Source organism: Mitsuokella multacida DSM 20544 (genome assembly GCF_000155955.1).
Classification (GTDB): domain Bacteria; phylum Bacillota; class Negativicutes; order Selenomonadales; family Selenomonadaceae; genus Mitsuokella; species Mitsuokella multacida.
Map to the genome: position 1 here is coordinate 540158 of NZ_GG697142.2, position 55903 is coordinate 596060.

Genomic DNA, 55903 nt, shown 5'->3' on the forward strand with positions numbered 1-55903 from the left:
ATATTATAGGAGTGCCTGATTCAAGCGCACGATTTTAGTGATACAGGAGAGTGAAAACAATGACACTGGATGCACTGAAAAGCGCCAGTCGGGTGATGGGTATCAAGCAGGTTTCCAAAGCTGTGAAGCGTGGAGATGCGACATGCGTCTTCCTCGCCGATGACGCCGATGCGCGCGTCATCGAGCCGCTCGCGGTGCTCTGCCAGGGACAAGGCGTTCCGGTCGAGCATGCAGCGACGATGGCAGATCTCGGCAATGCATGTGGCATTGAGGTCGGCGCAGCAGCCGCGGCAATCCTCAGACAGCCTATTTGTTAAAAACTCAGGAGCTAAGCTTCAGGGTTTTAATAAATAATAAATTCTCAATATGAAGGAAGGAGGTGCATGTATGCCTACTATCAATCAGTTAGTTCGTAAGAGCAGAAAGAGCATGCAGGAGAAGTCCAAAGCACCAGCACTCAAGAATTGCCCGCAGAAACGTGGTGTTTGCACGCGTGTTTACACGTCTACGCCGAAGAAGCCGAACTCGGCTCTGCGTAAGGTTGCCCGTGTTCGTTTGACGAACAGCATCGAGGTTACCGCATACATCCCAGGCATTGGTCATAATCTTCAGGAGCATAGTGTTGTTCTGATTCGCGGCGGTCGTGTCAAGGACCTGCCAGGTGTTCGTTACCACATCATCCGCGGCTCGCTCGATACTGCCGGTGTGCAGGATCGCGGCCAGGGTCGTTCCAAGTACGGTGCGAAGAAAGCAAAAGCGAAGAAGAAGTAATGAAACGGTTCCTGCCTTGAGCAGGGAAATATGCTAATGAAGAAGGAGGTAAAACAATGCCAAGAAAAGGTTCCGTACCGAAGCGCGACGTACTGCCGGATCCGGTGTACCACAGCAAGACGGTTACGAAATTCATCAATAAGGTAATGCTCTCCGGTAAGAAGAGCGTTGCAGAGCGCGTCGTCTACGATGCGTTCGAGACGATCCGCGCCAAGACGGGCAAGGATCCTCTCGAGGTTTTTGAGACTGCTCTCAAGAACGTTATGCCGGTCCTCGAGGTTCGCGCACGCCGCGTCGGTGGTGCTAACTACCAGGTTCCGGTTGAGGTCCGTCCGGATCGCCGCATGACGCTCGGCATCCGCTGGATCGTCAATTATGCTCGTCTCCGCGGTGAGAAGACGATGGATGAGCGCCTCTCCGGTGAGCTCATGGATGCAGCCAACAACACGGGTGCAGCCATCAAGAAGAAGGAAGACACGCACAAGATGGCAGAAGCCAACAAGGCTTTCGCTCACTATCGTTGGTAAGACTCATTCTCCCGCTGCTGTGACAGAGGGAGAGTTCAAAGAAGGAGAACAAAAGTGGCAAGAGAGTATTCCCTTGAAAAGACTCGCAACATCGGTATCATGGCTCACATCGATGCCGGTAAGACGACGACCACGGAGCGTATCCTCTTCTACACGGGTGTCAACCACAAGATCGGTGAAGTACATGATGGTGCTGCAACGATGGACTGGATGGTTCAGGAGCAGGAGCGTGGTATCACGATCACGTCCGCTGCAACGACCTGCCATTGGAAAAATCATCGCATCAACATCATTGATACGCCGGGTCACGTGGACTTCACGGTAGAAGTTGAGCGTTCCCTGCGCGTACTCGATGGCGCTGTAGCAGTCCTGACTGCTCGCGGCGGCGTTGAGCCTCAGACTGAGACCGTTTGGCGTCAGGCTGAGAATTACAATGTTCCGCGTATGGCCTATGTCAACAAGATGGACATCACCGGCGCGGACTTCTACAATGTCATCAAGATGATGAAGGAGCGCCTCAATGCGAACGCAGTTGCCATCCAGCTGCCGATCGGTGCTGAGGACGACTTCAAGGGCATCATCGACCTCGTCAAGATGGAAGCCATCGTCTATGAAGACGACCTCGGCAAAGTCGAAGATGAAGTCGCGATCCCGGATAACATGAAGGATCAGGCTGAGGAATACCGTGAGATCCTCCTCGAGGCTCTTTCCGAGCTCGACGATGACTTCATGGAGAAGTACCTCGGCGGCGAAGAGATCACGGAAGATGAGATCAAGGCAGTTATCCGCAAGGGCACGGTAGCGTGCAAGCTCTGCCCGGTCACCTGCGGTACTTCCTATCGCAATAAAGGCGTTCAGCCGCTCCTCGACGCAATCGTCGATTACATGCCGGCTCCGACGGATATCCCGCCGATCGCTGGTGTCAACCCGGAGACGGGCGAGGAAGACCATCGCCCGGCAAGCGACGAGGCTCCGTTCTCGGCGCTCGCATTCAAGATCATGACGGACCCGTACGTCGGCAAGCTCGCATTCTTCCGCGTATACTCCGGTATCCTCGATGGCGGCTCTTACGTGTACAACTCCACGAAGGGCAAGAAAGAGCGTATCGGCCGTATCCTGCAGATGCATGCAAACCATCGTAAGGAAATCGAGCGCGTCTACAGCGGTGATATCGCTGCTGCCGTCGGCCTCAAAGACACGACGACGGGTGATACGCTCTGCGATGAAGAGCATCCGATCATCCTCGAGTCGATGGTCTTCCCGGATCCGGTTATCTCCGTTGCGGTTGAGCCGTCGACGAAGAACGACCAGGAGAAGATGGGCGTAGCCCTCCAGAAGCTCGCTGAAGAAGATCCGACCTTCCGCGTCCGCACGGACCAGGAGACGGGCCAGACGATCATCTCCGGCATGGGTGAGCTTCACCTGCAGATCATCGTTGACCGCATGCTCCGCGAGTTCAAGGTCGACTGCAAAGTCGGCGAGCCGCAGGTTGCATACCGCGAGACGATCCGCAAGTCCGTCGAGGCTGAAGGCAAGTTCGTCCGCCAGTCCGGTGGTCACGGCCAGTACGGTCACTGCTGGCTCAAACTCGAGCCGCAGGAGCCGGGCGAAGGCTTCGCATTCGAGAACAAGGTTGTCGGCGGCGCTATCCCGAAAGAATTCATCAAGCCGATTGAAGATGGTGTCAAGCAGGCTATGGAAGCTGGCGTTGTCGCTGGTTATCCGATGGTCGACATCAAGGCAACGGTCTTCGATGGTTCCTTCCACGAAGTCGACTCCTCTGAGGCAGCATTCAAGGTTGCCGGCTCCATGGCCTTCCGCAATGGCGCTGAAAAAGCAAATCCGGTTCTGCTTGAGCCGTATGTCAAAGTCGAAGTCACTGTACCGGAAGAGTACATGGGCGATGTCATCGGCGATCTGAACTCCCGCCGCGGCCGTATCGATGGTATGGAAGCGCGCAACGGTTCCCAGGTCATCACGGGCTTCGTTCCGCTCTCCGAGATGTTCGGTTACTCGACGGATCTGCGTTCCAAGACTCAGGGCCGAGGGAACTACAGCATGGAAGTTGCTTACTATGATGAAGTTCCTAAAAATATTGCTGACAAGATTGTCGCAAAAAACAAAGGTGAATAAGGGAGGAAAAAATCACAATGGCTAAAGAAAAGTTTGAAAGAACCAAACCGCATGTTAACATCGGCACCATCGGTCACGTTGACCATGGCAAGACGACGCTGACGGCTGCAATCACGAAGGTTCTCTCCGAGACTCCGGGTTGCAAAGCTTCTTTCGAAGACTATGCTGATATCGATAAGGCTCCGGAGGAGCGCGAGCGCGGTATCACGATCAACACGGCACACGTTGAGTATGAGACGCCGAACCGTCACTATGCACACGTTGACTGCCCGGGCCACGCTGACTATGTCAAGAACATGATCACGGGCGCCGCTCAGATGGATGGTGCTATCCTCGTCGTTTCCGCTGCTGATGGCCCGATGCCGCAGACGCGTGAGCACATCCTGCTCGCTCGCCAGGTCGGTGTTCCGGCAATCGTTGTCTTCCTCAACAAGGTTGACCAGGTTGACGATCCGGAGCTCCTCGAGCTCGTCGAGATGGAAGTTCGCGAGCTGCTCTCCAGCTACGACTTCCCGGGCGATGACATCCCTGTAATCGCTGGTTCCGCTCTGAAGGCCCTCGAAGGCGACGAAGAGCAGAAGAAGAACATCCTCAAGCTCATGGAAGCTGTCGATGAGTACATCCCGACGCCGGTCCGCGACAACGCTAAGCCGTTCCTGATGCCGGTCGAGGATGTCTTCACGATCACGGGCCGTGGTACGGTTGCAACGGGCCGCGTTGAGCGTGGTGAGCTCAAGATGAACGATACGGTTGAGATCGTTGGTCTGCAGGACGAGCCGCGTCAGACGGTTGTCACGGGCATCGAGATGTTCCGCAAGATGCTTGATTTCGCTGAGGCTGGCGATAACATCGGTGCTCTGCTCCGTGGTATCGACCGCAAGGAGATCGAGCGTGGCCAGGTTCTCGCAAAGCCGGGCACGATTCATCCGCACACGAAGTTCAAGGCTCAGGTCTATGTCCTGACGAAAGAAGAAGGCGGCCGTCATACGCCGTTCTTCACGAACTATCGCCCGCAGTTCTACTTCCGCACGACGGACGTAACTGGCGTAGTCAAACTGCCGGAAGGCACGGAGATGGTTATGCCTGGCGATAACGTCGAGATGGAAGTTGAGCTCATCACCCCGATCGCTATCGAGAAGGGCCTGCGCTTCGCTATCCGCGAGGGTGGTCACACGGTTGGTGCTGGCCGCGTAACGGAAATCGAAGGCTAATCTTTCAACTTAATCTTTTCATAAGAGCGGCGCTCGCGTCGCTCTTATTTAAAGGTTAAAATCAATATGGTACCCCCCAATGCGATGACGTGGCAGATGGCTCGGGTGTACCCGAGGGAACTGTTACGGAGAAATGTTTGGGCCAAGAGCCTGGACGATAAGGAGGAAAAACAAATTGTCTAAACAGCAGAAAATCAGAATCCGTTTGAAGGCTTATGATCATAAAGCCCTCGATCAGAGTGCCGTAAAGATTGTCGATACGGCAAAGAAGACTGGTGCAATGGTATCCGGTCCGATTCCTCTTCCGACGGAAAAGAACATCTACACGATCCTGCGTTCCCCGCATGTCAACAAGGACAGCCGTGAGCAGTTTGAAATGCGCACGCATAAGCGCCTGATCGACATCCTGCAGCCGACCAACAAGACGGTCGATGCTCTGATGCGTCTTGACCTGCCGGCAGGCGTAGACATCGAGATCAAACTTTAATCCGAGGAGGTGGAATGAATGTCGAAAGCTATCTTAGGTAGAAAACTTGGTATGACTCAGATCTTCACGGAAGAAGGCAAGGTTGTCCCGGTTACGGTCGTAGAGTCTGGCAACAACGTCGTCATCCAGAACAAGACGGTTGAGTCCGACGGCTATAATGCAGTACAGCTCGGCTTCGGTGAAGTTAAAGAAAATAAAGTAAACAAACCCCTGAAAGGCCATTTCGAGAAGGCAGGCGTCAGCCCTGTAAAGTTCATTCGCGAGATGCGTCTTGCAGATGCTTCTGAATACAAAGTCGGTGACACCATCGGCGTTGACATATTTAGTGCTGGAGAACTTGTTGATGTTACGGGTACTTCCAAGGGCAAGGGTTTTGCCGGCGGTATCAAGCGTCACAACTTCGCTCGCGGTCCTATGGGCCACGGCTCCAAATCCCATCGTGAGCCGGGTTCCACGGGTGCCATGATCTCCGGTCCTGGCGGACGTGTCCTCAAGGGCAAGAAGCTGCCGGGCCGCATGGGTGGCGAGCGCGTTACGGTTCAGCGCCTCACGGTCGTCCGTGTGGATGCAGACCGTAACCTCATCCTCATCAAGGGTGCGATTCCGGGCCCGAAGAAGAGCTTCGTTGTGATCAAGAACACCGTTAAGCCGGGCAAAAACTGATTGGAAGGAGGACACCAACAATTATGGCTACAGTAGCAGTTTATGACATCACCAACAATCAGGTTGGCGATATCGAATTGAATGACAGCATCTTCGGCGTAGAGATGAATGCAGGCCTCCTGCATCAGGCCGTCGTGATGCAGCTCGCAGCTCAGCGCCTCGGCACGCATGCCACGAAGACGCGCGGCTTTGTCCGCGGTGGCGGCCGCAAGCCGTGGAAGCAGAAGGGCACGGGCCGTGCACGTGCTGGTTCGACGCGCAGCCCGCTGTGGGTTGGCGGTGGTACGGTCTTCGGACCGCATCCGCGCAAGTATGCGTTCAGCATGCCGCGCAAGCAGCGTCGCCTCGCACTCAAGTGCGCACTTTCCGATAAGGTCAAGAGCGGTGATCTCATCGTCCTCGAGAGCCTCGACTTCGATGCTCCGAAGACGAAGCAGGTCGTCAAGATGCTCGGTGACTTCGGCGTCGATTCCAAGGCTCTCTTCATCACGGCTGATGAAGCTGAGAACGTTGAGAAATCCGCACGCAACATCCCGGGTGCAAAGGCCATCCAGGCTCTCGGCCTGAATGTCTATGATATCCTTCATCATGACAAGCTGTTCATCACGAAGGATGCCATCACCCGTATCGAGGAGGTATTCGCATAATGGAAGCACGTGATATCCTGATCCGTCCGCTGATCACTGAGAGAACGACTCAGCTCATGGCTGAAGGCAAGTACGTCTTCGTTGTTGCGAAAGCAGCCAACAAGATCGAGATTGCCAAAGCAGTCGCTGAGATCTTCAAAGTCAAAGTTGAGAAAGTCAATACGGTCAACGTACTTGGCAAAACGAAACGCATGGGCCGCACGTCTGGCAAGCGCCCTGACTATAAAAAAGCCATCGTGAAGCTCGCTGCTGGCGAAAGCATCGAGTTCTTCGAGGCATAATCGAGAAAAGGAGGTACATTTAAGTGGCAGTAAAGAGTTTTAAACCATATTCTGCAGGCCGACGCTTCATGACGGTCGCATCGTTCGATGAGATCACGGCAAGCAAGCCTGAGAAGTCCCTGACGGAACGCCTGAAGAAGAACGGCGGCCGTAACCAGCAGGGCCGCCTGACCGTCCGCCACCAGGGCGGCGGCCATAAGCGCCTCTATCGCGTGATCGACTTCAAGCGCACGAAGGACGGTATCCCGGCTCGCGTCGCAACGATCGAGTACGATCCGAACCGCAGCGCCCGCATCGCTCTGCTCAACTACGTTGACGGCGAGAAGCGCTACATCCTCGCACCGAACGGCCTCAAGGTCGGCGATCAGGTCGTTTCCGGCCCGGACGCTGATATCAAGGTTGGCAACGCGCTCCCGCTCAAGAACATCCCGGTCGGCACGACGGTCCACAATGTCGAGCTCAAGATCGGCAAGGGCGCACAGCTCGTCCGCAGCGCTGGCACGTCCGCACAGCTCATGGCTAAGGAAGGCGATTATGCACTCCTCCGCATGCCGTCTGGTGAGCTCCGCAAGGTGCACATCAATTGCCGCGCTACGATCGGTGAAGTCGGCAACCTCGAGCACGAGAACATCACGCTCGGTAAGGCTGGCCGCAACCGTTGGCTCGGCGTTCGCCCGGAGAACCGCGGCGTCGCGATGAACCCGAACGACCATCCGCATGGCGGCGGCGAGGGCCGCTCCCCTGTTGGCCGCAAGCACCCTGTTACGAAATGGGGCAAATGCGCTATGGGTGCCAAGACCCGTCGCAAGAAAGCATCCGACAAGCTCATCGTCAAAGGACGCACGAAATAATAGAAATCGACAGGCAGCCTAGTGCCGCCTGACGAAAGGAGGAGACACTTTGTCAAGATCTATTAAAAAAGGACCTTACGTTGCAGAGAGCCTGATGAAGAAGATCACGGCCCTGAACGAGGCTAACGATAAGAAGGTTGTCAAGACCTGGTCGAGAAGTTCCACGATTTTCCCGGATTTCGTCGGTCACACGATTGCTGTCCACGATGGCCGCAAGCACGTACCGGTTTACATCACGGAAGACATGGTTGGCCACAAGCTCGGTGAGTTCGCACCGACGCGCACGTTCAAAGGCCATGCCGGCGAAGAGAGAAAGACCTCTCTGAAGTAATTTTGCGAAAGGAGAATCCTTGTGGAATCGAAAGCAGTAGCTAAATATGTTCGCATCGCTCCGCGCAAAGTTCGCGTCGTCATGGATCTGATCCGTGGCAAGAACGTCGCTGAAGCGTTCGCGATTCTGAAATTCACGCCGAAGGCTGGTGCCGAGGTAGTTGAGAAAGTCCTGCGTTCCGCTGTTGCCAACGCAGAGAACAACTTTGATATGGACGTCGATAAGCTCTACGTCAAGACGGCGTTTGCTGATCAGGGCCCGACGCTCAAGCGTATCCATCCGCGTTCCCGTGGACAGGCGTTCAAGATCTTGAAGCGTACGTCCCATGTAACCATCGTCGTCGACGAGAAGAACTGAGCAAGGAGGGAAACGGTTTGGGTCAGAAAGTAAATCCGCATGGTATTCGTCTTGGCATCGTCAAGACTTGGGATGCTAAGTGGTATGCAGACAAAGATTTTGCAGATAACCTGCATGAAGATATCAAAATCCGTGACTATCTGAAGAACAGCCTTCAGGCAGCCGGTGTGTCCAGAATCGAGACGGAGCGCAGCAAGAACCGTCTGAAGCTCACGATCCATACGGCAAAGCCGGGCATGGTCATCGGCCGTGGCGGTTCGGGCATCGAGCAGATCAAAGAGGGTCTGAAGAACTACACGACGAAGCGCGTGGACATCAACATCGCAGAGATCAAGCAGCCGGATATGGATGCAACGCTGGTCGCTGAGAACATCGCTCAGCAGCTCGAGCGCCGCATCGCCTTCCGCCGCGCGATGAAGCAGGCCGTTGGCCGCACGATGCGTCTCGGCGCTAAGGGTATCAAGATCGCTTGCAGCGGTCGCCTTGGCGGTGCAGAGATCGCACGTAAGGAATCCTATCGTGAAGGAAGTATCCCACTTCATACGCTCCGTGCTGATATCGACTACGGTACGGCAGAAGCTCATACGACTTATGGCCGCATCGGCATCAAGGTCTGGATCTTCAAGGGCGAAGTTCTTCCGGAAAGAAAGCAGGCAAAGACTGCAGCTGAAGGGAGCGAAGCTTAATGTTATTACCAAAGAGAGTCAAATACCGCAAACAGTTCCGTGGCCGCATGAAGGGCAAGGCTCATCGCGGCAATACGCTGAGCCATGGCCAGTACGGTCTCGTCGCACTTGAGCCGGCATGGATCACGAACCGCCAGATCGAGGCAGCTCGTATCGCCATGACGCGTTACATCAAGCGCGGTGGCCAGGTCTGGATCAAGATTTTCCCGGACAAGCCGGTAACGGCTAAGCCGGCTGAGACGCGCATGGGTTCCGGTAAAGGTTCGCCGGAGTACTGGGTTGCCGTCGTGAAGCCGGGCCGTGTGCTCTTCGAGATGGATGGCGTTTCCAAGGAGATCGCCATGGAAGCAATGCGTCTCGCAGGCCACAAGCTCCCGATCAAGACGAAGTTCGTTATGAAGGAAGACAATAAAGCAGAGGGCGGTGAAGTAAATGAAGGTTAATGAGATTCGCGAGATGAACGCTGAGGAACTCAACCAGAAGCTTGCTTCGCTCAAAGAGGAACTTTTCAACCTCCGTTTCCAGCTCGCCACCGGCCAGCTCGAAAACCCGATGCGTATCAAGGAAGTAAAGAAGACGATCGCCCGCATCAAGACGATCCAGCGTGAGAACGAGCTCAAGGCTTGATCACGGAAACTGATATGCAAGAGGAAGGAGGCTCCCTGATGAGCGAAAGAAACGTACGTAAGACTAAGATTGGTAAAGTCATCTCCGATAAGATGGACAAGACCGTTGTTGTTGCAGTCGAGGAACTCGAGCAGCACAAGCTTTACAAGAAGCCGGTCAAGAGAACGGTCAAATTCCACGCACACGACGAGAAGAACGACGCACATGTAGGCGACAAGGTTTCCATCATGGAAACGCGCCCGCTGTCCAAGACGAAGCGCTGGAGAGTCGTTGAAGTCGTAGAACGCGCGAAATAATCCCAAATTATCGAAGAAGGAGGTCAAACAATGATCCAACAGCAAACCATCCTGAATGTTGGTGACAACACTGGTGCGAAAGAAATCATGTGCATCCGTGTTCTCGGCGGTTCCTACCGTAAATACGCTAACATTGGTGATATCATCGTAGCTGCAGTCAAGTCTGCTGCTCCGGGCGGCACGGTCAAGAAGGGCGATGTCGTGAAGGCAGTCGTAGTCCGCAGCGTCAAGGGCCTGCGCCGTGCAGATGGCTCCTACATCCGTTTCGACGAGAATGCAGCCGTCATCATCAAGGACGACAAGACGCCGAAAGGCACGCGTATTTTTGGACCGGTAGCCAGAGAGCTTCGCGATAAAGACTTCATGAAGATCGTTTCCCTGGCTCCTGAAGTACTTTAATTGTGAGGAGGTGCTATTTTGTCACTCGTAAAACTGAACGTTAAGAAGGGCGACACGGTCGTCGTGCTGTCCGGCAAAGATAAAGGCAAGCAGGGCAAAGTCATCGCAGCTATGCCGAAGAAGGGTAAGGTTGTCGTCGAGGGCGTCAACAAAGTGAAGCGTCACACGAAGCCGAACCAGAAGGCTCCGCAGGGCGGCATCCTCGTCAAGGAAGCCCCGATGCATGCCTGCAAGGTCATGGTAGTCTGCCCGGCCTGCAAGAAGGCAACGCGTGTTGCCCACAAGGAAGTCAATGGCAAGATGGTCCGCGCTTGCAAGAAGTGCGGCGAAGTCATCGACCAGACGAAATAATCCGGAAAGGAGGAGCATAAGTGGATAGATTACAGGAAAAATACCAGAACGAAGTCTGCAAGGCCATGACGGAGAAGTTTGGCTACAAGAACGTGATGCAGCTTCCGAAGATCGAGAAAGTCATCATCAACATGGGTGTCGGTGAAGCCGTTGGCAACCCGAAGGCCCTCGATGCAGCCGTGAATGATCTGACGATCATCTCGGGCCAGAAGCCGCTCCTGACGCGTGCGAAGAAGTCCCTCGCCGCTTGGAAACTGCGTGAAGGCATGCCAATCGGCTGCAAGGTCACGCTGCGCGGCACGCGCATGTACCAGTTCCTCGACAAGTTCATGAACGTCGCACTCCCGCGCGTCCGTGACTTCCGTGGTGTTTCGGACAAGGCGTTCGACGGTCGCGGCAACTACGCTGTCGGCCTCAAAGAGCAGCTCATCTTCCCGGAAATCGAATACGATAAGATCGATAAGATCCGTGGCATGAACATTGTTATTGTTACGACGGCACAGACGGATGAAGAAGCCAGAGAGCTCCTGAAACTCATGGGTATGCCGTTCAAAGCATAAGGAGGTAAGGAAACTTGGCTAAGAAGTCTATGATTGAGAAGTGGAGCAAAGAACCGAAGTTCTCCACGCGCGGCTACAACCGCTGCAAGATCTGCGGCCGTCCGCATGGTTATATGCGCAAGTTCGACATGTGCCGTATCTGCTTCCGCGAGCAGAGCTACAAAGGCGCTATCCCTGGTGTAACGAAAGCCAGCTGGTAATTTTGACATTTTGAAAGGAGGATATCGGTTCACATGGTAATGACTGATCCTATTGCAGATATGCTGACCCGTTTGCGCAATGCAAACTCTGTATTCCACGAGAAGGTGGAAATCCCGGCTTCCAAGATCAAGACCGCTATTGCAGAGGTCCTGAAGGAAGAGGGCTTCATCAAAGACTACACGTTCACGGAGGACAACAAGCAGGGCGTTCTCACGATCGACCTCAAGTACGGTCCGCAGCGTGAGAAAGTCATCTCCGGTATCAAACGCATTTCGAAACCGGGCCTTCGCCAGTACGCAAAGCACGACGAGCTTCCGCGCGTCCTGGGCGGCCTTGGCATCGCCATCATCTCGACCTCGCAGGGCATCATGAGCGACAAGCAGGCCCGCAAGGCTGGTCTCGGCGGCGAAGTCATCGCTTACGTTTGGTAATTAGTAGTCAGGAGGTGTACAGATGTCAAGAATTGGTAGAGCACCGATTGAAATCCCGGCTGGCGTAACGGTTACGCTCGGCGAGGACAATCTGGTGAAAGTAAAGGGCCCGAAAGGTGAACTTTCCCGCCACATTCATCCGGATATGAAAGTAACCGTCGAAGGCAACGTTATCACGGTAACGCGTCCTTCCGACGATAAAACGCACAGATCTCTCCATGGTCTCAGCCGCACGCTGATCCACAACATGGTCGTCGGCGTAACGGAAGGCTTCTCCAAGAGCCTCGAAATCAACGGCGTTGGTTATCGTGCCCAGAAGCAGGGCAAGAACCTCAACCTCTCCCTTGGTTTCTCCCATCCGGTCATCGTTGAGCCGCCGCAGGGTGTCGAGTTCGACGTCCCGTCGGCCAATGCCATCACGGTCAAGGGCATCGACAAGGAAGTTGTCGGCCAGATCGCTGCGGAGATCCGCGGCTTCCGTGAGCCGGAGCCGTACAAAGGCAAGGGTATCAAGTACGCTGGTGAGCACATCCGCCGCAAGGAAGGTAAAGCCGGCGCCAAGGGCAAGAAATAAGGACCAAATTCTAGAAAGGAGTGAATCTCTGTGCTTCTTAAAGCAGATAAGAACAAGGCACGCCAGAAACGTCATCTGCGCGTCCGCAACCATATCGCAGGTACGGCGGCTCGTCCGCGCCTCAACGTATATCGCAGCCTCGCGAACATCTACGCGCAGGTCATCGATGATGAGAAGGGCGTAACGCTCGTCTCTGCTAGCTCCCAGGACAAGGGTTTCGAGAACTACGGCGGCAACATCGAAGCTGCAAAGGCTATCGGTACGGAAATCGCTAAGCGCGCTCTCGAAAAGGGCATCACGGAAGTCGTATTCGACCGTGGCGGCTATGTTTACCATGGCCGTGTCGCCGCACTCGCTGAAGCAGCCCGTGAAGCTGGGCTGAAATTCTAAGAAAGCGTCCAAAGGAGGTAAATGAATGGCTAGAAATATGGACAACGAGACTCCTGAGTTCGAGGAGAAAGTTGTATATATCAATCGAGTAGCAAAAGTCGTCAAGGGCGGCCGCCGTTTCTCGTTCAGTGCCCTTGTTGTCGTCGGCAACAAGAAAGGCAAGGTAGGCGTTGGCCTCGGCAAGGCTGCTGAGGTTCCGGAGGCAATCCGCAAGGGCGTCGAGGATGCAAAGAAGAACCTCGTCGAAGTTGCTCTCTACGACAACCGCACGATCCCGCATGAGATGATCGGCATCTTCGGTGCTGGCAAAGTCATGATGAAGCCGGCTGCCAAAGGTACTGGTGTCATCGCCGGCGGCCCGGCTCGTGCCGTCCTCGAGCTCGCTGGTATCCGCGATATCCTGACGAAGTCCCTCGGTTCTGCAAACCCGAACAACATGGTTCGCGCAACGATGGAAGGCCTCAAGTCACTCAAGCGTGCTGAGGCTGTCGCTGAGCTCCGTGGCAAGACGGTCCAGGAAATCTTAGGTTAATAGGAGGCTCACAAAATGGCAAAAGTTAAAGTCACGCTGAAGAGAAGCTTGATCGGTCGCCCGGAAACGCAGCGCAAGACCGTTCGTGCTCTTGGACTGCGCAAGATCAACTCCGTTGTTGAGCTCCCGGATAACCCGGCCATCCGTGGCCAGCTCCACAAAGTAGAGCATCTGATCCAGGTAGAAGAAATCGCAGACTGAGACGAGACAGGAGGTGCACTAGATGAAGTTACATGAATTACAGCCAGCAGCTGGTTCCCGCAAGGTCCGCAACCGCGTCGGCCGCGGCCTCGGCTCCGGCAATGGCAAGACGGCTGGTCGCGGCATGAAGGGCCAGAATTCCCGCAGCGGCGGCGGCGTTCGCACGGGTTTTGAAGGCGGCCAGATGCCGATTTACCGTCGTCTGCCGAAGCGCGGCTTCAAGAACGTCTGGGCTAAGACGTTCGCTGAAGTCAACGTTGAGACGCTCAACCGCTTCGAAGACGGCACGACGGTCGATCCGGTCGTGCTCGTAGAGTCCGGCATCCTGAAGAACGTTCAGGATGGTATCCGCATCCTCGGCAATGGCGAACTCACGAAGAAGCTGACGGTCCGCGCCAACGGCTTCACGAAGTCCGCAGAAGAGAAGATTACGGCAGCAGGTGGCAAAGTCGAGGTGATCTGAGGTGCTTTCAGCCCTTGGCAACATCTTTAAGATACCGGAACTCCGGCAGAAGATCATCTTCACGTTGATCATGTTTGCCATCTTCCGCATGGGGACGCACATCCCCGTGCCGGGAGTAGACCCGACTGCGATCGAGAAACTCTTCGCAAACGGCAATCTGTTCGGTCTCTTAGACCTTTTTTCCGGTGGTGCGTTCAGTAAGTTCTCCATCTTCGCGATGAGCATCACGCCGTACATCAATGCGGCGATCATCATCCAGCTCCTCAACGTCGTCATCCCGACCCTCGAACAGTGGTCGAAGGAAGGCGAGGAGGGGCACAAGAAGACGACGCAGGTCACGCGCTATCTCACAGTCGTGTTGGCTTTCCTGCAGGCGATCGGCATGTCCATCGGCCTGAAGGCAGCCATCCTGAATCCGAATCCCGTCAACATCCTGATCATCGCGATCACGCTGACGGCGGGCACGGTATTCCTCATGTGGGTCGGCGAGCAGATCACGGCGCAGGGTGTCGGCAATGGTATCTCGCTTATCATCTTTGCCGGCATCGTTGCGGCCCTGCCGAAGAACCTCGGGACGATCTACCACTACGTACAGGCTGGCACGATCAGCTATTTCAGCGTGTTCATGTTCGGCGTCATCGCGCTCGCGATGGTCGTCTTCGTCATCCACGTTGAGACAGGCTTCCGCCGCATCCCGATCTCCTACGCCAAGCGCGTGGTCGGTCAGAGAGCGTACGGCGGTCATTCCAGCCACATCCCGCTGAAAGTCAATCAGGCGGGCGTCATTCCCATCATCTTTGCGTCATCCGTGCTGATGTTCCCGGTGACTGTGGCCCAGTTCATTGACGTGCCCTGGGTCAAGACGGTGGCCAGCTACCTCGAGTGGGGCAAGCCGCTGCAGACGGCGCTCTACGTCGGGCTGATCATCTTCTTCACGTATTTCTACACGGCTGTTACCGTAAAGATCCCGGATATGGCGGACAATCTGAAGAAATACGGCGGCTTCATCCCGGGCATCCGCCCCGGTAAGCCGACCGCAGATTATTTGGATCATGTCCTGACGCGTATCACGCTGGCGGGCTCCGTGTTCCTGGCCTTCATCGCCGTCCTCCCGAATATGATTGCTGCGGCAACGCATATCGAGGGTGTCTACTTCGGCGGTACGGCCCTGCTCATCGTCGTCGGTGTCGCACTGCAGACGATGAAGCAGATCGAGTCCATGGTCGTCATGCGTCATTACGAAGGGTTCATGAAATAAGAGGAGGAAGCATCATGCATATCTTGTTAATGGGCCCCCCGGGTGCCGGTAAGGGCACGCAGGCGGCTGAGCTCGTCAAAGCATTCGACATCCCGCATATCTCCACGGGCGACATGTTCCGCGCCGCGGTCAAAGAGGGAACGGAGCTCGGCAAGCAGGCCAAAGCGTGCATGGACGCAGGCAAGCTCGTCCCGGATTCCGTCACGATCGGCATCGTGCGCGAGCGTCTCGCCAAAGACGACTGCAAGAAGGGATTCATCCTCGATGGCTTCCCGCGCACGGTCGAGCAGGCAGATGCCCTGACGGGTATCCTCAAGGACCTCGGCCTCACGCTCACGCGTGTGCTGAACATCAGCGTCCCGGCGGAAGACCTCATCGAGCGTGCCGTCGGCCGCCGCATCTGCAAGAAGTGCGGTGCGACGTATCACACGAAGTTCAACCCTCCGAAGAAAGAGGGCATCTGCGATGTGTGCGGCAGCGAGCTCTTCCAGCGTGCGGACGACACGGCAGAGACGATGAAGAATCGCCTTTCCGTATACGAGGCTTCCACGAAGCCGCTCATCGACTACTACAAGGCAGCCGGTGTCTATACGGAAGTCGATGGCAGACAGCCCATCGAGAAAGTCACGCAGGACCTCATCGAGGTACTCAAGGCTTGACCGAGGCGCTCGCCATCACCAGATCCGAATGATAGAAGTCATTGTAAGGGCGGCCATTGGCCGCCCATTGCAATGATATATGTAATTTTTAGAAGAATAACCTGTTGTTGGGCATGGCATTGGAAAATCACACTCCTTAGATGAGATGACTTTGGCCCAACCAATTTCCATGAAGCATAAAGGGAGAAATGACATGTCGAAGCAAGATGTTATTGAAGTAGAAGGCAAAGTCCTGGAGGCACTGCCGAACGCAATGTTCCAGGTCGAGCTTGAGAATGGTCATGTTGTACTGGCGCATGTATCCGGTAAGATCCGCATGAATTTCATCCGCATCCTTCCCGGTGACAAAGTCACGATCGAACTCACGCCTTATGACTTAACGCGTGGCCGTATAACCTACCGATTCAAATAAGCCAGGCTGTTCATCTTGCCCATTGCGAAAAAATATTTGACTTTTTTCGCCTCTGCCACTAGGCAGAACCGTGGAAACATGGTATACTAGCAAAATGACAAGGCTGACAATATCGAAAAGGGGGCATATAACGATGAAGGTAAAACCGTCAGTAAAGCGGATTTGCGAGAAATGCAAGATCATCAAGCGCAAAGGCCGTGTAATGGTCATCTGCGAAAATCCGAAACACAAACAGAGACAAGGTTAATGAATGAATAAGGAGGTGCTTTATTAATGGCACGTATTGCCGGTGTAGATTTACCCCGTGACAAGAGAATTGAAATTGCTTTGACGTACATTTTTGGTATTGGTCTCAAGACTTCTCAGGAACTCCTGAAGATGACTGGCATCAATCCGGATACTCGTACGCGAGACCTCACGGAGGACGAAGTTGTAAAACTTCGTGATGTCATCGATAAGAACGTCGTGGTCGAAGGTGACCTTCGCCGCGAGCGCCAGATGAACATCAAGAGACTCGTTGATATCGGCTGCTACCGTGGTCGTCGCCACCGTCTTGGTCTTCCTGTCCGTGGACAGAACACAAAGAACAACGCCCGCACGCGTAAAGGCCCGAAAAAGGCTGTAGCAGGCAAGAAAAAGGACTAATAAAGGAGGGTTAACTGGTGGCAGTTAAGAAAGCAGTTCGCACGAAGAAAAAAGTTCGTAAGAACATTGAATATGGCGTAGCACATATCAGCTCTACGTTCAACAACACAATCGTTACGCTCACCGATAAGAGCGGTAATGCACTTTCCTGGGCCAGCGCTGGTGGCCTCGGTTTCCGCGGCTCCCGCAAGAGCACGCCGTTCGCTGCACAGATGGCAGCTGAGACGGCTGCAAAGGCAGCAATGGAGCACGGCCTCAAGCAGGTCGAAGTTTACGTAAAGGGTCCGGGCGCCGGCCGTGAAGCCGCAATCCGTTCCCTGCAGGCAACGGGCCTTGAAGTCAACATGATCAAGGACGTTACGCCGATCCCGCACAACGGATGCCGTCCGCCGAAGCGTAGAAGAGTATAATAGGAGGTGCATTTAACCGATGGCAATTGATAGAGTACCAGCCCTGAAGAGATGCCGTGCCCTCGGCCTCGAGCCGGCTGTTATTGGTCGTTCCAAAGAATCGAAGCGTCAGCTCCGCCGCACGAACCGCAAGGTCTCCGAGTACGGCACGCAGCTGAAAGAGAAGCAGAAAGCAAAGTTCATCTACGGCGTGCTCGAGAAGCAGTTCCGTGGATACTACGATAAAGCGAAGAAGATGCAGGGCGTCACGGGTGAGAACCTCCTCGGTCTCCTCGAGCGCCGCCTCGACAACGTCGTCTATCGCCTTGGCCTCGCCAACACGCGCCGCCAGGCTCGTCAGCTCGTCCGCCATGGCCACTTCACGGTCAACGGCAAGCGCGTCGACATCCCGTCCGCACTCGTCAACGCTGGCGACGTCATCGCTGTGGCTGAGAAGAGCCAGAGCAATGCCTTCTTCAAGGAGCTCAAGGAGAGCAGCAACGCACTGTCCGCTCCGGCATGGCTCCAGGCCGACCAGGCCAACCTCACGGGTACGGTAACGCGTTTCCCGAACCGTGATGAGATCGATGTTCCTGTCAATGAGCAGGCTATCGTCGAGTTGTACTCCAAATAATGAATATTTGTGCCTGTGCGCATAGTGTTATTGAGGAGGTTCATTCAAGATGATAGACATCGAGAAACCGAAAATTGAAATTGCGGAAATCAGTGAAGACAACCGCTACGGCAAGTTCATCTGCGAGCCGCTCGAGCGCGGCTACGGCACGACGTTCGGCAACAGCCTGCGCCGCATGCTGCTGTCTTCTCTCGAAGGTGCTGCGATTACCTCCATCCGGATCGATGGCGTGCTCCATGAGTTCTCCACGATCCCGGGCGTCCGGGACGATGTCACGAACATCGTCCTCAACCTCAAGGAGCTCTGCCTCAAGATGGCAGGCAACGAGCCGCGGATCATCCGCATCGACGTTGAGGGTGAGAAAGAGGTAACGGCTGCCGACATCATCTGTGATGCCGACATCGAGATCCTTAACCCGGACCTCCACATTGCAACGGTCAACGAGGACGGCAAGCTCAAGATTGAGATGACTGTCGAGCGTGGCCGTGGCTATGTCCCGGCGGACAAGAACAAGAAGCCGGATGATACGATCGGTGTCATCCCGATCGACTCCATCTTCTCCCCGGTAAAGCGCGTGAACTACACGGTACAGGATACGCGTGTAGGCAATGTCACGGACTATGACCGCCTGATCCTCGAAGTCTGGACCGATGGTTCGCTTCGCCCGGAGGAGGCTGTCAGCAAAGCCGCTGGCATCCTTGTCATGCACCTCAAGCTGTTCCAGAACATGGATGGCCTCCCGGAGGAAGAGGAGGAAGAGGAAGCAACCTTCCCAGAGGAGGAAGAAGACGATTCTTCTAAGGTCCTCGACATGACGATCGAAGACCTCGACCTCTCCGTACGTTCCTTCAACTGTCTCAAACGCGCCAACATCAACACGGTCGCAGACCTTGCTGAGAAGACGGAAGATGACATGATGAAGGTCCGCAACCTCGGACGCAAATCTCTTGAAGAAGTCAAGAAGAAGCTCGAGGAACTCGGTTTAACGCTCAAACAAAACAACGACTGACAGGAAAGTAGGGAAATCAATGAGCTACAGAAAATTAGGACGTAACTCCGCAGCCCGCAAGGCGCTGTTCACGAGCATTCTCACTTCCTTCTTCAGATATGGCCGCATTGAGACGACGGAAGCTAAGGCAAAAGAGCTCCGCAAGTTCGCTGAGAACCTCATCACGCTCGCAAAGCGCGGTGACCTCAGCGCTCGTCGCCAGGCAATCGCTGAGCTGGCTGATGAAGATGTAGTAAGAAAGCTTTTCGATGAGATCGCAGGCAAGTACGCTGACCGCCAGGGCGGTTACACGCGTATCCTCAAGCTCGGCGTTCGCCGCGGCGATGCTGCTCCGATGGTCATCATCGAGCTCGTGTAATCCATCTTAGGATTTACGGACATACAAAGGCTGTCTGCCACAAGCAGGCAGTCTTTTTTTGCGTCTCTTGAGAAGTATAGCGTACTAAAAGCGTACTATTTTCGGTCAACTCGTTTTGCCGTTTGTGTTGACCATCAATCTGCGGTATAATGTTGCTATTGATTGGAAAGGGAAGGTGAAGGTATGGCATGGATTGAGCTGGAGCATCTCTCGCACTGCTACCATGCGGGCACGGAGCAGGAGCACCGTGCGCTCGATGAGGTGAACCTCGCGATCGAGGCGGGGGCGTTTGTCGCGATCCTCGGGGCGAATGGCTCGGGTAAGTCGACGCTCGCGAAGCACCTCAATGCACTCCTGCTGCCGACGTCAGGGGCCTGCCGCATCGGCGGCCTCGACACGGCAGCGGCGGCCGACACGGCGGAGCTCTGGAAGATCCGCCAGCAGGTCGGCATGGTCTTCCAGAACCCCGACAACCAGCTCATCGCAGCGGTCGTCGAGGACGACGTCGCCTTTGGCCCCGAGAACCTCGGCATGGCGCCCGATGAGATCCGCGAGAGCGTGCATCAGGCGCTCGAGGCCGTCAATATGACCCGCTTCCGCACCTTTGCGCCGCACCTGCTGTCGGGCGGCCAGAAACAGCGCGTGGCCATCGCCGGGGCGCTCGCCATGAAGACGCGCTGCCTCGTGCTCGACGAGCCGACGGCCATGCTCGACCCGCAGGGCCGCGCGGAGGTCATGGCGACCGTTCAGCGCCTGCACGAGGAGCAGGGCATCACCATCGTGCTGATCACGCACTTCATGGAAGAGGCGGCGCTCGCCGACCGCGTTATCGTCATGGCGGATGGCCATGTCACGATGGACGGCACGCCGCGCGAGGTCTTCTGCGAGGCCGCGAAGCTCAAGAAGCTCGGCCTCGACGTGCCGCTCGCGACGGAGCTCGGCTGTGAACTGCGCGCGAGCGGCCTCGCCTTGCCGAAGGACATCCTGACCGATGAAGAGCTTGTCGCGGCGCTCACATCTGCCGCAAGAGAGGAGGGTGCCTGATTTGTCCATTGTCCTAGAACACGTCGCCTACACCTATATGCCCGGCACGCCGTTCGAGCAGCAGGCGCTCAAGGATGTCTCAGCCACCATTGAGCAGGGCTCCCTGACGGCCATCGCGGGCCATACGGGCTCGGGCAAGTCGACGCTCTTGCAGCAGTTCAACGGCCTCCTGCAGCCGACGGCGGGCCGCGTGCTCGTCGACGGTATCGACATCAACCCGAAGGCCAAGAAAGAGCGCGCGGCCGCGCGCGCTGTGCGCCTCAAGGTCGGCATGGTCTTCCAGTACGCTGAGCAGCAGCTCTTCGAGGAGACCATCGAGAAGGACATCGCCTTCGGCCCGAAGAACCTCGGCCTCTCCGACGAGGAGACGGCCGCGCGCGTCAAAGAGGCCATGCGGCTCGTCCACCTCGATTACGAGACGTATGCGAAGCGCTCGCCGTTTGCGCTGTCGGGCGGCCAGATGCGCCGCGTCGCCATCGCGGGCGTGCTCGCCCTGCAGCCAGAGTACCTTGTGCTCGACGAGCCCGTCGCTGGCCTCGACCCGCGCGGTCGCGAGGAACTCATCGCGACCATCCGCCACCTGCACGAGAAGGAGCACGTCACGATCGTGCTCGTCTCCCACAATATGGACGACATCGCGCGGCTGGCCGACCACGTGCTCATCATGAGCCACGGCCAGCTCGTCTGCGATGCCGCGCCGCGCGAGGCTTTTAAGCAGCGTGACATGCTCAAAGAAGCTGGCCTCAAAGTGCCGCACACCATGGCCCTGATGCAGCAGCTGCGCGCCAAAGGCCTTGCCGTGCGCACGGATTGCCTGACCATCGCAGAGGCCAAGAAAGAGATACTCAGAGTCATGAAGGGGAGAGGAGGCAGGAATGATGCTCAGTGATATCACGATCGGGCAGTACTTCCCAGGCAGTTCCATCCTGCACCGGCTCGACCCGCGCACGAAGGTCGTGCTGCTCTTCTTCTACCTCGTCCTGATCTTCCTCTGCAAGAGTGCCATCTCGTACGCCATCGTGACGGTGCTGACCGTCACCCTGATGGTCCTTTCAAAGGTCCCCATGCGCATGATGCTGCGCTCCTTGAAGCCACTCTGGTGGATCATCCTCTTCACCTTCGTCATCCATGTCTTCAGCACACCGGGCGAAGAGCTCGCCAAAATCCTGTTCCTGAGCGTCACATGGGAGGGCATCGTCGAGGGCTTCTACATCTGCCTGCGGCTCGTACTGCTCATCCTCTTGTCATCGCTATTGACGTTCACGACGAGTCCTTTGAAGCTCACCGACGCGATGGAGGCGCTGCTCGCACCCGGCAAGCGCATCGGCATCCCGGCGCATGAGCTCGCGATGATGATGACGATTGCCCTGCGCTTCGTGCCGACGCTGATACAGGAGACGGACCGCATCATGAAGGCGCAGCAGTCGCGCGGCGCCGACTTCACGGACGGCAGCATCATGAAGCGCCTGCGCGCCTTCGTGCCCGTGCTCGTGCCGCTGTTCCTCTCCGCCTTCCGCCGCGCCGACGACCTCGCGATGGCCATGGAGGCGCGCTGCTACCGCGGCGGCGAGGGCCGGACGCAGATGAAAGCCCTGCGCGTCACGAGCATCGACTACGTCGCCTGGGGCTTCAGCGCCGTGCTCATTGCCGCGGTGCTGGCCTTGCGCTGACTCTGGCAGATTTTGTTCAATTTTGTTCATTAGAAAGGACTTCCTTCATAGATGAAACGAGAACACAAAGCGGAGATGAAGGCGCGCGCGCGCAACATCGTCCTCAAGGTCGCCTACGACGGCACGGCCTACCACGGCTTCCAGCGCCAGACGCCGCCGATCGTCGCCGTGCAGAATATATTAGAAGAGAAATTGCAGACGATCTTCGGCGACACCATCGAGCTCGCGGCGGCCGGCCGCACAGATGCCGGCGTCCACGCCTACGGCCAGGTCGTCAACTTCTTCACGGACGGCCGCATCCCCGTGGACCGCATCGCGCGCGCGGCCAACAGCCTCTTGCCCGATGACATCGTCGTGCGGGCGGCGGGGGAGGCTGACACAGACTTCAGCGCGCGCCACAGCGCGAAGAGCAAGACGTATGTCTACCGCATCCAGCAGGGCGAGGTGCCCGACCCGATGACGGCGCGCTACGCCTGGTACATCCGGCGGCCGCTCGACGTCGCCGCCATGCGCGAAGCACTCGGAGCCATCCTCGGCACGCACGACTTCTCCGCCTTCCGCGCGAGCGGCGGCGCGCCGATGAGCCCCGTGCGCACGATGTACGAGGCGACGATCGAGGAGGCAGCTGGCCAGCAGCTCATCTGCCGCATCCACGGCAGTGGCTTTCTCTACCACATGGTCCGCAACATCATCGGCACCCTCGCAAACGTCGGCCTCGGTGTCCTGACGCCGGCGCGCTTCGGCGAGATTCTCGAGGGCCGCGACCGCACAAAGGCCTCGGCGACCGCGCCGGCCTGCGGGCTTTATCTTGAACATGTCGACTACGGTGAAGCCTTTCCCTTTTGATCCTATTGCTAGTTTGAGCGCCGCTCTGTTCGCCCCTGAATCGCTTCTTGAATGCTTCTTGAACGCTTCGGGGAACGGGAGCGGCGCTCTCTGTCTGTGACGTCTAGACTTGCGAATGACTAGCAGATGGGTTAGAATAAAATGTGACCCTCTAAAAGGTCAATAGGTAACTGGATTTCATCCCGTTTCCAGAATCAGTCCAAATCAATCCATGACACTAGGTGGTGTGAATATGAAATCAATTTTGAACGTAGGGATTGATGTCGGTTCGACGACGATCAAGCTCGTCGTTCTCGACCATGAGAAGCATATCCTCTACAAGAACTATGCACGTCATTTCTCCGAGATCGGCAACGCCCTGCAGGAGAATCTGACGCATCTGAAATCCATCGTCGGTGAGAAGAAGTTCTCGTTTGCCCTGACGGGTTCGGCCGGCATGGGCATCGCCCAGCGCATCGGCCTGCCGTTCGTGCAGGAGGTCATCGCCTGTGCCGCAGCCGTCAAGGAGCTCATCCCGCAGACGGACACCGTCGTCGAGCTCGGCGGCGAGGACGCGAAGATTACGTATTTCGGCGACGCGCCGGAGCAGCGCATGAACGGCGTCTGCGCGGGCGGCACGGGCTCGTTCATCGACCACATGGCCTCGCTCCTCTCGACCGATGCCAAGGGCCTCGATGACCTCGCGGCCAAGGGCAAGCAGATCTACACGATCGCTTCGCGCTGCGGCGTCTTTGCCAAGACCGATATCCAGGCCCTGATGAACGATGGCGCCGAGAAGGCCGACATCGCTCTGTCGATTTTCCAGGCCGTCGTCAATCAGACCATCGGCAACCTCGCGCAGGGCCGCCCGATAAGCGGCCACGTCGCCTTCCTCGGCGGCCCGCTGCACTTCCTGCCGGAGCTGCGCAAGCGCTTCATCGAGACGCTGGAGCTCGACGAGGAGCACGTCGTCAAGGTCGACTACGGCAACTACTTCGTCGCCATGGGCGCGGCGCTCTCCGACGAGGCGGAGGTCATCGACGTCGATCGCCTCGAGCAGAGCATCGCGAAGGCACGCGAAGCCGCGGCGAAAGAGACGCGCAAAGCCGACTTCACGCTGTTTGAAGACCGCGCCGACTACGAGGCCTTCAAGGCCCGCCACGACAAGGACAAGGTCAAGCGCGGCGACCTCAGCTCGTACCGCGGCCCCGTCTACATCGGCATCGACGCCGGCTCTACGACGACGAAGATCACGGCCATCGGCAAGGACAAGGAGATCCTCTACACCTCGTACGGCAGCAACCAGGGCTCACCCCTCAAGACCGTCGTCAAGGAGATGAAGGGGCTCTACGCGGCCCTGCCAGAGGGCGCAACCATCGCGGGCTCGATGACGACGGGCTACGGCGAGGCCATCGTCAAGGCCGCGCTGCATGCCGACGGCGGCGAGGTCGAGACGTTCGCGCACCTGCGGGCGGCACAGGAATTTTGCCCGGAGGTCACCTTCGTGCTCGACATCGGCGGCCAGGACATGAAGTGCTTCTTCGTCAAGGACGGCAGCATCGGCAACATCACGCTCAACGAGGCGTGCTCGGCCGGCTGCGGCTCCTTCATCCAGAACTTCGCCGAGGGCCTCCATATGACGCCGGCCGAGTTTGCGGCCAAGGCCATCGACTCGAAAGCGCCGGTCGACCTCGGCACGCGCTGCACGGTCTTCATGAACTCGAAGGTCAAGCAGGCGCAGAAAGAGGGCGCCGACGTCGCCGACATCTCGGCCGGCATCGCGTTCTCCGTCATCAAGAATGCGCTCTTCAAGGTCATGCAGCTCAAGGACGTCCGCGAGCTCGGCGACCACATCGTCGTGCAGGGCGGCACCTTCTACAACGACGCCGTGCTGCGCTGCATGGAGAAGCTTTTAGACCGTGACGTCATCCGCCCCGATATCGCGGGCCTCATGGGCGCCTACGGTGCGGCCATCCTCGCACTCGAGGAGGCCGAGAAAGAGGGCAAGCAGCAGTCGAGCCTGCTGACGCCAGATGAGCTCGACCACTTCGCCGTCGCGACGAGCTCCTACCGCTGCCGCGGCTGCGGCAACAAGTGTCTGATCACGATGCAGAAGTTCCCGGATGGCGGCAAGTACTTCACGGGCAACCGCTGCGAGCGCGGCATCGGCGGGCAGAAGAAAGAGTCCGACACGCCGAACATCTACCAGTACAAGTACGAGCGCCTCTTCCAGTACTACGAGCCGCTCGAGGAGCCCTCGCGCGGCACGATCGGCCTGCCGCGCGTGCTCAACATGTACGAGGACTACCCGTTCTGGTTCACCTTCTTCACGAAGCTCGGCTACCGCGTCGTGCTCTCGGGCAAGTCGAGTGCCAAGATGTACTTCAAGGGCATGGCGACCGTGCCGTCCGACTCGCTCTGCTACCCGGCCAAGCTCGCGCACGGCCACATCATGGATCTCATCGAGAAGGGCGTCACGAAGATCTTCTACCCGTGCGAACCCTACAACATGGTCGACGACAAGCACCCGTCGGAGAATCACTACAACTGCCCGATCGTCGCCTCGTACGCCGAGAACATCCGCGGCAACATGGACATCCTGCGCGAGAAGCACATCGACTTCCTGCAGCCGTTCCTGCCGATCAACGACGAGAAGCGCATGGCCCAGCGCCTCTACGAGGAGCTCGGTGCCCATGAGGGCCTGACGAAGGAAGAGATTGCCGAGGCAGTCGACGAGTCCTACCGCGAGCTCGCGCAGTACCGCCAGGATGTGCGCGACTATGGCGCGAAGATCCTCGAGCGCGTGGAGAAGACGGGCGAGCAGGTCATCATGCTCGTCGGCCGCCCGTACCACATCGACCCGGAGATCAACCACGGCATCCCGGAGATGATCCAGAGCTATCATCTGCCAATCATCTCGGAGGACGCCGTCTACCACATGCCGGTCAAAGCCGCGAAGCTCAAGATCGTCAACCAGTGGAGCTACCACGCGCGCCTCTACCATGCGGCGCAGTTCGTCGCTGAGCATCCGAACTTCACGCTGATCCAGTTCAGCTCGTTCGGCTGCGGCCTCGACGCACTGACGACGGGCCAGGTCAAGGACATCCTCGAGTCGCACAACCGCATCTACACGATGATCAAGCTCGACGAGGTCTCGAACCTCGGCGCCGCGCGCATCCGCCTGCGCTCGCTGATGGCCGCGCTTGCGCGCCGCAAGACCGTGCCGTATCAGGAGGTCAAGCCAATCGAGCGGCCGCACTTCACGGCCGAGTGCAAGAAGACGCACACGATCCTCGCGCCGCAGATGGCCCCAATCCACTTCGAGCTCATCAAGTCGGTCATGCGCGACTACGGCTACAACCTCGTCGTGCCGGAGATGCCGGACAAGGCGGCCATCGACCTCGGCTTGCGCTACGTCAACAACGACATGTGCTACCCGTCGATCGTCGTCATCGGCCAGCTCATCGCCGCGCTCAAGTCGGGCGAGTACGACCCCGACCACACGAGCATCGCGATGTTCCAGACCTGCGGCGCCTGCCGCGCGACGAACTACATGAGCGTCCTGCGCCAGGCACTCAAGTACGCGGGCTTCCCGCAGGTGCCGGTCTTCGCCGTGCACGGCCTGCCCGAGGAGACGGACTCCTTCCGCCTCACGCGCCCGATGCTCGTCGCCGCCATCAAGGCCGCCATCTTCGGCGACCTCCTGCAGAATGTCAAGAACCGCATGATGCCGTACGAGCTCCAGAAGGGCGAGACTCAGCGCCTCTTCGACAAGTGGATGGCAAACTGTAAGGACGTATTGAAAGACGGCGGCTACTTCAAGTTCCAGCGCACGGTCAAGCAGATCGTCAAGGAATTCGACAACATCCCGATTGACGAAACCCTCTGGAAGCCGAAAGTCGGCATCGTCGGCGAGATCCTCGCGAAATACCATCCAGTCGCCAATAACCACATCGAGAAAGTCCTGATGGAGGAGGGCGCGGAGGTCGTCATGCCGGACTTCGTCGACTTCTTCCTCTACTCGGCCTACGACCCGATCGTCAAGCACCGCCTGCTCGACGGCAAGAAGAAGAACAGCTTCTTCGGACGCATGTTCATCAACATCATCAACTTCTACCGCGCGCCGATGCGCAAGGCACTCAAGAACAGCCGCCACTTCCTCGCGCCGCACAAGATCGACGAGACGGCCAAGCTCGCCTCGCGCCACGTCAGCCTTGGCAACATGGCCGGCGAGGGCTGGTTCCTGACCGGCGAGATGGTCAAGCTCATCGACGAAGGCGTGCCCAACGTCATCTGCCTCCAGCCGTTCGGCTGCCTGCCGAATCACATCACCGGCAAAGGCGTCATGCACGAACTGCGTGAGAGCTACGCAGGCGCCAACCTCACCGCCATCGACTGCGACGCCGGCTCCTCCGAAGTCAACCAGCTCAACCGCATCAAGCTCATGCTCGCCGTAGCAAAAGAGCGCGGGCCCAAGCAGGAAAACGAGGCCGAAAAGAGCAGCGAGGGAATGCGAGGGTGATTACCGGTGCTGGATTCACTGAGATGAGTGACGCTCGGCAAGGGGCCGGGGGGACATGTTTCGGCTTCGTCGCTCTGCTAAAATGGCCCCTATGATGCGGCTCGCAGCAAAGGCATTTCGCCGCCTGCCGCGGCGTTCTCACATTGCGATTTGAGGCTCATGAAGTATCAGGGGCCATCCCTGCGGGCAGCCGCGCCGCTCCTGCAGGCGAAACATGTCCCCCCGACCTTAGTTCAGTCCGTTTTTAGCAGACACTGCGCTCCTGCAGGCGGTACACACCACCCCGGCCTCAGTTCAGCCCGTTTTCTCAGAGTCCGTCCTAGCTCCATTTTGCAGATGGAGTAGGGCGGGCTCTTTTTTTCTCCCCATCAGGTTCCTTGCCTCGTTTGTCGACTGAGCGGCATTCGCACTCGCTTGCAGAACGTAACTGAGGGAGGGGGCATGTATTTCGCCTGCAGGAGCGAGAGCGATAGCCCGCAGGGCTGAGCCCTACCGCTATGTTGCCTTAGAAGGCGATGTCAGAACGCCGCGGCAGGCGGCGAACTCACATCAATGGCAATCCGTGGCATATGGCTCATTTAGCGACAGCGACGAAGCCGAAATACATGCCACCTCCCTACGATACGAATTCAAACTCAATGCCACGAACTATTGCTCGTCTATCCGCAAGGACACCTGACCCATTTCTTGACATTTTTTCCATCTGCCGCTATGATGGAAGTGTAAAAATCCTATCTATCTGTTTGTGACGGGAGACGATAACAAATGAAAGAGTACAAGCCGTTCAAATCCGGAAAAGTTCGTGAGGTCTACGATGCAGGCGACAGCATCATCATGGTTGCGACGGACCGCATTTCCGCTTTCGACCACATCCTCAAGAACCAGATCACGAAGAAGGGCAAGGTCCTGACGCAGATGTCGAAGTTCTGGTTCGACTTCACGAAGGACATCATTCCGAACCACATGATCTCGGTGGACAACAACGACATGCCGGAATTCTTCCGTCAGCCGCAGTTCCTCGGCAACAGCATGAAGTGCAAGAAGCTCACGATGCTGCCGATGGAGTGCATTGTCCGCGGCTATATCACGGGCAGCGGCTGGGCAAGCTATCAGGAGAACGGCACGGTCTGCGGCATCAAACTGCCGGAGGGCCTCAAGGAATCCCAGAAACTGCCGGAGCCGATCTTCACGCCGAGCACGAAGGCAGAGCTCGGTGATCACGATGAGAACGTCTCGCTCGAGCAGGGCGCTGCCGTCTTCGAGAAGGAGTTCCCCGGCCACGGCATGGAATACGCAGAGAAACTGCGCGACTACACGATTGCCATCTACAAGAAGTGCGCCGCATACGCACTCTCGCGCGGCATCATCATCGCCGACACGAAGTTCGAGTTCGGCCTCGATGAGGACGGCAACATCGTCCTAGGCGATGAGGTCCTGACGCCGGACAGCTCCCGCTTCTGGCCGCTCGAGGGCTACGAGGCCGGCAAGCCGCAGCCGTCTTACGACAAGCAGTTCGTCCGCGACTGGCTCAAGGCCAACCCGGACAGCGACTACAAGCTGCCGCAGGACGTCATCGACAAGACGATTGCCAAGTACGTCGAAGCTTACAAGATGATCACGGGCAAGGACCTCGACTGATCCCTGCTCACTCATTTGCATGCTCCCGGTTCATCCGGGGGCTTTTGCTTTTGCGCAAGGACATCTGTCCCGTTTTCAGTTGACAGCCTAGTTTTTTACCGTTATCATTGATGTAGAGAATGAATGATTGCTTGAGTGTATATAGGAGATGATATCCATGAATGCCAAGAAAGTAGCTGTGATCATGGGAAGCGACTCCGACTGGCCAATCCTGAAGCCAGCCGTCGAGCTCTTGAAGCAGTTTGGCATCGAGTCGGAAGTGACGGTCGCATCGGCGCACCGCACGCCGGCGAAAGTCCGTACGTTTGTTGAGTCGGCCCCCGAGAAGGCCGTCGCTGCCTTCATCATCGGCGCGGGCGCTGCGGCACACCTCGCCGGTGTCGTCGCGAGCTACACGACGCTGCCGGTCATCGGCGTGCCGATCAATGCGACCTCGCTGAACGGCATGGACGCACTGCTCTCGACGGTCCAGATGCCGTCGGGCATCCCGGTCGCGACGATGGCCATCAATGGCGCAAAGAACGCCGCCATCTTCGCCGTCGAGATGTTCTCGATCGCCGATGACGATCTCAAGAAGCAGCTCGCCGACTACCGCGCGGAGATGGTCGCGGGCGTCGAGAAGAAGGCCGCGCGCGTCGCTGCTCAGCTCTGAGCCGCGCACCGCGAAGAGAAACCAATGATAGAGAAAGAGAAAAGGAAGAAGCAGAACAACCATGTATGATAATGGCTACAACCCAGAACCAAAGTGGAAAGAGGAATGCGGCGTTTACGGCGTGTACTCCCATACGGAAGATGTCTCCGGCTTGACGTACCTCGGCCTCTATGCCCTGCAGCACCGCGGGCAGGAGAGTGCCGGCATCGCCATCACGGACGGCGCCTGGATGGATGTGACGCGCGGCATGGGACTCGTCAACGAAGTATTCCGCCACCAGGTCCCGCACATGGAGAACCAGTGCATCGCCGTCGGCCATGTGCGCTATTCGACGACGGGCTCGAGCCTGCTCGCCAACACGCAGCCGCTGCTCGTCAACTACGCGGGCGGCAAGATCGCGCTTGCCCACAACGGCAACCTGACGAATGCCGCCGAGATTCGCCATGAGCTCGAGCAGCAGGGCACGATCTTCCAGACCTCCATCGATTCGGAAGTCATCGTGAACCTCATCGCGCGCTCCCACAAGGAGACGATCGAGGAACGCATCATCGAGAGCCTCAAGATGGTCAAGGGCTGCTACTGCCTGACGATCATGACCGAGGATAAGCTCATCGGTGCCCGCGATCCGCAGGGCTTCCGTCCGCTCTGCCTCGGCAAGACGGAGGAGGGCAGCTGGATTCTCTCGTCGGAGACCTGCGGCCTCGACGTCGTCGGCGCAGAGTTTGTGCGCGACGTCCTGCCTGGTGAGATGGTCGTCATCGACAAGGACGGCCTCAAGTCGTATCCGTTCGCGACGGACGAGAAGAAGGCCGGCTGCATCTTCGAGTACATCTACTTCGCGCGCCCGGATTCCGTCATCGACGGCCAGAGCGTCCACGAAGCGCGCTTCCAGATGGGCCGCGAGCTCGCGCGCGAGTCGGGCTTCAAGGGCGACATCGTCATCTCCGTGCCGGACTCCGGCACGACGGCCGCGACGGGCTTTGCCTATGAGTCGGGCATCCCGTTCGTCGAGGGCCTCATCAAGAACCGCTACATCGGCCGCACTTTCATCCAGCCGACGCAGAAGAAGCGCGACACGGCTGTCAAGCTCAAGCTCAACGCCATCCGCTCCGTCGTCGAGGGCAAGTCGGTCATCATGGTCGACGACTCCATCGTCCGCGGCACGACAAGCGGCAAGATCGTCCGCATGCTGAGGAATGCCGGCGCGACGGCCGTACACGTCTGCATCAGCAGCCCGCCGATCGGCTATCCCTGCTTCTATGGCATCGATACCAGCGTGCGCAAGGAGCTCATCGCCGCGACGAAATCCGTCGAGGAGATTCGCGAGTTCATCGGCGCCGACTCCCTGCACTTCCTGAGCATCGAAGGCCTCAAGAAATGCGTGCCGAACCTCAAGGCCGATGACATGTGCTACGCCTGCTTCAACAGCGCCTACCCGATCGAAGACGGCGCCAAGCCGGCCGGCAACAGCAAGTACGTCTTCGAGCAGCGCAAGTGCTGAGACGCGTGCAAATCACGAGAATATCGGAATATCGTCAGATAGGAAAGGAACCAGAATAGCAAAATGGCAGAACAACTTACCTATAAGGATTCCGGCGTCGACATCGATGCTGGCAACTACTCCGTCAAACTCATCAAGGACAGCGTCAAGGCGACGTATCGTCCGGAGGTCCTCGGCGACCTCGGCGGCTTCGGCGGTCTCTTTGCGCTGAATTCCGGCAAGTACAAGGAGCCGGTGCTCGTCTCCGGCACCGACGGCGTCGGCACGAAGCTGCGCCTGGCCTTCATGCTCGACAAGCACGACACGATCGGCCAGGACGCCGTTGCCATGTGCGTCAACGACATCCTCGTCCAGGGTGCTGAGCCGCTCTTCTTCCTCGACTACCTCGCCGTCGGCAAGCTCGACCCCGAGCAGGTCGCCGCTGTCGTCAAGGGCGTCGCGAACGCCTGCAAAGAGTCCGGCTGCGCCCTCATTGGCGGCGAGACCGCTGAGATGAGCGGCTTCTATCCGGTCGGCGAGTACGACATCGCCGGCTTCGCCGTCGGCGTCGTCGAGAAGTCGAAAGTCATCACGAGCGAGCGCGTCAAAGAAGGCGACGTGCTCCTCGGCCTGCCGTCCTCCGGCGTCCATTCGAACGGCTATTCCCTCGTGCGCAAGATCTGCTTCGAGCACAAGGGCTTCAAGGGCGACGAGTACATCGACGAGCTCGGCAAGACCATCGGCGAAGAACTCCTGACCCCGACGCGCCTCTACCCGAAGACCTGCCTGCCGCTGATTGAGAAATTCGACATCCACGGCATGGTCCACATCACGGGCGGCGGCTTCTACGACAACATCCCGCGCGCCCTGCCAGACGACATGGCCGTTGAGATCGACAGCTCCGTCTGGCAGATGCCGACGATTTTCCGCCTCCTGCAGCAGTGGGGCAACGTCGACTGGCATGAGATGTACCGCACCTTCAACATGGGCATCGGCATGGTCATCATGGCGAGCCGCGAAGAAGCCGACAAGATCAAGGCCCACCTCGAAGCCGAGAACGAGACGGTCTACGAGATCGGCCGCGTCGTCCGCGGCAACCACGATGTGACGATCAAAGGCGGCGTGTTCGATGAGTAAGCAAGTATTAGGCGTGCTGTGCTCCGGACGCGGCACCGACCTCCAGTCCATCATCGACGCCATCGGCCGCGGTGAAGTAGATGCGACAATCGCCCTTGTCCTGACCGACAAGCCCGACGCCTACGCCCTCACGCGCGCCGAAAAAGCCGGCATCAAAGCCCTCTGCATCGACCGCAAGCAGTTCGACGGCCGTCAGCCCTTCGAAGAGGCCCTCATTAAAGCCCTCGACGAAGCAGGCGTCACCCTCGTCGTCCTCGCCGGCTTCATGCGCATCCTGACCCCGTATTTCGTGCGCCACTACGCTGGCCGCATCATGAACATCCACCCGGCCCTCCTGCCGAGCTTCACTGGCGCCCACGCCCACCGCGACGTCCTCGCCTACGGTGTCAAAGTCAGCGGCTGCACCGTCCACTTCGTCGACGAAGGCACCGACAGCGGCCCCATCATCCTGCAAGCCGCCGTCCCCGTCCTCGACGACGACACCGAAGAAACCCTCGGCGCCCGCGTCCTAGAGCAGGAACACATCATCTACCCCAAAGCCATCCAGCTCTACTGCGAAGGCCGCTTGAAGGTCGATGGTCGCCACGTCCGCATCTTACCAGCCCAGAAGTGACCAGAAGTAACTAGGGCAGAGGCGAGATATGTAGGAAGTAACTAGGGATGAGGTGAAATTTTTCGCCTGCAGAAGCGAAGCGACCGCCCAAAGGGCTGGCCGACAACGGAACCTAGCAAAGCACTCCGATGTCAGAACGCCGCGGCAGGCGGCGAAACAGCTAAGAATGCACCGACGTCCTAGTCGGCCATTTAGCTGAGCGCCGAAGCCGAAAAACTTCACCTCATCCTCTCGCACGATGTAAACAAACTCCGGCAGGAACTGACTAGGGCAGGGGCGAGATCTTTCGCCTGCAGAAGCGAAGCGACCGTCCGCAGGACTGGCCGCCAAGCAAACGGAGCAAGGCAATCCGATGTCAGAACGCCGCGGTAAGCGGCGAAGACGCTTTGCCGTGCAAAAGAGGCGTGAAGGCCATTCAGCTGAGCGCCGAAGCCGAAAAAACTCGCCCCTGCCCATCCGCGATGTAAACAAACCCCGGCAGGAACAGACTAGGGTAGGGACGAGATTTTTCGCCTGCAGAAGCGAAGCGCCTGCCCGCAGGGCTGGCCGACAGCCAAATCCAGTTAGGTCCAGCGCTGTCAGAACGCCGCGGCAGGCGGCGAAGCAGCTAAAGAGGCATCGATATCCTTGTCGGCCATTTAGCTGAGCGCCGAAGCCGAAAAAACTCGCCCCTGCCCTTACACGATGTAAACAGAAAGAGGTACAACACCATGCAGATCAAACGCGCGCTCATCAGCGTATCGAACAAACAGGGCGTCGTCGACTTCGCCCGCAAACTCCACGAAGCCGGCGTCGAGATCGTCTCCACGGGCGGCACGATGAAAGCCATCAAAGAGGCCGGCATCCCCGTCACCTACGTCAGCGACGTCACCGGTTTCCCCGAGATCATGGACGGCCGCGTCAAGACCCTCAACCCGTACATCCACGGTGGCATCCTCGCCGTCCGCGACAACCCCGAGCACGTCCGCGAGATGGAAGAGCACCACATCACCGGCATCGACCTCGTCGCTGTCAACCTCTATCCGTTCAAAGAGACCATCGCCAAGCCGAACGTCACCCTCGCCGAAGCCATCGAGAACATCGACATCGGCGGCCCCGCCATGGTCCGCGCCGCTGCCAAGAACTTCAAGTTCGTCACCATCGTCACGAACCCGGCCCGCTACGACGCCATCGCCGAGCAGGTCACGAAGAACGGCTGCGTCGACGACCGCACGCGCATGGAGCTCGCACAGGAAGCCTTCGCGCACACGGCCGCTTACGACACGATGATCAAGGATTATCTCGCCGAGCAGCTCAAGAAATAAGAATACGAGCCTTCCCCCGCAGGCACTTTTCACGCGCCGGTGGGAGAGGGCCATTTGCGTTTTACTGGAGGAAGTAGCATGAACATCTTAGTCATCGGTTCCGGCGGCCGCGAGCACACCCTGGCCTGGAAACTCGCCCAGTCGCCAAAAGCCACCAAGCTCTACGCCGTCCCCGGCAATCCCGGCATGGCCGACATCGCCGAGTGCATCGGAGGCGTCGACATCTGCGATAACGAAGCCCTCGTCAAGCTCGCCGAGGACAAAGCCATCGACCTCGTCGTCGTCGGCCCCGAAGTCCCGCTGACGAACGGCGTCGTCGACGCCATGAACGCCGCCGGCATCAAAGCCTTCGGCCCGCGCAAGCTCGCCGCCGAGATCGAAGGCTCCAAGTCCTTCTCCAAGAATCTCATGAAGAAGTACGGCATCCCGACCGCCAAGTACGAAGTCTTCACCGACGCCGACGAAGCCCGCGCCTACATCAAGAAAGAGGGCGCCCCAATCGTCATCAAAGCCGACGGCCTCGCCGCTGGCAAAGGCGTCATCGTCGCCATGACCCTCGAAGAAGCCCTCGATGCCGTCCACGAGATCATGGACGATGCCGCCTTCGGCAAAGCCGGCAGCCGCGTCGTCATCGAAGAATTCATGGAAGGCGAGGAGGCATCCCTCTTGGCCTTCACCGACGGCAAGACCATCTACCCGATGGTCAGCTCCCAGGACCACAAGCGTGCCTACGACGGCGACAAAGGCCCGAATACCGGCGGCATGGGCACCTACGCACCAGCCCCCGTCATGACCGACGAGATGGTCAAGATCGCCACCGAGCGCATCCTGAAGCCAACCATCGCCGCCATGGCCAAAGAAGGCCGCCCCTATAAAGGCTGCCTCTACGCCGGCCTCATGATCACCAAAGAAGGCCCCAAAGTCGTCGAATTCAACGCCCGCTTCGGTGACCCCGAGACCCAGGTCGTCCTGCCGCTCCTCGAGAGCGACCTCGTCGACATCATGCTCGCCTGCACCGACGGCCACCTCGACGAAGAACACATCGAGTGGAGCAAAGGCGCAGCCGTCTGCGTCGTCATCGCCTCCGGCGGCTACCCCAAAGCCTATAAAAAAGGCTACCCGATCGAAGGCCTCGCCAAAGCAAAAGCCCTCGACACCCTCGTCTTCCACGCCGGCACCGCCGAAAAAGACGGCAAGATCGTCACCAACGGCGGCCGCGTCCTCGGCGTCGTCGCCAAAGCCGACGACATCCGCACCGCCGTCGACAAAGCCTACAAAGGCGTCAACGCCATCACCTTTAAAGACGCCTTCCACCGTAACGACATCGCCCACCGCGCCCTCGAACGCCTGGCCGATAAATAAACTCCAGATAGCAAAAAAGACACGGCCTACAACCGTGTCTTTTTTATTGGTTTTTACGACGTAAACAAAAAAGCCGCCAGCCAAAGCTGACGACTTGTAATTTCAATGGTCGGGATGACAGGATTCGAACCTGCGGCCTCATCGTCCCGAACGATGCGCGCTACCAAACTGTGCCACATCCCGTAGTCACAAGAAATATTATACGAAGAATCCATCCCGTTGTCAACATCTTTTTGAAAAAGTCCCCAAATTTCTTCCAGCGAAGCAAACCGAAGGGAGCGAAGCTGAGCTCGATGTGCGCCAAAACGGCAGTACCTAGGGAAGGGGGATGATTTTCGCCTGCAGAAGCGGAGTGACTGCCCGCAGGGCTGGCCGACACCGGAATTTAGCAAGGCGACCCGATGTCAGAACGCCGCGTCAGGCGGCGAATCACCTTGGTCTTAAGAAAGAGGCGAGGAGGCCATTTTAACGGAGCGCCGAAGCCGAAAATCATCCCCCTTCCCCTTATGAGATGTAAACAAACACCCATCCTGCAAATTCCTCTTTGCGCGATGTAAACAAAAAAGCCACCCGCAAAAGCAGATGGCTTGAGTTCTCAATGGTCGGGATGACAGGATTCGAACCTGCGGCCTCATCGTCCCGAACGATGCGCGCTACCAAACTGTGCCACATCCCGTAGTCACAAGAAATATTATACGAAGAATCCACCCCGTTGTCAACACCTTCCTCAAAAATATTTCGCCCAAGAGAAAAAATATGTTCGCAGCCCAAGAAAACAGCGCCAAAAAAGAAGGAATTTCCCCACCCGAGAACGAAATACTCCATATAATCAGAAAATCATCATCTTCGCATAGGAGGGGTTAATATGGGCAGAATCCAGAAAATCTTAGTACCAGTCGACGGTTCCGTCAACGGCTGCAAAGCCGTCGATGAAGCAATCTTCTTCGCCGAGAAATGCAAAGCCGACCTCGACTTCGTCTACGTCGCCAGCAACATCAACAAAGACATCCCAAGCCACATCGTCTTCGACCGCATCTGGGAGAAACTGCCAGACGACATCAAAGCATCCAAGCATGTCGAGACCGGCAACATCCCGAAAGCCATCATGCGCGTCGCCGCCGAAGAGCATAGCGACCTCATCATCATGGGCAGCCGCGGCCTCGGCCTCTTCAAAGGCGCCCTGATCGGCAGCGTCAGCCAGAAAGTCGTCGAAGAATCCCCAATCCCGGTCATGGTCATCAAATAACCAAAGACCGCGATCACAAGTCCACACAAGTCATCAACCGCCGCCTCCGTGATGCCAACCACCACGGAGGCGGCCTTTTCTTTTCCTTCAGCGGCCCCTGTGGTATAATCGAGGTAGTCATCATTTTTGATAGTTTAGGAGACTCTTATGCATCTAAAGACTTACCGGACGTCCATCCTCTTGGGCGTCACGTTCACGGTTCTGTTGTCGACGTTCTGGTTCTTGCCGCAGCTGGCGTTCATCATCTTCATCTCGCTCTTGCTGCAGCTGCTCCTGACGCCGCTCGTCGACCGGCTCGAGTGCCATCTGAACCGCGGCCTTGCAGCGGCCATCGTGCTCGGCACCTTCCTCCTGATCTGCCTCGGGCTCGTGCTGCTCGTCTCGAGCACATTCATCCCGACGTTCACGCGCTTCGTGACGGACTTCCCGCAGATCACGGAGAAATTGCAGCAGATGCCGCTGATCCACGACAATGCCTACCTGACGGATGAGTTCGAGCAGTTCTGGCTTGAGCTCAAGGCGGCGAGCGTCGATGCGCTCAAATCGTCGCTGACGGTCTTGCTCTCGATCTTCAGCAAGTTCATCGACATGGTCATCATCCTCTTTGTCACGTTTTACCTGCTCAAGGACGGCGATGACATCAAGGTCTACCTCGCGAGCCTCTTCCCGACGCGCGACTACAGCCGCGTGCTCGCGCTCTTCAACCGCATCCTCTCGGCGTTGCGCACCTATATCTGCAGCCAGCTCGTCATCTGCTGCCTGACGGCGACGGTCGTCTTCCTCTACTACACGGCGCGCAGCCTGCCCTACGCCTCGGTCTTCGCGATGGTATCGGGCATCAGCGAGTTCGTGCCGGTGCTCGGCCCGACGGTCGCCTCGATCTTCGGTATCCTGCTGACGGCGACGGTGGACCCGTGGATTGCCATCCAGACGGCGGGCTTCTACCTGATCCTGACACAGGTCAACCACAATGCCGTCTATCCGACGCTCATCGGCAAGTCGCTCAATCTGCATCCGGTCGCCATCATTCTCGGCATCATCCTCGGCGGCGAGGTGCTCGGCGCAGCAGGCATGTTCCTCGCGGTGCCGTTCATCGTCATCTGCAAGCTTGTCATCGAGGATATCTACAAAGACCGCATGGAGACCATAAAAAAGCTCCGCGCCTCCCGCTGGCTCAGCAAGGAAAAGCACGAAGACAAGTGATTCGTAAAATATGGAATGACAAAAGCAGCGCTTCCCAGCCACGGTGGGGCATCCGATGATCAGATGCCTTCGCCGTCGAGGCCGGTGAAGCGCTGTTTTTCGGTGCGCTCGAGCTGCAGCAGGCGGCCCTTGCGGATGATGAGGACGAGCTTGCCGTACTGGAGCAGGCCAAAGTCCTTGCGGATGCGCGCGGCGAGGTCGGCAAGGGCGCGCTCGGTGTAGCTGTTCTCGCCGTCTTCACTCTCCTGCCAGCAGTCGAGGCGGCGCTTCTCGCTCCACTCGACCTGCATGAGGACGCCGTCCTGGGCGACGAGGACAATCTCGCCGTAGCGAATCGTGCGCAGGCCTTGGAGGATGTAGGTCATGGCTTTCTGAGGGATGTCGCCTGGGGCGAGACGAGGTGCAGGCATGAGAAAGACTCCTTTAAAGTATAGTAAACAGATATGTTTTTACTTGTTACTTTTATCATAGTATATGTGCGGGAAAAAGTCAAGAGTGGGGGAACTCTACGATTTTTGCATCTGTGTAACTCAGTAACAGAACGCCGGGCGATTCTCTGCTATACTGAAGTCAGAAAGCAAGAGAGCCGCAAGCGGGCGGCCATCGAATAAATGGAGGGATATTATGACGAAGGAACGCAGGACAAAGGATGTCATCATCATCGGCGCGGGCATGGCCGGGCTTACGGCGGCGCTCTACGCGGGGCGCTCGAACCTCTCGACGCTCGTGCTCGAGAATGCCATCGTCGGCGGGCAGATTGCCAATGCCGTCGGCATCGAGAACTATCCGGGCTTCACGAGCGTCAGCGGCAGCGACCTCATGGCGACCGTCCAGCAGCAGGCCGAGAATGCCGGCGCCGAAGTCGACGAGTTCGACATGATCGAGCGCGTAGACCTCAAGGGCACGCCGAAGATCGTCGAGACACAGAGCTACATCTACGAGGCAAAAGCCGTCATCATCACCTCCGGCATGGAGCGTCGCAAGCTGCCGCTCAAGGAAGAGCCGAAGTACAGCGGCCGCGGCGTCCACTACTGCGAGCTCTGCGACGGCCACATGTATCAGGGCAAGACCATCGCCGTCATGGGCGGCGGCAACGCTGCCGTCGACGCCGCGAACTTCCTGACGAAGTACGCGAGCGAGCTCTATCTGATTCATCGCTCCGCGCTGCGAGCTGACAAGATCTCGCAGGACAAGCTCTACGCCAATCCGAAGGTCAAAGTCCTGCTCGAGACTGAGGTCCGGGCGCTCCACGGCGAAGGCAAACTGACGAGCATCACCATCTACGACAAGGCGAAAGGGGAGGAGCGCGAGCTGCCCGTCGACGCCATCTTTGTCAATATCGGCGTCGTGCCGAACACCCACCTCTTCGAGGGCCAGGTCAAGATGACAGAGAGCGGCCGCATCCTCGCCGGCGAGGACTGCCGCACGAATCTCCCCGGCGTCTTCGCCGCCGGCGACGTCCGCGAGAAAGAGATCCGCCAGCTGACAACAGCAGCCGCCGACGGCACCACAGCCGCCCTTCTCGCCGAAAAGTATATCGAATCCCTATAATAGGAGGAATCATCATGGTAAAAGTCTATTCCATCACCCAGTGCCCCTGGTGCGACAAAGTCAAGAAATACCTCAAATCCAGAGGCGTAGCCTACGAAGAGCACAACATCGAGCTCAGCGACGCCGACCGCGACGAGTGCTACAAGATCTCCGGCGACCTCATCGTCCCCGTCACCACCGTCAACGGCAAAGACTTCGTCGTCAGCTTCGACAAAGCCAAGCTCGACGCCCTGCTCGGCCTCTGATCCCACAATCACACATTCTCTCTCTCCTAATCAAAAGCCAGCCATTTTCAGCTGGCTTTTTTCATCTGCACCGCATATAATGGAAAACAAGAACATAGAGCATTTTGCTTTTCAAGCAGGTGAGATCGATGAAAGAAATACAATTAAGCAATCCTCATAAAATCCATAAATGGCACCAGAAAGCCCAGGGCATCGTCGAGTACGCCCTGATCCTAGCCTTCATCGTCGGCATCGGCGCCGCCATCTTCGCCAAGGGCGGCCTGGCCGAAGCTGTCAGCGACGCATACTTCCAGATTTCCAAGACCATTGCCTACGCATTGGACAACACGACCGCCGGCCATCAGCGATTCGCCCAGAACCAACTGGAGCAGGGCCTCAAGAATGCAATAACATCCGGCAAGGTTGTGTTGGGCAATAATGCATGGGTGGAGATTGACCTTCAATCTGAGCTGAACAGCGATATCCATGCGAATGCAGATGGTGGCAGAGACGGGTATGTAACAGTCTATGGTAAAGACTATACCAAGTTTACAGGCCTCTGGGATGCTACAGGACTAGACCCCAGCCGCATCGCGCTGGACGATGCCGACAAGGGTTCTTGGGCAGGCGTGCGGATTGCACGAGTAGGCGATTCGAATCAGTACACGGTCTACTACTTCAATGGCACGGCATCCAAGGTGCAGGATGAGACCAAAGGTTATTATACGGATACGAACTACATGCAGCAACATTTCGGCAGCGGCCAGACTCCAACGACATGGAACCCCTAAAGCCTTCCCCGCGCACGGGGAAGGTGGCAGCCGCAGGCTGACGGAAGAGGTCTTCATCTTGCATCTCCCTTCCTCACATGATATAATAAATATAGAAAAAAGGCCACCGTAGACGGTTGCCTCTCTACTGAATCAAAATGACCGCGTAGTTTGTGAGGCTAGGGCGGTCATTTTTTTGTGCCAATATCTTTGCCAAGGGCATAGCCCAGGGAAAAGCAAGCAATTGCGAAGCTGATGACTTCAATGACAGTACTGTACATATTCGTATCAAGCATGCAAATCCCCTCCTTCCAGTTGAGATCTGCCGCAGAGCAACAGTCACTGTGGAGGGCGTACAAAAATCCCTCCATACATCAAAACTCAATTTGACGCAGAGGGCAACCGCCTACCGTTGGTGGCCATCGGGAGCAGGAATGCTCCCGACAGTTTTATTATAGCATATTCCTGCTGGAGAGGGGAAGGCAGCGTTTCTCGGTAGGACCTCACATTTGACAAGGCTTCACGAGCCCCAAGCCTTCCCCGCGCACGGGGAAGGGGGACCGCGAAGCGGTGGAAGAGGTCTTCATCTTGCATCTCCCTTGCTCACATGATATAATAGACATAGGAAAAGAGGCCACCGTAGACGGTTGCCCTCTGGTCAGTCAAGAAATGACCGCACAGTTTGTGAGGCTTGGGCGGTCATTTTTTTGTGCGTTTATCCCTGCTTGGGGGATACGGCGGAAGAAAATGCGGGCAAATTTGACAGTTTCGCGAAAATCATGTAAAATTTTCTTGTATAACTATGACATTGACTATGACAGGATTTTATTTTGGAGGGACCTTCATGAAAAAATCAGCACTGCTGACGGCGGCACTGCTCCTCGTCAGTTCTTCCTATGCGATGGCAGCTCCGATCAACCAGATGGCCAATCATGAGACGGCTATCGGCGTTGGCACGAAGGAGAGCTACATCGAGCACAAAGTGACGAACAAGGCAACGGCTGGCTTCCAGTATGCCGACCGCGATGAGAAGGGCGACCACAAGGACGCCTATCTGCAGTATGATATTATCGGCTCCGAGCTCAAGGTCATCGGCGGCTACCGCTGGAACCTGCCGAACGACAAGAACAACGCCTTTGCGGGCGTCGCTGTGAGCACGCCGAAGGTCCTGGGCTTCGACGCCTATGCCTCCTATGTTGCAGGCAAGGACTTCAATGAGACGCAGGTCGGCGTCAACAAGAACCTGTTGCTCAATGTGGACCTCAATGTCAACTACCACAACTTCAAGCCGGATGAAGGCAGCCGCGAGAACGGCGTCGGCGTCGGCGTATCCGTCAAGTTCTGACAATTGAAATGCGAAATTGCATAAAAAAGAAAGCCCGCAGTACTGCGGGTTTTCTCATATATGCGATTCGCGCGCTTGCCATGCTGTTCATACGAGATTGCATAGGGCCGAGCACGGCTTGCTGCTTCACTCTGCTGCGTGCTTATTCTACATCAAAGAGTGGCAGCGGCTCGAGGAAGATGATGTCGTCGCGTTTGGCGGCATCGCCCTCGGCGAGCACGCAGGCCTGGCCGATGACCTTGCCGCCGGCCTTCTCGGTGAGCTCCACGAGCGCCTTCATCGAGCCGCCCGTGCTGATGACATCGTCGAGCAGCAGGACGTTCTTGCCCTTGATGCGCTCGATGTCCGTGCCGTCGAGGCAGAGCTTCTGCGTGCCCTTCGTCGTGATCGAGACATCGTCGACCCAGAGCGCGTTCTCCATGTACGCCTTGACCGACTTGCGCGCAACGATGTAGCGGTCCATGCCGAGCGCACGGGCGAGCTCCTCTGCGAGCGGGATTCCCTTCGTCTCCGCCGTCAGCACGTAATCCGTCTCGGGCGGCACCTTCTTCGCGAGCTCCCGCGCACAGGCGTCTGTGAGCTCCACATCGCCGAGCATGACAAAGCCCGCGATGGCCAGCTTGTCCGTGACATTGAGGATGGGCAGGTTGCGCGTGCAGCCTGCAATGTGTAACGTATAATATCGATCTGCCATTTGAGCACCTCTTCATCTTGTGTATACTACCACCTCACATTATACTATGATGAAGCAGGCGGCGCAAATGCGTTCAAGCGAAAGAGTCCGCGAAAATAGCAGATTCAGCGGATTCATGAGAATTCATCACGATTATGAGAAAAGGAGATACCATAAATGAGCGAAATGCACGATATCCATGATATCCACGAGATCGACGAGGCCGAAGTCAGCGAAGAGCAGCGTGCCATCGACCAGATCACCCACATCCTGCTCCACGCCCTGACAGAAGACGGCATCGGCGAGCAGCTCGAGCACGCCAAGTCCCAACAGGAAGTCTACAAACTCCTGCAGACCCTGCCGTACTTCAAGCTGACCTTCGAAGAATTCCAGCTCGGCATCCAGGCCCTGCGCCAGCAACAGGAAGAGATCCATCAGGGGTAACAAAAAAGGAGATGCAATCGCATCTCCTTTTTCATTTCTATCGATTCTGTCGACGTGGCACGCCCCTCAGAGCTTCTTCTCCGTCAGCACCATCTCGAGCGCGTTGAGCACGTTGTCGATGTCTTCTGCCGTGATGACGAGCGGCGGCTGGAAGGCCATGACGTTGCGGGCGATGCCGTTCTTGCCGATGATGAAGCCGCGGTCCTTGAGGGTCTCGAGGACGTCGTCGAGCTCGGCGGCGGCGGGGCTCTTGTCGGCGTGGACGAATTCGGCGCCGGTCATGAGGCCGAGGCCGCGGATGTCGCCGATGATCGGGTGCTTCTTCTGGATCTCACGCAGGCCGGCGCGCAGCTGCTCGCCGCGCTCCTCGGCATTCTTGCAGAGATCATGCTTCTCGATGTAGTCGAGCACGGCGAGGCCGGCTGCCGTCGAGACGGGGTTGCCGCCGAGCGTCGAGGCGCCCGGACGCGTGTAGGTGTCGGCAATCTCCGCCGTCGAGATGAAGGCCGAGATCGGCGCGCCGTTGCCGAGCGCCTTGGCCATCGCCATGATGTCCGGCGTCACGCCGAAGTGCTCGATGGCAAACAGCTTGCCCGTGCGCGCAAAGCCCGTCTGCACCTCGTCGATGACGAGCAGCGTGCCGTGCGCCGCAAGGATCTCCTTGACGCGCTGGAAGTAGCCCTTCGGCGGCACGACGATGCCCGCATTGCCCTGGATCGTCTCCGCGATGAACGCGCCCGGATGGCCCGCCGTCGATGTCTGGATGACGTCCTCGACCATGTTCGCGCAGGCGAGGTCACACGTCTCGCGATTCTTGCCGAGTGGGCAGCGGTAGCAGTACGGGTTCGGCGCGAAGTGGATGCCGCCGACCGGCTCCGGGTCCGTGCGCCACATCTGGATGCCCGTCACGCTCATGCCAAGCTTCGTGCGGCCGTGCAGGCCGTTGCGCAGCGCGATGATCTCGCTGCTGCCCGTGTAGATGGAGGCGAGCAGCAGCGCGCCCTCCGTGGCCTCCGAGCCCGTCGAGCAGAAGAACGATTTCTGCAGCTTGCCCGGCGTGACCGTAGCGAGCTTTTCTGCGAGGTTCACGAAGTTCTCCGTCAGGTAGATGTTGCAGACATGCTGCAGCGTGCCGACCTGCTCCTGGACCTTCTTCGTGATCTCCGGGTTGCAGTGGCCGCAGTTCATGACCGACACCCCCGCGAAGCAGTCGAGGTACTTGCGCCCCTCACTGTCGTAGAGGTACTGCATCGAGCCACGGACGAACTCGCGCGGCTCCTTGTAGAAATGGCCGAGGCACGGCATGATGTACTTCTTCTTCTTCTCGATGATGGCCTCAGGGCCAATGTATGTTCGTTTTGTTTCTTCAGCCAAAGTAAATCCCTCCTAAGATATATGCGATAAAGCAACAGTGCGAAACATCACAGCTGCATATTTATTAAGGAAGTGCTCAGATCGAATTGCGACTCTGGCGGAACCGGTACGTCCCGATGCCCCATTCGCGCGGGCTCATCTTCTGCACCTGCTCGAACGCCTCATGGTCGAACGCATCTTCCTGCGATTTGCCAGCGGCGAGCGCATCGAGTGCCTCGCGGTAGAGCTTCGTCACGCGGCCCGTGAGCTCCGGCGTGTAGTCCTGCGCCTCGATGCGGTACGAGGCCAGCCCGTTGAACTTCGCGAGGTAGGGGTAGAGGCAGAGGTCCTTGGCGAAGTAGAGGTGGTTGCGGCCGTACTGGTCGATGCGGATCGCGTGCTTCTCGCCAGCCGTGTCGAGCAGTGCATAGTGGCGGTCGAGCACCTCCGGATTGTCGAGCTCGTTGAACTCCGGCAGGCTCATCGCCGGGAAGTCGTGGTCGCAGATCATCGACTCATACGAGCCGTGCACGACCGTCTCGAGCGGCAGCGCCGCGCTCTCCACGATCTCGCGCAGCTGCTCGAACGACAGCTCGTACGACGTCGTCGCCATCGTAAGGCCGTTCTCCTGCAGAAACTTCGCCGCGAGCTGATTGAAGAGGTTGAACGACACATCTGCCTGCACCGGCAGGTCCGTGATGCTCTTCGCGAGCTTCAAGGAGCCGAGGTTGCTGACCATCAGGCCATCCGGTTTGATCTCGCGCAGTGCCGTAAAGAACTGCTCGAGCTCCCCGCACTCGCGGCGCATCGTCGTGCGCGGCGTATTGACGACGACGTGCGCCTTGCCCTTCGCATAGGCGAGGACTTCCGCATAGTCGCCGAGCTTCCACGGGCGCAGCGGGCGGAACGCCTCGCCGCCGACATAGATGGTATCCGCACCATTGTCGATGGCCGCCTTGGCCGACGCAATCGTGTTGCAACGGACGCTGAGCTGACGATGTGCCATATTCTCCTTCTCGATATCGCGCTCCTGGCGCAGTACCTCATCCTGGAAGCCCGCTTCCTTGACCGCATGGCTGAAGAAGCGAGGCTCGCGCTCGCCCGTGAAGCCGATGTCCTTCTTGCCCGGCTGGCCGAACGCAAACGTCGTCGTGAAGTCGCGCGCGCGGTTGTCGTAGAGATTCTTCCAGCCCTCTTCGTCCGTCGTGTAGCCGTTCGGGTCCGCGATGTAGGCGTCGATTGCCTTGCGGTACGTCGAGACGATGCGGCGGATGAAGCCCGCCGGGCGCATGCGTCCTTCAATCTTGAAGGAGAAGACGCCCGCCTGGATGAGCTGCGGGATGGCGCGGTACATGCACATATCCTTGAGCGCGAGTTTGTAGGCGCCCGGCCCGTCCTCGTCGAGCACTTCGCCCGTCTTCTCGTCGATGAGCTGATAAGCCCAGCGGCACGGCTTGAGGCAGCGGCCGCGGTTGCCGCTCTGGCCGAACAGTACGCCCGAGTGGATGCACTGGCCCGACTCGCTGATGCACATGTCGCCGTGCATGAAGTACTCGACCTCGATGCCCGTGCGCTCGCGGAACAGGCTGAGCTCCGACAGCGTCATCTCGCGGCCCACGACGATGCGCGTGATGCCGTACTCCTTGAGCTTCTCGATGGCGTGCTCATTGTGCGTGTTCATCATGACCGACGTGTGCAGCGGAATCGTGATGCCCATCTCGTGCACGAGCTCGAGCACCGCAAAATCCTGCACGAGCAGCGCGTCCGGGCGGATCTCATTGAGGTAGGCGAGGTACTCGCGCAGCGCCGGGATTTCCTCGTTGCTGATGAGGTTGTTGAGCGTCACATAGAGGCGCACCCCGTGCGCGTGTGCGTAGTCGATCGCCTTCTTGAGCGTGGCATCGTCGAAGTTGAACCCGCCCTCATGCATGCGCATGTTGAAGTGCTTGCCGCCGAGATAGACAGCATCCGCACCCGACTCCACGCCCGCCACCAGCGCATCCCATGTGCCAGCCGGAGCCAGGAGTTCTACCGATTTGCGATTGAGTAACATAAGTGAAAATCTCCCTTTTCAAAAAGAATGTGAAAATAAAATCAAGAATAACAACAGCATAGCAAACAATGACTTCCATAATTATATCAGGTATTTATCATTCTATCAAATCATACCGCACGCCGCAGCCCGCTAATCCGCCTCTAAACCTTGTCTTTTCCTAGAAAAGGTGGTATCCTAATAGCGTATATTCGACCATTCCATACGCAAATACAGAAAACGAGGGGTTTTATCTTATGAAGTACAGCCTTCCGGCTCTCACCATCACGGCCTTCCTACTCTCAGGCAGCGCCGTTTTTGCCGCGCCTACGGCCACCGACATCGCGGCCCAGACTGCCACGGGCACGCTCGCCGCACCGACCGCTTCCGTCTCCCGCACGCAAGCGGCAGTCGGCTCCGCCACGCATACCGACACCGTAGCGGCGCTCAGCACCCCGTCCGCCGCGGATGACGATGACACCGCAGCCCGCTACGTCGAGTCCAAGGAGATGTTCAAGACCGCCTCCCTGCGCCACACGACCGTCTCGCCGAGCTACCGCCTGTTCCGCGGTGACACGCTGAGCATCCTCGCCGTCGGCTTCCCCGATGGCATCGGCATCGACAAGATCACCGTCGGCCTCGACGGCTACGTTCAGCTGCCGTACGTCGGCAGCGTCAAGATGGAGGGCCTGACGCTCGACGAGGCCAAGGCTGTCCTCATGGACTCCCTGACCCAGTACCTGCGCATCCCGGACCTCTCGCTCGTCATCACGAGCTACGGCCCGCGCAAAGTCTACGTCATGGGCGAGGTCAACAAGCCCGGCGTCCAGGACATGGCCATCGACAACATGAACGCCTACGCCGCACTCGCCACCGCGGGCGGCTGGGCGCGCAAAGGCCGCAGCACCCGCATCCAGATCATGCGCGTCGTCGACGGCACCATGTACTACCGCACCCTCAACATGAAAGCCTACACCGTCAAGCACGACCTCACGCAGAACGTCGAGATCGAAGACGGCGACATCCTCTACGTCCCACGCTCCAACGGCATCAAGTTCGACACCGACGTCCTGCCATACGTCAACGCTTGGGCGCTCTACAAGAACCTGACCGACTGATGGTTGGGAAATGACCTTATGATTATGATATTGGGGGAATATCACAATTGGAAAAAATGATTCGCCTGGCCAACAGGACGAGGGTACGCAGCGCGCGCTACGCCCGCTATCTCTACCCAATCCTGTTCATCCTGCTCGACTACGTCGCCATCCTGTTGGCCGAGCAGGAGGCCCTTGGTCTCCATCACCTGATCGACCGGCACACCGCGCCCTATGCCATCGCGCCACAGTACATCTACCTCTGGATCCCGCTGATCTTCATCCTGTTCCTCGGACAGGCCCATGCCTACCGGCAGATGCACTCCATCCTCGACTCGTCGCGCGACGTCTTCTTCGCCGTGCTCTACGGCTTTATGGCCTGTCTCATTGTCATTTATTTCTCCGCCTCGAGCCTGCTGACCTCGCGCCTCTTCGTCGGACTCTTCATCGTCCTCTTGGTGCCGAATCTCTACCTGATCCGCTACCTCGCCAAGACGTTCATCAAGAAGTGCCATCTGTTCTACGAGCCTGTCATCCTCGTCGGCGCGGGCAAGACGGCCGAGCGCGTCCTGCGCTATTACCGGAATGACCTCGGCTACCGCTACGACATCGTCGGCCTCATCGACGATAACCCGCTTTCCGAGAAAGTCGCCTCGCGCTTCCTGCTCTACGGCAAGGTCGCCGATGCCGAGTCCATCATCCGCGACTCCGGCGTCCAGACCGTCATCATCACCGCGCCAGGCATGCACCGCGACCAGCTCCAGGAGCTCATCTCCAAGATACAGCCCTACGTGCGCGACATCTCCTTTGCGCCCGACCTCATCGGCACCCCGATGATCGGCGCTGAGGCAGAAGTGCTCTTCAGCGAAGAAGTCCTCATGCTCCACATGCGGAACAATCTTGCGCGCCGTCGCAACCGCATCATCAAGCGCGTCTTCGACCTCATCTGCACGACCATCGGCAGCATCCTCATTTCGCCGATACTCATCGTGCTGACCATCATGGTCGCCATCAGCAACAAGGGCCATATCATCTTCGCGCATCAGCGCGTCGGCAGGAATGGCGTGCTCTTCCCGTGCTACAAGTTCCAGACCATGATCCCGAACGCACAGGAAGCCCTCGAGAAATACCTCAAGGAGAACCCCGAGGCCCGCAAAGAGTGGGAGGAGAACTTCAAGCTCGAGCACGACCCGCGCGTCACCAAGCTCGGCGCCTTCCTCAGGAAGACCAGCCTCGACGAGCTGCCGCAGCTCTGGAACGTCATCCGCGGCGACATGAGCCTCGTCGGCCCGCGCCCGATTGTCACCAAAGAAATCAAGCGCTACGGCGACTACTTCCGCGAGTACAGCATGGTCCTGCCCGGCATCACCGGCATGTGGCAGGCCAGCGGCCGCAGCGACACCACCTACGAAGAGCGCGTCGCCATGGACACCTGGTACGTCCGCAACTGGTCCGTCTGGATCGACCTCATGTACCTGTTCAAGACCGTCAAAGCCGTCGCCTTCGGCAAAGGCGCTTATTAAATCGATCCGAAAGGGGGGATACCCATGCACGTCAAGACCATCGCCATTCACGACTTCAAGGGAATTGAACACTGCCAGCTCACATTCAAGCCGGGCTTCAACCTGATCATCGGTGAAAATGGCAAGGGAAAGACCTCCCTGCTAGAGGCCCTGGCCATCGGCATCAGCGGTTTCCTCTCAGGCGTCCATGGGGGAGGCATCCACCCGCGCAACATTCAGTCGGAAGAAGCTCGGACCAGCTATGTCCTGCAGGGAGATGGCGCATATGAGCCACAGTATTCCTGGCCCCACATCGATATGAATGCAGAGGTGGCGGGGAGCCCGTACGAGTGGGAGCGGGCGAAAGACAGCTACGGCGCGCAGACCAAGACGATGCCGCGCGATATCTGCCATCTGGCCGAACAGATGGTGGCCGACACGAGTGCTGTCCTGCCCGTCATCTGCTATCAGAGCGCAGGCCGCGTCTGGTCGCAGAAGCGCAAGAAACAGACGAGTACCTTCGCACGTAAGAAGAGCAGCCGCATCGCGGGTTACATCGACTGCGTGACCGATGAATCCAGCATGAAGCTGATGCTCGAGTGGTGCTCGCGCATGGAGCAGATCGCCTGGCAGACCGACAAGCCTGTTCGCGAGTATGAAGCCGTCAAGCAGGCCGTCGCCACAGCGATGACCAAGCTTGAAGGCGCATCTGTCGCTATCTTCTACGACAAGCGCTCCGAAGAGCTGCTTTACCAGAAAGGCAGTGCCGTCATGCCCATCTCAGCACTGAGTGCAGGCTACCAGTCCCTCATCTGGATGGTCTTCGACATCGCCTACCGCATGGCCGTCCTCAATCCGTTCCTGACCGAGCGCATCACCGAGACACCCGGCCTCATCCTGATCGACGAGCTGGACGTTCACCTGCATCCGCGCTGGCAATGGCACGTCATCGACGTCCTGCGCCACGTCTTCCCAAACGTCCAGTTCATCGCCACCACCCATTCACCCATCATCATCGCCTCCGCCAAAGACGTCTGGTGCATCGATATCGAAAACCTCGCCTCGCCCAAAGCCGCCATGAGCGGCTACGGCCTCGAGGTTGACTACATCCTGCGGCGTATCCAGAATTCTGCCGACCTGCCAGCATCTGTGGCAGCGCAGTTGGAGGCGTTCTACGGTGCTATCGACCGTGAAGATTTTACCACGGCGAAAGAAGCCTTGACGAAGCTCGAGCACGATATCGGGCCTGACAGCCCGCTGGCCGTCAAAGCCAGAGAGCGGCTGGAGCTAGAGCTGGCACTGTCGGAGGGATGATATGCGTTACATTGAAAAACATGCAGAGCCAAGATCCCTGACTGCCTACAAGCAGCAGCCCCATGCCTATTACGATGGCTGCAACAAGGAAGATATCCGCAAGCGTCTGTTAGAAGACCAAGGGTATCTCTGTGCCTATTGCATGCGGCGCATTCCCGAGGAAATCACTGTTGAAGACGACATGAAAGCCGAAGATGGTATCGTCAAGAAGGCCCAGAAAATGAAGATAGAGCATTGGCTCCCCGAGAGTCAGTGTACCGAACAGCAGAAGCTGGACTTCCACAACATGCTCGGCGTCTGCATGGGCAATGCCGGCCATCCCTATAGAGAGACGACCTGCGACGCGCATCGCAAGGATAAGATCCTGACTATCAATCCCTTGGATAGAGACATGGTCAAGAAAATCCGGTATAATACACATACAGGCGAAATCCTCTCAGACGATACTCAGATCAACGATGACCTCAACAACACCTTGAACCTCAACTACGAAGGCAGCGACTTCAGCCTCCCGCTGAACCGCCGCAATGCGTTGGCTGTCTGCCTGACCAAAATACAGGTCCAGTCGCGGAATAAGCCAGGCAACTGGCGCAGGTCTTTATTGCAGAAGATGCTCAAAGCCTATGAGAATAAAGATACAAACGGGAAGTACATAGAGTACTCAGGCATCGTGATCTGGTACTTGAGAAAGAAACTTGGATCTTGAATTGCTTAGGATACATATGATAAATAATTTTTGGGGGAGAGATTTTGTGGATATAAAGATCATGGTCGCGGCGCATAAACCGTATTGGATGCCGCAGGATGATGTCTACATGCCGATTCATGTCGGCTGTGAGGGCAAGGAGAGCATTGGCTTCACAGGTGACAATACCGGCGACAACATCAGTGCCAAGAATCCGCATTACTGCGAATTGACGGCCCTGTACTGGGCGTGGAAGAACTTGTCGGCGGATTGCGTCGGCCTTGTCCATTATCGCCGCTACTTCACCAATAAAGAAGCGCGCTCGATAGAGGGCAAGCGGGCGGCAATCCTGTCCAAGGCAGACTGGGAGAATCTGCTGGCCGATACGCCGGTCGTCGTAGCCGATAAGCGCCGCTATTATATCGAATCGAACAAATCCCATTATCTGCACGCGCATCATGCAGAAGGCCTGCAGGCCCTTGACGAAATCATTCGGGCGGATTATCCTGAATATGTTGAGGCACATGGTACGGTCATGAAGCGCACCTGGGCGCATATGTTCAACATGTTCGTCATGCGCAAGGACCTCTATGACGACTATTGCCAGTGGATGTTCGACATCCTGTTCAAGATCGAAGATAGAGTGGATATCAGCGCATATTCTGCCTACGAAGCACGCATCTTTGGCTTCGTCAGCGAGCTGATGCTCGACATCTGGCTCGAGAAGAATCAGATTCCGTATCATGAGCAGAATGTGTCCTTCCTCGAAAAGCAGAACTGGGTGCGTAAAGGCGGCCTTTTCGTCGCACGCAAACTCGGGTTGACAACCTCGCATTAATCTCGCATCATATCAGGAATCATTATAGGCATAGATAGGAGAGAATACCTTGGAAAAAGAAGAATCCATCGATTTTGGCCGCCTCAAAGACATCATGATACAGCGCAAAAAAGTCGTCGGTGGTATCGTTGTAGGCTGCACTGCCGTCGCCCTCGTAGCCGGTCTCGTCTGGCCGAAGACCTATGAATCCACCACCACCGTCCAGACTCGCATGACCGGCTCACAGCTTGCCAGCGGTGGAGCTGCCGCTGCAGCCGCGGCCTTAGGTATTGGCAATGCAAGCTCGCCAACGCTTACCTATGTAGAGTTGATGAAGAGTAATACTGTCTTGCAGCCAATCATTGATGATTTGAATTGGCCAGAAGAGGATAAAAAGTTCTTGACACCAGAGAAGTTCGCCAAGTCAAATCTCAAGATAGAAAATACAAAGCAGACGAACCTTATCAAGGTGACGGCTAAAGGTAAGACGCCAGAAGAAGCGCAGGAAATCTCGCAAAAAGTTGTAGATAACTTCCTCGATATGATGACGGGCATGAACAAAGAAACGCAGAGCTTGCTTGTCCAGTTTCTGAATGAGCGTATCGACCAGGCAAAACAGGAGTCAGATGAAGCAGCTAAGAAGTTTGCTGAGTATCAGAAAGAGCATAAGATCTATGACCCGGATACCCAGGCAAAGGCCCTGATTGCTCGCCTTGATGCCTATGACGATGCCATCAGCAAGATGGAAGTCCAGGCGCAGTCTGGGCAGGCGCAGTTGGATACGGCCAATGCAAAGCTAAACGAAATGAAAGCGGGCAGCCAGAGCTACAACATCAACGACAATGCAACAGTGCAGGGCATCCGCAATCAGATTGTCGCCAAGCAGGTCGAACTCGTCGGCCTCAGACAGCGTTATACCGAGAATAATCCGCAGGTCATCGCTGCTCGCGAACAGCTCGGCAAATTGCAGAGTAGCCTGACGAATGAAGTCAATGCCGTCGTATCCTCGAATGCAACGACACTCAATCCAGCTCAGGCAGAACTCCTGAAGACACAGGCCCAGGCTCAGGCAACCGTTGCGACAGCTCAGGCCAGTGAAGCTGCCATCAAGGAAAAGCGCGATAGTAAGCAGCAGGAACTCGGCGATCTGCCAGAAGGCGTCGTAGATTACCTCGAGTACAAACGCGATGCAGAGATTAAGAACCAAGTCTACATCAATCTCGTTCAGCAGTGCGAGAAGAGCCGTGTCCAGCAGGCCATGGATTCTATGGACGTTCAGGTTGTAGATCCCGCGACATTGCCATTTGAAGAGAAACCAGTATGGCCAAGACCGAAGCTTATGACGGCTGTAGGGTTTGTGTTAGGCTGGCTGATATCGTTCGCGTATGGATTGTTGGTCTATAAAAAAACAATGTAAACTAGGGAGATTGATGAGTATGGTGGATATAAAAAAGCCCATTCGTATTTTACATGTTCTTCCTGGATTGACATATTGTGGCGGCATAGAGGCCTATTTATTGAATTATTATCGTCATATAGATCGGTCTAAAATACAATTCGATTTTATCACGCATAGTCGTGTAGAGCATGAGATAAAGAGTGAGATTGAATCACTTGGTGGACGTGTTTTTGATTGGGAAACATTTCGTATAAGTCGATTTTTTGCTATAAAAAAACAGATTTCAACGTTTTTTGAAGAACACAAAAACGAATATAGCATATTACATTGCCATATGGCAAATGCAGCATTTTTATATTTCCCATTGGCTAAAAAAGCTGGGATAAAGCATCGTATTCTTCACAGTCATAATAATCGTGCCGCTGCGACTTTCTCACATGCCATACGAAATTATCCGTTACTTTACATTGGTAATCGCGAAGCGACTGAGCGCATTGCTTGTACAGAAGATGCAGGAAAATTTCTTTTTGGCCGATATCCATTTACCGTTATAAAAAATTCGATAGATGTGAATAAATTTATTTATTCGCTATCTATGCGCACATCTATGAGAGAACAGCTTCATCTTGAAAAAAACTTTATTATCGGTCATGTAGGGAGATTGGACCCCCAAAAAAACCAATCTTTTCTAATAAAAATCTTCAATGCGTTCTATCAAAAACATCCTGAGGCACGTTTACTGATGATTGGCGAAGGAAAAGATGAAACTGCTTTAAAACAGCTCGTTCAGGATTTGCAATTGCAGCATGTTGTTAAATTTTTAGGTGCAAAAAAAAATATAGAAGATTATTATCAAGCCTTTGATGCATTTGTATTTCCCTCTTTTTATGAAGGATTAGGAATAGTTTTAGTGGAAGCACAATGCAGCGGATTACCTGTTTTTGCTAGCGCTGATGTTATTCCTAGTGATGCGAGGGTGAGTAATCTATTGACATTCATTCCATTGAACAATAATGAAGATTGTTGGGAAGCTGCTATTGAAGAATGTGTGGAAAATAGATGTGTACGAAAAAGTCCTGTAGAAGAGATTCGTAAAGCGGGATATGATATTCGACAAGAAGCGAAAGTATTAGAACACTATTACCTATCATTAAGGTAAATTAGAGGAGAATATCATGGAATTACCAGTTAGAGTGCTTCAAATTGGCATGACAAATAATATAGGCGGTATGGAAACGTACCTTATGGCGCAATATCGTAAACTAAATCGTGAACTAGTACGTTATGACTTCTTGAATATCACAGGGGAGTCACCAATTGTATTTTCAGATGAAATAGAGCGAAATGGTGACTTGATTTATGCTGTGCCATCTCGTCATAAGTCTCCGCTAGGGCATTATTGGGGTATTTTGAAATTGTTATATCAGAAACGCCATGAGTATAAGTATATCGTTTTGAATACGTGTTCTTTGTACTATGTCTTCCCTTTATTTATCGCAGCTTTAGTCGGCATACCACATCGTGTGATCCATTCACATAATTCTGGTGATGAAATATCAGAAAGTTTATCGAGAAGATGTTTAAAAAAATTAAATACATTCTTGTTAAAGGTTTCTGCAACAGATTATTGGGCTTGCTCAAAATTGGCAGGGAGATGGATGTTTGGCCAACGTAATTTTAGTATAGTTCATAATGCAATTGATGCAAAAAAATTTATTTATAATCCCAAAGTTCGTCAGGATGTTCGACAAGAATTGAATATTGCTAATAAATTTGTAATTGGAAATGTAGCGAGATTTTCGTATCAGAAAAACCACGAATTTCTTCTAGATGTATTTTATGAAATTACAAAGTATGATGAAAATGCAATCTTACTTTTAGTAGGGTCTTCTAATGGTGATGAAGAACGTTTTTTGATGATAAAAAGTAAAATTGAACAATATCATTTAGAAAAAAAAGTATTGTTCTTAGGATTGAGAAAGGATACTGAGCGTTTATACCAAGCGATGGATTGCTTATTAATGCCGTCTAGATTTGAGGGACTGAGTATAGTAGCAATAGAGGCACAAGTAGCAGGGCTTCCCTGTGTGGTTTCTGATCGAATGACATCCGAAACTCAGATAATTGAAAACTTTTACCAATTAAGTTTGAATCTTTCTCCTTTTGATTGGGCAATAAAAGTCTTGGAGACAAAAGCTCTTACGCGGAAGAATGAATTACATTCTATTCAGCGTGCTGGGTACGATATAAATACGTCGTCTAAATCCATTACTGACTTTTTTTTATCGAATTCTTGATGCTTTAACGATTGTGAGGATGAGCTATGTCATTTTGGATTCTATATGGACTGTTAACAAGCTTGTTGGTATTAATTAGTTATATGGTAAAAGCTAAGAACCAACAAATTATTTCATATATCATATTAGGATTAATGATTGTAGTATCTGGTTTTCGATACCGAATTGGTTACGATTATGATCAATATATGAATATGTATTCTTGGATCAGCTATGATCCTAATATGGTATGGCCAGAACCATCTTTTCAAATTTTATGTCAGTTTTTGAGATACTTGGGTTTTGAGTTCCAGATGCTGTTTTTATTGTATGCGATTGTTTCGCTTGTTTTCTTTTATAAGGGATTATCTTATTTTTTAGATAATAATTA

The 55903-nt window shown here is 56.4% G+C and carries 67 protein-coding genes and 2 tRNA genes (1 of these 69 only partly in view); 63 read left to right on the forward strand and 6 right to left on the reverse strand.

Translation table 11 applies throughout. The annotated features are described in order from the left end of the window. Positions 1 to 59: 59 nt before the first annotated feature. From MITSMUL_RS09310 to purD, 47 genes are all read left to right on the forward strand, one after another. Entirely contained in the window at positions 60 to 317 is a 258-nt protein-coding gene (locus MITSMUL_RS09310) for a ribosomal L7Ae/L30e/S12e/Gadd45 family protein (RefSeq protein ID WP_005842085.1), read from the forward strand. Between the two features lie 70 nt (positions 318 to 387). Continuing rightward, entirely contained in the window at positions 388 to 771 is a 384-nt protein-coding gene (rpsL, locus tag MITSMUL_RS09315; RefSeq protein ID WP_005842087.1) for a 30S ribosomal protein S12, read from the forward strand. Between the two features lie 56 nt (positions 772 to 827). Continuing rightward, entirely contained in the window at positions 828 to 1298 is a 471-nt protein-coding gene (gene rpsG, locus MITSMUL_RS09320; RefSeq protein WP_005842089.1) for a 30S ribosomal protein S7, read from the forward strand. 54 nt (positions 1299 to 1352) lie between these two features. After that, complete coding sequence (fusA, locus tag MITSMUL_RS09325; RefSeq protein WP_040636155.1) at positions 1353 to 3431, forward strand: elongation factor G; 2079 nt, start codon at positions 1353 to 1355, stop codon at positions 3429 to 3431. Positions 3432 to 3448: 17 nt separating this feature from the next. After that, a complete protein-coding gene (tuf, locus tag MITSMUL_RS09330; protein ID WP_005842093.1) occupies positions 3449 to 4642 on the forward strand; it encodes an elongation factor Tu in 1194 nt (397 codons plus the stop codon). 175 nt (positions 4643 to 4817) lie between these two features. Continuing rightward, positions 4818 to 5129 (forward strand): 30S ribosomal protein S10, encoded by a 312-nt coding sequence (gene rpsJ, locus MITSMUL_RS09335; protein ID WP_029540488.1) that lies wholly within the window; start codon positions 4818 to 4820, stop codon positions 5127 to 5129. An 18-nt stretch (positions 5130 to 5147) separates the two neighbouring features. Next, complete coding sequence (gene rplC, locus MITSMUL_RS09340) at positions 5148 to 5792, forward strand: 50S ribosomal protein L3 (protein WP_005842096.1); 645 nt, start codon at positions 5148 to 5150, stop codon at positions 5790 to 5792. 23 nt (positions 5793 to 5815) lie between these two features. Continuing rightward, positions 5816 to 6439 (forward strand): 50S ribosomal protein L4, encoded by a 624-nt coding sequence (rplD, locus tag MITSMUL_RS09345; protein WP_005842098.1) that lies wholly within the window; start codon positions 5816 to 5818, stop codon positions 6437 to 6439. After that, positions 6439 to 6720, forward strand: a complete 282-nt coding sequence (gene rplW, locus MITSMUL_RS09350; protein WP_005842100.1) for a 50S ribosomal protein L23 — start codon at positions 6439 to 6441, stop codon at positions 6718 to 6720. Before rplD ends, rplW begins: the two co-directional genes overlap by 1 nt. A 23-nt stretch (positions 6721 to 6743) precedes the next feature. Beyond that, positions 6744 to 7571, forward strand: coding sequence for a 50S ribosomal protein L2 (gene rplB, locus MITSMUL_RS09355; protein ID WP_071599949.1), 828 nt, complete (start codon positions 6744 to 6746; stop codon positions 7569 to 7571). A gap of 49 nt (positions 7572 to 7620) precedes the next feature. Further along, positions 7621 to 7902: a 30S ribosomal protein S19 gene (gene rpsS / locus MITSMUL_RS09360; RefSeq protein ID WP_040636161.1), complete on the forward strand. Its 282-nt coding sequence runs from the start codon at positions 7621 to 7623 to the stop codon at positions 7900 to 7902. 21 nt (positions 7903 to 7923) lie between these two features. After that, the gene (gene rplV / locus MITSMUL_RS09365) at positions 7924 to 8259 is read left to right on the forward strand and encodes a 50S ribosomal protein L22 (protein WP_040636162.1); all 336 of its coding nucleotides are present in this window, start codon (positions 7924 to 7926) and stop codon (positions 8257 to 8259) included. 17 nt (positions 8260 to 8276) lie between these two features. Beyond that, the gene (gene rpsC / locus MITSMUL_RS09370) at positions 8277 to 8945 is read left to right on the forward strand and encodes a 30S ribosomal protein S3 (protein ID WP_005842107.1); all 669 of its coding nucleotides are present in this window, start codon (positions 8277 to 8279) and stop codon (positions 8943 to 8945) included. After that, the gene (gene rplP, locus MITSMUL_RS09375) at positions 8945 to 9388 is read left to right on the forward strand and encodes a 50S ribosomal protein L16 (protein ID WP_005842109.1); all 444 of its coding nucleotides are present in this window, start codon (positions 8945 to 8947) and stop codon (positions 9386 to 9388) included. Before rpsC ends, rplP begins: the two co-directional genes overlap by 1 nt. Further along, positions 9378 to 9572: a 50S ribosomal protein L29 gene (rpmC, locus tag MITSMUL_RS09380; RefSeq protein WP_005842110.1), complete on the forward strand. Its 195-nt coding sequence runs from the start codon at positions 9378 to 9380 to the stop codon at positions 9570 to 9572. The genes rplP and rpmC overlap by 11 nt, the downstream gene beginning before the upstream one ends. 38 nt (positions 9573 to 9610) lie before the next feature. Then, complete coding sequence (rpsQ, locus tag MITSMUL_RS09385; RefSeq protein WP_036377724.1) at positions 9611 to 9868, forward strand: 30S ribosomal protein S17; 258 nt, start codon at positions 9611 to 9613, stop codon at positions 9866 to 9868. 30 nt (positions 9869 to 9898) lie between these two features. Next, positions 9899 to 10267: a 50S ribosomal protein L14 gene (gene rplN, locus MITSMUL_RS09390; protein WP_005842114.1), complete on the forward strand. Its 369-nt coding sequence runs from the start codon at positions 9899 to 9901 to the stop codon at positions 10265 to 10267. A gap of 18 nt (positions 10268 to 10285) precedes the next feature. Then, positions 10286 to 10618 carry a 50S ribosomal protein L24 gene (gene rplX, locus MITSMUL_RS09395; protein WP_005842116.1) on the forward strand — a complete coding sequence of 111 codons (333 nt, stop codon included), beginning with the start codon at positions 10286 to 10288 and terminating at the stop codon, positions 10616 to 10618. Positions 10619 to 10638: 20 nt separating this feature from the next. Beyond that, the gene (rplE, locus tag MITSMUL_RS09400) at positions 10639 to 11178 is read left to right on the forward strand and encodes a 50S ribosomal protein L5 (RefSeq protein ID WP_005842117.1); all 540 of its coding nucleotides are present in this window, start codon (positions 10639 to 10641) and stop codon (positions 11176 to 11178) included. 14 nt (positions 11179 to 11192) lie between these two features. Further along, positions 11193 to 11378: a type Z 30S ribosomal protein S14 gene (locus tag MITSMUL_RS09405; RefSeq protein WP_036377733.1), complete on the forward strand. Its 186-nt coding sequence runs from the start codon at positions 11193 to 11195 to the stop codon at positions 11376 to 11378. Between the two features lie 33 nt (positions 11379 to 11411). Continuing rightward, complete coding sequence (rpsH, locus tag MITSMUL_RS09410; protein ID WP_005842120.1) at positions 11412 to 11810, forward strand: 30S ribosomal protein S8; 399 nt, start codon at positions 11412 to 11414, stop codon at positions 11808 to 11810. 22 nt (positions 11811 to 11832) lie between these two features. Then, a complete protein-coding gene (gene rplF / locus MITSMUL_RS09415) occupies positions 11833 to 12384 on the forward strand; it encodes a 50S ribosomal protein L6 (RefSeq protein WP_040636167.1) in 552 nt (183 codons plus the stop codon). A gap of 30 nt (positions 12385 to 12414) precedes the next feature. After that, positions 12415 to 12774 carry a 50S ribosomal protein L18 gene (rplR, locus tag MITSMUL_RS09420; protein ID WP_005842124.1) on the forward strand — a complete coding sequence of 120 codons (360 nt, stop codon included), beginning with the start codon at positions 12415 to 12417 and terminating at the stop codon, positions 12772 to 12774. Positions 12775 to 12799: 25 nt separating this feature from the next. Next, positions 12800 to 13306: a 30S ribosomal protein S5 gene (gene rpsE, locus MITSMUL_RS09425; RefSeq protein WP_005842125.1), complete on the forward strand. Its 507-nt coding sequence runs from the start codon at positions 12800 to 12802 to the stop codon at positions 13304 to 13306. A gap of 15 nt (positions 13307 to 13321) precedes the next feature. Continuing rightward, positions 13322 to 13507 carry a 50S ribosomal protein L30 gene (gene rpmD / locus MITSMUL_RS09430; protein ID WP_005842127.1) on the forward strand — a complete coding sequence of 62 codons (186 nt, stop codon included), beginning with the start codon at positions 13322 to 13324 and terminating at the stop codon, positions 13505 to 13507. A 22-nt stretch (positions 13508 to 13529) separates the two neighbouring features. Beyond that, the gene (rplO, locus tag MITSMUL_RS09435) at positions 13530 to 13970 is read left to right on the forward strand and encodes a 50S ribosomal protein L15 (protein ID WP_005842128.1); all 441 of its coding nucleotides are present in this window, start codon (positions 13530 to 13532) and stop codon (positions 13968 to 13970) included. A 1-nt stretch (position 13971) separates the two neighbouring features. Further along, positions 13972 to 15228 carry a preprotein translocase subunit SecY gene (secY, locus tag MITSMUL_RS09440; RefSeq protein ID WP_005842130.1) on the forward strand — a complete coding sequence of 419 codons (1257 nt, stop codon included), beginning with the start codon at positions 13972 to 13974 and terminating at the stop codon, positions 15226 to 15228. A 14-nt stretch (positions 15229 to 15242) separates the two neighbouring features. Further along, a complete protein-coding gene (locus tag MITSMUL_RS09445; protein WP_005842131.1) occupies positions 15243 to 15887 on the forward strand; it encodes an adenylate kinase in 645 nt (214 codons plus the stop codon). A 193-nt stretch (positions 15888 to 16080) separates the two neighbouring features. Further along, positions 16081 to 16299, forward strand: a complete 219-nt coding sequence (gene infA, locus MITSMUL_RS09450; RefSeq protein WP_009645081.1) for a translation initiation factor IF-1 — start codon at positions 16081 to 16083, stop codon at positions 16297 to 16299. 133 nt (positions 16300 to 16432) lie between these two features. Next, positions 16433 to 16546 (forward strand): 50S ribosomal protein L36, encoded by a 114-nt coding sequence (gene rpmJ / locus MITSMUL_RS12360; RefSeq protein ID WP_005842139.1) that lies wholly within the window; start codon positions 16433 to 16435, stop codon positions 16544 to 16546. 26 nt (positions 16547 to 16572) lie between these two features. Continuing rightward, a complete protein-coding gene (rpsM, locus tag MITSMUL_RS09455; RefSeq protein WP_005842140.1) occupies positions 16573 to 16944 on the forward strand; it encodes a 30S ribosomal protein S13 in 372 nt (123 codons plus the stop codon). A 17-nt stretch (positions 16945 to 16961) separates the two neighbouring features. Next, entirely contained in the window at positions 16962 to 17354 is a 393-nt protein-coding gene (gene rpsK, locus MITSMUL_RS09460; protein ID WP_005842142.1) for a 30S ribosomal protein S11, read from the forward strand. A 19-nt stretch (positions 17355 to 17373) separates the two neighbouring features. Next, complete coding sequence (gene rpsD / locus MITSMUL_RS09465; protein WP_005842145.1) at positions 17374 to 17967, forward strand: 30S ribosomal protein S4; 594 nt, start codon at positions 17374 to 17376, stop codon at positions 17965 to 17967. 49 nt (positions 17968 to 18016) lie between these two features. Continuing rightward, the gene (locus tag MITSMUL_RS09470; RefSeq protein ID WP_005842147.1) at positions 18017 to 18976 is read left to right on the forward strand and encodes a DNA-directed RNA polymerase subunit alpha; all 960 of its coding nucleotides are present in this window, start codon (positions 18017 to 18019) and stop codon (positions 18974 to 18976) included. A gap of 19 nt (positions 18977 to 18995) precedes the next feature. Beyond that, the gene (gene rplQ, locus MITSMUL_RS09475; protein ID WP_005842149.1) at positions 18996 to 19334 is read left to right on the forward strand and encodes a 50S ribosomal protein L17; all 339 of its coding nucleotides are present in this window, start codon (positions 18996 to 18998) and stop codon (positions 19332 to 19334) included. Between the two features lie 183 nt (positions 19335 to 19517). Beyond that, on the forward strand, positions 19518 to 20378 hold the full coding sequence (locus tag MITSMUL_RS09480) for an energy-coupling factor transporter ATPase (protein WP_005842153.1): 861 nt from the start codon (positions 19518 to 19520) through the stop codon (positions 20376 to 20378). A gap of 1 nt (position 20379) precedes the next feature. Continuing rightward, on the forward strand, positions 20380 to 21267 hold the full coding sequence (locus MITSMUL_RS09485; RefSeq protein WP_040636174.1) for an energy-coupling factor transporter ATPase: 888 nt from the start codon (positions 20380 to 20382) through the stop codon (positions 21265 to 21267). Beyond that, positions 21257 to 22048 (forward strand): energy-coupling factor transporter transmembrane component T family protein, encoded by a 792-nt coding sequence (locus MITSMUL_RS09490; protein ID WP_040636176.1) that lies wholly within the window; start codon positions 21257 to 21259, stop codon positions 22046 to 22048. The genes MITSMUL_RS09485 and MITSMUL_RS09490 overlap by 11 nt, the downstream gene beginning before the upstream one ends. Before the next feature lie 51 nt (positions 22049 to 22099). After that, positions 22100 to 22894: a tRNA pseudouridine(38-40) synthase TruA gene (truA, locus tag MITSMUL_RS09495; protein WP_005842157.1), complete on the forward strand. Its 795-nt coding sequence runs from the start codon at positions 22100 to 22102 to the stop codon at positions 22892 to 22894. Between the two features lie 232 nt (positions 22895 to 23126). Beyond that, positions 23127 to 27395, forward strand: a complete 4269-nt coding sequence (locus MITSMUL_RS09500; protein ID WP_005842158.1) for a 2-hydroxyacyl-CoA dehydratase — start codon at positions 23127 to 23129, stop codon at positions 27393 to 27395. 765 nt (positions 27396 to 28160) lie between these two features. Then, entirely contained in the window at positions 28161 to 29033 is an 873-nt protein-coding gene (locus MITSMUL_RS09505) for a phosphoribosylaminoimidazolesuccinocarboxamide synthase (protein WP_005842159.1), read from the forward strand. A gap of 148 nt (positions 29034 to 29181) precedes the next feature. After that, complete coding sequence (purE, locus tag MITSMUL_RS09510) at positions 29182 to 29685, forward strand: 5-(carboxyamino)imidazole ribonucleotide mutase (protein ID WP_005842160.1); 504 nt, start codon at positions 29182 to 29184, stop codon at positions 29683 to 29685. A gap of 61 nt (positions 29686 to 29746) precedes the next feature. Beyond that, positions 29747 to 31186: an amidophosphoribosyltransferase gene (gene purF, locus MITSMUL_RS09515; RefSeq protein ID WP_005842161.1), complete on the forward strand. Its 1440-nt coding sequence runs from the start codon at positions 29747 to 29749 to the stop codon at positions 31184 to 31186. Positions 31187 to 31249: 63 nt separating this feature from the next. Beyond that, complete coding sequence (gene purM, locus MITSMUL_RS09520; RefSeq protein ID WP_005842162.1) at positions 31250 to 32302, forward strand: phosphoribosylformylglycinamidine cyclo-ligase; 1053 nt, start codon at positions 31250 to 31252, stop codon at positions 32300 to 32302. After that, positions 32295 to 32915, forward strand: a complete 621-nt coding sequence (gene purN / locus MITSMUL_RS09525; protein WP_005842163.1) for a phosphoribosylglycinamide formyltransferase — start codon at positions 32295 to 32297, stop codon at positions 32913 to 32915. The genes purM and purN overlap by 8 nt, the downstream gene beginning before the upstream one ends. Before the next feature lie 710 nt (positions 32916 to 33625). After that, a complete protein-coding gene (locus MITSMUL_RS09530) occupies positions 33626 to 34219 on the forward strand; it encodes an IMP cyclohydrolase (protein WP_005842165.1) in 594 nt (197 codons plus the stop codon). A gap of 78 nt (positions 34220 to 34297) precedes the next feature. Further along, complete coding sequence (gene purD / locus MITSMUL_RS09535; protein ID WP_005842167.1) at positions 34298 to 35581, forward strand: phosphoribosylamine--glycine ligase; 1284 nt, start codon at positions 34298 to 34300, stop codon at positions 35579 to 35581. A gap of 106 nt (positions 35582 to 35687) precedes the next feature. Here purD and MITSMUL_RS09540 read toward each other — a convergent pair. Beyond that, a tRNA-Pro gene (locus tag MITSMUL_RS09540) sits at positions 35688 to 35764 on the reverse strand. A 416-nt stretch (positions 35765 to 36180) separates the two neighbouring features. Beyond that, positions 36181 to 36257 (reverse strand) — tRNA-Pro (locus tag MITSMUL_RS09545). A gap of 189 nt (positions 36258 to 36446) precedes the next feature. On the opposite strand from MITSMUL_RS09545, the gene MITSMUL_RS09550 reads away from it, so the two are divergent. Both MITSMUL_RS09550 and MITSMUL_RS09555 read left to right on the forward strand, forming a co-directional pair. Next, positions 36447 to 36827, forward strand: a complete 381-nt coding sequence (locus MITSMUL_RS09550) for a universal stress protein (RefSeq protein ID WP_005842169.1) — start codon at positions 36447 to 36449, stop codon at positions 36825 to 36827. 147 nt (positions 36828 to 36974) lie between these two features. Continuing rightward, positions 36975 to 38030: an AI-2E family transporter gene (locus MITSMUL_RS09555; protein WP_005842171.1), complete on the forward strand. Its 1056-nt coding sequence runs from the start codon at positions 36975 to 36977 to the stop codon at positions 38028 to 38030. 59 nt (positions 38031 to 38089) lie between these two features. On the opposite strand, the gene MITSMUL_RS09560 is transcribed toward MITSMUL_RS09555, so the two are convergent. Then, complete coding sequence (locus MITSMUL_RS09560; RefSeq protein ID WP_005842173.1) at positions 38090 to 38440, reverse strand: YezD family protein; 351 nt, start codon at positions 38438 to 38440, stop codon at positions 38090 to 38092. A 214-nt stretch (positions 38441 to 38654) separates the two neighbouring features. Between MITSMUL_RS09560 and MITSMUL_RS09565 the strand changes: the two genes are divergently transcribed. From MITSMUL_RS09565 to MITSMUL_RS09580, 4 genes are all read left to right on the forward strand, one after another. Then, positions 38655 to 39581, forward strand: coding sequence for an NAD(P)/FAD-dependent oxidoreductase (locus tag MITSMUL_RS09565; RefSeq protein ID WP_005842175.1), 927 nt, complete (start codon positions 38655 to 38657; stop codon positions 39579 to 39581). A 14-nt stretch (positions 39582 to 39595) separates the two neighbouring features. Next, positions 39596 to 39826 (forward strand): glutaredoxin family protein, encoded by a 231-nt coding sequence (locus MITSMUL_RS09570; protein ID WP_005842176.1) that lies wholly within the window; start codon positions 39596 to 39598, stop codon positions 39824 to 39826. A 128-nt stretch (positions 39827 to 39954) separates the two neighbouring features. Beyond that, positions 39955 to 40596 carry a hypothetical protein gene (locus tag MITSMUL_RS12980; RefSeq protein WP_005842178.1) on the forward strand — a complete coding sequence of 214 codons (642 nt, stop codon included), beginning with the start codon at positions 39955 to 39957 and terminating at the stop codon, positions 40594 to 40596. 823 nt (positions 40597 to 41419) lie between these two features. Further along, complete coding sequence (locus MITSMUL_RS09580; protein WP_040636184.1) at positions 41420 to 41920, forward strand: hypothetical protein; 501 nt, start codon at positions 41420 to 41422, stop codon at positions 41918 to 41920. A gap of 142 nt (positions 41921 to 42062) precedes the next feature. On the opposite strand, the gene MITSMUL_RS09585 is transcribed toward MITSMUL_RS09580, so the two are convergent. After that, the gene (locus MITSMUL_RS09585; RefSeq protein WP_005842186.1) at positions 42063 to 42614 is read right to left on the reverse strand and encodes a phosphoribosyltransferase family protein; all 552 of its coding nucleotides are present in this window, start codon (positions 42612 to 42614) and stop codon (positions 42063 to 42065) included. Between the two features lie 156 nt (positions 42615 to 42770). Between MITSMUL_RS09585 and MITSMUL_RS09590 the strand changes: the two genes are divergently transcribed. After that, positions 42771 to 43037: a hypothetical protein gene (locus MITSMUL_RS09590; protein WP_005842188.1), complete on the forward strand. Its 267-nt coding sequence runs from the start codon at positions 42771 to 42773 to the stop codon at positions 43035 to 43037. Between the two features lie 66 nt (positions 43038 to 43103). On the opposite strand, the gene MITSMUL_RS09595 is transcribed toward MITSMUL_RS09590, so the two are convergent. Both MITSMUL_RS09595 and MITSMUL_RS09600 read right to left on the reverse strand, forming a co-directional pair. After that, a complete protein-coding gene (locus MITSMUL_RS09595) occupies positions 43104 to 44342 on the reverse strand; it encodes an aspartate aminotransferase family protein (RefSeq protein ID WP_084778616.1) in 1239 nt (412 codons plus the stop codon). A gap of 145 nt (positions 44343 to 44487) precedes the next feature. Beyond that, entirely contained in the window at positions 44488 to 46443 is a 1956-nt protein-coding gene (locus MITSMUL_RS09600; protein WP_005842191.1) for a peptidase U32 family protein, read from the reverse strand. A 236-nt stretch (positions 46444 to 46679) separates the two neighbouring features. Between MITSMUL_RS09600 and MITSMUL_RS09605 the strand changes: the two genes are divergently transcribed. The 9 genes from MITSMUL_RS09605 to MITSMUL_RS12375 all read left to right on the forward strand — a co-directional run. After that, positions 46680 to 47540 carry a polysaccharide biosynthesis/export family protein gene (locus tag MITSMUL_RS09605; RefSeq protein WP_005842195.1) on the forward strand — a complete coding sequence of 287 codons (861 nt, stop codon included), beginning with the start codon at positions 46680 to 46682 and terminating at the stop codon, positions 47538 to 47540. 56 nt (positions 47541 to 47596) lie between these two features. Continuing rightward, complete coding sequence (gene wbaP / locus MITSMUL_RS09610; RefSeq protein ID WP_005842197.1) at positions 47597 to 49042, forward strand: undecaprenyl-phosphate galactose phosphotransferase WbaP; 1446 nt, start codon at positions 47597 to 47599, stop codon at positions 49040 to 49042. 24 nt (positions 49043 to 49066) lie between these two features. Then, positions 49067 to 50335, forward strand: a complete 1269-nt coding sequence (locus MITSMUL_RS09615; protein WP_005842199.1) for an AAA family ATPase — start codon at positions 49067 to 49069, stop codon at positions 50333 to 50335. A gap of 1 nt (position 50336) precedes the next feature. Then, positions 50337 to 51041 (forward strand): HNH endonuclease family protein, encoded by a 705-nt coding sequence (locus tag MITSMUL_RS09620; RefSeq protein ID WP_005842201.1) that lies wholly within the window; start codon positions 50337 to 50339, stop codon positions 51039 to 51041. 46 nt (positions 51042 to 51087) lie between these two features. Beyond that, positions 51088 to 51858 (forward strand): DUF4422 domain-containing protein, encoded by a 771-nt coding sequence (locus tag MITSMUL_RS09625; protein ID WP_040636187.1) that lies wholly within the window; start codon positions 51088 to 51090, stop codon positions 51856 to 51858. 49 nt (positions 51859 to 51907) lie between these two features. Further along, positions 51908 to 53254: a GumC family protein gene (locus MITSMUL_RS09630; RefSeq protein WP_005842204.1), complete on the forward strand. Its 1347-nt coding sequence runs from the start codon at positions 51908 to 51910 to the stop codon at positions 53252 to 53254. A gap of 19 nt (positions 53255 to 53273) precedes the next feature. Continuing rightward, complete coding sequence (locus MITSMUL_RS12365; protein ID WP_005842206.1) at positions 53274 to 54395, forward strand: glycosyltransferase; 1122 nt, start codon at positions 53274 to 53276, stop codon at positions 54393 to 54395. A gap of 16 nt (positions 54396 to 54411) precedes the next feature. Beyond that, positions 54412 to 55533, forward strand: coding sequence for a glycosyltransferase family 1 protein (locus tag MITSMUL_RS12545; RefSeq protein ID WP_005842207.1), 1122 nt, complete (start codon positions 54412 to 54414; stop codon positions 55531 to 55533). A gap of 83 nt (positions 55534 to 55616) precedes the next feature. Then, positions 55617 to 55903: the 5' end (the start) of an EpsG family protein gene (locus MITSMUL_RS12375; protein WP_211205239.1), read on the forward strand. 796 nt of this gene lie beyond the right edge of the window; 287 of the gene's 1083 nt are visible here — the first part of the coding sequence; it begins with the start codon at positions 55617 to 55619; the stop codon falls past the right edge of the window.

Coding starts and splice junctions, on each gene's coding strand:
- wbaP (WP_005842197.1), top strand. CDS start 47,597: ATGATTCGCCTGGCCAACAGGACGAGGGTACGCAGCGCGCGCTACGCC.
- MITSMUL_RS09560 (WP_005842173.1), bottom strand. CDS start 38,440: ATGCCTGCACCTCGTCTCGCCCCAGGCGACATCCCTCAGAAAGCCATG.
- MITSMUL_RS09480 (WP_005842153.1), top strand. CDS start 19,518: ATGGCATGGATTGAGCTGGAGCATCTCTCGCACTGCTACCATGCGGGC.
- rpsE (WP_005842125.1), top strand. CDS start 12,800: ATGGCTAGAAATATGGACAACGAGACTCCTGAGTTCGAGGAGAAAGTT.
- rpsD (WP_005842145.1), top strand. CDS start 17,374: ATGGCAATTGATAGAGTACCAGCCCTGAAGAGATGCCGTGCCCTCGGC.
- MITSMUL_RS12365 (WP_005842206.1), top strand. CDS start 53,274: ATGGTGGATATAAAAAAGCCCATTCGTATTTTACATGTTCTTCCTGGA.
- rpmD (WP_005842127.1), top strand. CDS start 13,322: ATGGCAAAAGTTAAAGTCACGCTGAAGAGAAGCTTGATCGGTCGCCCG.
- rplO (WP_005842128.1), top strand. CDS start 13,530: ATGAAGTTACATGAATTACAGCCAGCAGCTGGTTCCCGCAAGGTCCGC.
- MITSMUL_RS09505 (WP_005842159.1), top strand. CDS start 28,161: ATGAAAGAGTACAAGCCGTTCAAATCCGGAAAAGTTCGTGAGGTCTAC.
- MITSMUL_RS09550 (WP_005842169.1), top strand. CDS start 36,447: ATGGGCAGAATCCAGAAAATCTTAGTACCAGTCGACGGTTCCGTCAAC.
- MITSMUL_RS09470 (WP_005842147.1), top strand. CDS start 18,017: ATGATAGACATCGAGAAACCGAAAATTGAAATTGCGGAAATCAGTGAA.
- rplP (WP_005842109.1), top strand. CDS start 8,945: ATGTTATTACCAAAGAGAGTCAAATACCGCAAACAGTTCCGTGGCCGC.
- MITSMUL_RS09570 (WP_005842176.1), top strand. CDS start 39,596: ATGGTAAAAGTCTATTCCATCACCCAGTGCCCCTGGTGCGACAAAGTC.
- MITSMUL_RS09490 (WP_040636176.1), top strand. CDS start 21,257: ATGCTCAGTGATATCACGATCGGGCAGTACTTCCCAGGCAGTTCCATC.
- rplQ (WP_005842149.1), top strand. CDS start 18,996: ATGAGCTACAGAAAATTAGGACGTAACTCCGCAGCCCGCAAGGCGCTG.
- purM (WP_005842162.1), top strand. CDS start 31,250: ATGGCAGAACAACTTACCTATAAGGATTCCGGCGTCGACATCGATGCT.
- rplW (WP_005842100.1), top strand. CDS start 6,439: ATGGAAGCACGTGATATCCTGATCCGTCCGCTGATCACTGAGAGAACG.
- rplD (WP_005842098.1), top strand. CDS start 5,816: ATGGCTACAGTAGCAGTTTATGACATCACCAACAATCAGGTTGGCGAT.
- MITSMUL_RS09445 (WP_005842131.1), top strand. CDS start 15,243: ATGCATATCTTGTTAATGGGCCCCCCGGGTGCCGGTAAGGGCACGCAG.
- MITSMUL_RS09580 (WP_040636184.1), top strand. CDS start 41,420: ATGAAAAAATCAGCACTGCTGACGGCGGCACTGCTCCTCGTCAGTTCT.
- rpsG (WP_005842089.1), top strand. CDS start 828: ATGCCAAGAAAAGGTTCCGTACCGAAGCGCGACGTACTGCCGGATCCG.
- rpsM (WP_005842140.1), top strand. CDS start 16,573: ATGGCACGTATTGCCGGTGTAGATTTACCCCGTGACAAGAGAATTGAA.
- MITSMUL_RS09600 (WP_005842191.1), bottom strand. CDS start 46,443: ATGTTACTCAATCGCAAATCGGTAGAACTCCTGGCTCCGGCTGGCACA.
- tuf (WP_005842093.1), top strand. CDS start 3,449: ATGGCTAAAGAAAAGTTTGAAAGAACCAAACCGCATGTTAACATCGGC.
- MITSMUL_RS09310 (WP_005842085.1), top strand. CDS start 60: ATGACACTGGATGCACTGAAAAGCGCCAGTCGGGTGATGGGTATCAAG.
- rpmJ (WP_005842139.1), top strand. CDS start 16,433: ATGAAGGTAAAACCGTCAGTAAAGCGGATTTGCGAGAAATGCAAGATC.
- truA (WP_005842157.1), top strand. CDS start 22,100: ATGAAACGAGAACACAAAGCGGAGATGAAGGCGCGCGCGCGCAACATC.
- purE (WP_005842160.1), top strand. CDS start 29,182: ATGATATCCATGAATGCCAAGAAAGTAGCTGTGATCATGGGAAGCGAC.
- MITSMUL_RS09605 (WP_005842195.1), top strand. CDS start 46,680: ATGAAGTACAGCCTTCCGGCTCTCACCATCACGGCCTTCCTACTCTCA.
- rpsH (WP_005842120.1), top strand. CDS start 11,412: ATGGTAATGACTGATCCTATTGCAGATATGCTGACCCGTTTGCGCAAT.
- rplN (WP_005842114.1), top strand. CDS start 9,899: ATGATCCAACAGCAAACCATCCTGAATGTTGGTGACAACACTGGTGCG.
- MITSMUL_RS09595 (WP_084778616.1), bottom strand. CDS start 44,342: ATGCCGTGCCTCGGCCATTTCTACAAGGAGCCGCGCGAGTTCGTCCGT.
- rplF (WP_040636167.1), top strand. CDS start 11,833: ATGTCAAGAATTGGTAGAGCACCGATTGAAATCCCGGCTGGCGTAACG.
- MITSMUL_RS09615 (WP_005842199.1), top strand. CDS start 49,067: ATGCACGTCAAGACCATCGCCATTCACGACTTCAAGGGAATTGAACAC.
- MITSMUL_RS09500 (WP_005842158.1), top strand. CDS start 23,127: ATGAAATCAATTTTGAACGTAGGGATTGATGTCGGTTCGACGACGATC.
- rpmC (WP_005842110.1), top strand. CDS start 9,378: ATGAAGGTTAATGAGATTCGCGAGATGAACGCTGAGGAACTCAACCAG.
- MITSMUL_RS09620 (WP_005842201.1), top strand. CDS start 50,337: ATGCGTTACATTGAAAAACATGCAGAGCCAAGATCCCTGACTGCCTAC.
- purF (WP_005842161.1), top strand. CDS start 29,747: ATGTATGATAATGGCTACAACCCAGAACCAAAGTGGAAAGAGGAATGC.
- MITSMUL_RS09530 (WP_005842165.1), top strand. CDS start 33,626: ATGCAGATCAAACGCGCGCTCATCAGCGTATCGAACAAACAGGGCGTC.
- infA (WP_009645081.1), top strand. CDS start 16,081: ATGTCGAAGCAAGATGTTATTGAAGTAGAAGGCAAAGTCCTGGAGGCA.
- MITSMUL_RS09565 (WP_005842175.1), top strand. CDS start 38,655: ATGACGAAGGAACGCAGGACAAAGGATGTCATCATCATCGGCGCGGGC.
- MITSMUL_RS09555 (WP_005842171.1), top strand. CDS start 36,975: ATGCATCTAAAGACTTACCGGACGTCCATCCTCTTGGGCGTCACGTTC.
- purD (WP_005842167.1), top strand. CDS start 34,298: ATGAACATCTTAGTCATCGGTTCCGGCGGCCGCGAGCACACCCTGGCC.
- rpsL (WP_005842087.1), top strand. CDS start 388: ATGCCTACTATCAATCAGTTAGTTCGTAAGAGCAGAAAGAGCATGCAG.
- rplC (WP_005842096.1), top strand. CDS start 5,148: ATGTCGAAAGCTATCTTAGGTAGAAAACTTGGTATGACTCAGATCTTC.
- MITSMUL_RS09590 (WP_005842188.1), top strand. CDS start 42,771: ATGAGCGAAATGCACGATATCCATGATATCCACGAGATCGACGAGGCC.
- purN (WP_005842163.1), top strand. CDS start 32,295: ATGAGTAAGCAAGTATTAGGCGTGCTGTGCTCCGGACGCGGCACCGAC.
- rpsQ (WP_036377724.1), top strand. CDS start 9,611: ATGAGCGAAAGAAACGTACGTAAGACTAAGATTGGTAAAGTCATCTCC.
- MITSMUL_RS12545 (WP_005842207.1), top strand. CDS start 54,412: ATGGAATTACCAGTTAGAGTGCTTCAAATTGGCATGACAAATAATATA.
- MITSMUL_RS09585 (WP_005842186.1), bottom strand. CDS start 42,614: ATGGCAGATCGATATTATACGTTACACATTGCAGGCTGCACGCGCAAC.
- MITSMUL_RS12980 (WP_005842178.1), top strand. CDS start 39,955: ATGAAAGAAATACAATTAAGCAATCCTCATAAAATCCATAAATGGCAC.